This is a genomic window from Deltaproteobacteria bacterium RBG_16_64_85, assembly GCA_001798885.1.
Taxonomy (GTDB): domain Bacteria; phylum Desulfobacterota; class Deferrimicrobia; order Deferrimicrobiales; family Deferrimicrobiaceae; genus FEB-35.
This window is the reverse complement of the sequence record MGQW01000082.1, coordinates 1-53,366: the sequence shown is the minus strand read 5'-3', so window position 1 is coordinate 53,366 and position 53,366 is coordinate 1. Positions and strand designations below refer to the sequence as shown.

Below are 53,366 nucleotides of genomic sequence, written 5' to 3'. Positions count from 1 at the left end.
TGATGATCGTGTCGAGGGCCACGGCGGTCTTGCCCGTCTGGCGGTCGCCGATGATGAGCTCGCGCTGCCCGCGGCCGATCGGGATCATCGAGTCAATCGCCTTGATTCCGGTCTGGAGCGGCTCTTTCACCGGCTGGCGCCTGACGATCCCCGGGGCAATGAGCTCGATGCGGCGGGATTCCTTCGTCTCGACGGGCCCCCTGCCGTCGATCGGCTGCCCCAGGGAGTTCAACACGCGCCCGACCATCGCGTCCCCGACCGGCACCTCGACGATGCGGCCGGTGCGGCGGACGACGTCCCCCTCCTTGATCAGGTGGTCATCCCCCAGGAGCGCGATGCCGACGTTGTCCTCCTCGAGGTTCAGCACAATCCCCCGGACCTCCCCGGGGAACTCGAGAAGCTCCCCCGCCATCGCCTTCTCCAGCCCGTGGACGCGGGCGATGCCGTCCCCGACGGACAGGACGACGCCTGTCTCGGCGACGTCGATCCGCTTTTCGTACCCCTTGATCTGGCTCTTGAGAATTTCCGTGATTTCTGCAGCGCGGATGCTCATGGCGCCTGCCTCACCCCTTTTGTAAATTTTCCCGGATCTGGGACAATTGCGTGCGAACGCTCCCGTCGTACACCGTGGAGCCCACCTTCACCACCATCCCGCCCAATACGGCGGGATCCAGCTTCTCTTCCAGCTCGATTCGCTTTCCCGTCTGTCGCTCCAGGAGGGCCCTCAGAAAGTCCCTCTGCGTGTCCGAAAGGGTCTCCGGGACGGTCACCTCGACCCGCTCGATCCCCTCCAGCTCCTCGACCATGCGGCGCAGTTCGGGGAGGATCTGGGGGAGGATGTTCATCCGGCGCTTGTCGACGAGCAGGCGCAGGAAGTTCATCGTGACGGGAAGGAAGCCTGCCGGGGAAAACGTGGCCTCGAGGACGGCCTGCTTGTCGCGGCGGTTGATGTGCGTGGCTTCCAGGACCTCGCGCAGATCGGTGCCCTCCGCGAGGAGGCGGGCGAACCGCTCGACCTCGGAGAGGACCCTTCGGACCTGCCGCTCCTCCTGCCCGATGTCGAGCAGCGCGCGGGCGTACCTTCGGGCCAGGGCGCTTCCGATCATTGCAGGATCTCCCGGATCTTCTCGACGTTCTCCAGCACCAGCCGCTCCTGGTCCTCGTGGGTGATCGCCTTCTTCACGATCTCCTCGGCCGTGCTGGTGGCGAGACTTGCCGCCTCTTTCCGAAGCTCCTTGCGGGCCTTCTTCACTTCCTGGTCCGCGGCGAACTGGGCCTGGATCCGCATCCGTTCGATCTCGGCCTGCGCCGTCTCGCGGATGCGCCGCGCCTCCTCCTCGGCCTCGCCCTCCATCTTCCGGTTCATCCCGGCAACCTCGTCGGAGAGCCTGGCCATCCGTGCCTCAATGGCGGAGAGCTTCGCGGCTGCGTCTTCCCGGGCGCGGGCGGCGTCCTCGATCGACTTGCGCAGCTGCTCGCTCCTTTCCTTCAGGAAGGAGGAAATCGGTTTTTTCAGGAAGAAGACGAGCACCCCGGCCAGGATGGCGAAGTTCACGGCCTGTTTGAGTAGGTCCGCCCAGGGAATCCCTTCGCTGTGGCCGGCGGCCCCTTCGGATGCGGCGGCAACCGCGGCGAAGGCAAGGAACGCCAGGGGGAGGAACCGTTTCACGCCACCGGTCTCCCGAGCACCTTGCCGGCGATCTCGACGGAAAGTCGCAATACCTCGGCGCGCAGCGTCTTCGCGACATCGATTTTCTCGGCTTCGATGCGGGCCTTCATCTCCTCTACGTGGCGGTTGCTCTCTTCGAGCACGGCCTCGACCCGCTTTCGCTCGAGGCGGCCGGCCTCCTCCATCTTCTTCCTCTTGGCCGCGAGCGACTCGACGGCGGCCTTGCGCAGGGACTCCTCGTATCGCGCCGTCAGGCCTTCCGCCTCCGCCAGAAGTGTTTTCGACTCCTCCACCGGCTTGTCGGAGCGGTTCTTGCGCTCCTGGAACGTGGAGAGGATCGGCCGGACCATCGTCACCGATAGGATGGACACCAGGGCCACCACGAGGACCATCTGGAGGAGGGCGAGCTGGGTGATTCCCAGCGTCTCGAAAATTTTGCCAACAAGTTCCATGAATCCCTTTCCCCCGGATTTCCCAAACAGGCAAGCGGTCGGCTGGAATAACGTGAAACGAAAAAATTGATATCACGCGAAGGAACAGCGTGTCAAGCGGTTTATGTATACCGTATACAAGAAGGTCCGGGCGTATTAATGTCGCGGGCGCCGGGGTTTCCCCCGGCGCCCTCGTCACCCCTCGTCGCACTCCCGGGTTCGGGAGGCTTCTTTCATGGACGGCAAGCCGTCCGCGAGGTTACTTCTTCGGCGCCTCGGCTGGCTTCGGAGCCTCGGCCGGAGCGGCCGGTGCTGGCTTGGCAGCGTTATCAGCCGGTGCCGCCGCAGGCGGAGCCGGCGGGGGAGGAGGCGGTGCCTTTTGCTCCGCGCAGGCGGAGAGGCCGATCGTCGCCGCGAGCAACAGCCCGAGGAACAGTGCCCAGTACTTACGCATTTCTTGTCACTCCTTTCCCTTCTAGGATTTATCCGTTACCGGATACAAGGTTTGGGTTTCTTCTGCGGCGAAATATAGCACAAGAAAGCCGCGATGCAATCATTTTTTTTGCTTCCTTTCTTCCGCTACCGTCCTCCGAAGAGAAGCTCGCACAGCCGAATAAACTCCCCTTCGGAAAAGTACGCTACCTCGAAAATCCCTTTTTTCTGAGTCCCGCGGATCCGGACTTTCGTCCCTCCCCGGCGGGACAACTTCTCCTCCAGGTCCTTCAGGTGCGGATCGTGGCGGATCGGCCTCCGCGCGGGTCTCTTCCTCCCGTCCTCCTGGCACAGCCGCTCCACCTCCCGAACGGAAAGCCCCTTGCGCAGGGCGGCGGCGAGGATGCCGGAGAGCCTCTCCGGCGGGGCGGAGAGCAGCGCTCGCGCGTGGCCTGCCGACAGCCTACCGTCCATGACGGCCTGCTTGACCTGCGCCGGGAGCTTGAGGAGCCGCAGGCTGTTGGACACGGTGACCCGGTCCTTCCCCACCCGTTTGGCGATTTCCTCCTGCGAGAGGGAGAACTCGTGCGCCAGCCGGTGGTACCCCTCCGCCAGTTCGATGGCGTTCAGGTCGGCCCGCTGGACGTTCTCCACGATCGTCGCCTCGAGGGACTCGCGGTCGGACAGTTTCCTCACAACCGCGGGCACCGTCTCGATGCCGGCCGCCTGCGCTGCGCGAAGCCTGCGCTCCCCCGCGACCAGTTCGTACCCCTCAGGGGTCGACCGGACGAGCACCGGCTGCAGGACCCCCTTTTCGCGGACCGAATCGACCAGCTCGCGGAGATCTTCCTGGGAGAAGGTCCGCCGTGGCTGCCAGGGGCTGGTCCGGATCTGGCCGACGGGGATCCACAGGAACTCCGCATCGCGCTCGACGGTCCCCGGCAGAAGAGCGGAGAGCCCCCTCCCCAATACTTTCTTCTTCAGCGGATCGGGCTTTCGTTCCATCGGCTCACCATCTCTCTCGCCAGCTCGAGGTAGCTTTGCGCCCCGCGGGAACTGACGGCGTACAAAAGGGCCGGCTTCCCGAAGGACGGAGACTCGGACAGGCGCACGTTGCGCGGTATAACCGCCCGATATACTTGACCTTTTAGGTTTTCGCGGGCCTCGGCGGCGACCTGGTGGGAGAGGTTGTTCCGGGCGTCGAACATCGTGAGGACCACTCCTTCAATGGACAGGTGGGGATTCAATCCTTCCCGGATCTTCGCGATCGTCCGGTAGAGGCTGGTCAGCCCCTCGAGGGCGTAATATTCGCATTGGAGCGGGATGAGGACCGATCGCGCTGCGCACAGGGCGTTCACGGTAAGCAGCCCCAGGGACGGCGGGCAGTCGATGAGGATCACGTCGTATGCCGACTCGATCGGGCGAAGAGCCTCGGAAAGCCTCGACTCGCGCCGCGGAAGGGAGACGAGCTCGATCTCCGCACCGATCAGATCCGCCGAGGCGGGAATCACCTGGAGGAACGGGAGCTCCGTTTCCCGGACGGCCTCAGCGGCAGGGATCTCTGCAAGAAGGACACGGTAAATGTTCTTGCCGGATTCCTCTCCCCCGGGCTCGCCCCCCACGCCAGAGGTCGCGTTGGCCTGCGGGTCGAGGTCGACCAGGAGCGTTTTCTTCTCCATGACCGCAAGGGAAGCGGCAAGGTTGATCGCGGTGGTGGTTTTCCCCACCCCCCCCTTCTGGTTCGCAACGGTGATGATCCGGGCCAATCCCTGCGCACTCCGGCGGTTCAGATATTATTTATGGAAAACAACGGTATCTTGTACCACGCGGTGGGGGGGAGAGGGAACGAAAAACTTCCGCGTCAAAGGGAAAGAGACTCGTCAGCGCGAGCGCCGATCGCCTCCGCGGATGCGGATTCATGGCCGCTTGTATTACTGCAAGTGTTCCCCGCGCTACGTAGCGTCCCCCGCCAGCCGGATCTCCCGGATCTCGCGGACCCCCATTCCGTGAGGAAGCGTGAACGGCAGGCGCGCGCCGTGCCGTGCGCCGGGAGGAAGTTCCTCCACCGCCCTCCCCCGCGTTGGGCGGCGGACCATCTCCCCCGGCCCGGTCATCAGGAGCAGGCGCCCCCCCGGCAGAAGATACGGAACCAGAACCTTCGCGGCTTCCTGGGGAGATCGCGTCGCACGCGTGACGATCTGCTCGAACCGGCCGAGCGGCAGGGGCCTCCGGGGCTCGAGCCGGCCGCGGACCACCTCTGCGTTGCGCAGGCCCAGCAGCGTGCATGTGTGGGAAAGAAACGCGCACTTCTTCGCGGAGGACTCGACCAGCACCACGTGCGCATCCGGAAGGGCGGCCGCCAGAGGGATGCCGGGGTAGCCGGCCCCGGATCCGAAGTCCAGCGTCCGGCCGGGGAAGGGGGCAAACGACAAGAGAAGCAGGGAATCGAGGATGTGCTTTATGGCCACCTCCTCCGGCGCCGTGATGGCGGTCAGCCGGATGGACCGGTTCCACCGCAGCATCTCCCCGGCGTGTCGGACAAGCAGTGAAGCTGCCCCTGCGGGAAGGGAAATCCCCACTTCAGAGAGGAGGGCCGAAAGCCCCGCCGCCGTGAGAGGGTTCGTCACCAGCACCGTTCCACGTGGAACATTCGCTTTAACCCCTTGATACGAATGGATGATTGCCTGCAAGGAAGGCGCTTCGCCTCCGAGGTTCGCCTTTCTCACTCCGGCGATGAAGGACGCGACGCCCCTTTGTTCCGCTTCAGGGCCACCAAGAGCAGGGCCACTGCAGCCGGGGTCACCCCGGGGATGCGCCGCGCCTGCCCGATGGAGGCGGGCCGGACGCGGACCAGCTTGTCCCGTACTTCGGCGGAGAGGCCGTAGACCGACTCGAAGGGGAATCCAGACGGAAACCGCATCTCCTCGTACTTGCTGAGTTTTTTGGCCTCCTCCTCCTGGCGGCGGATATAGCCCTCGTACTTGACGGTGAGCTCGGCCTGAAGAGCCACCCCGGGCTCCGCTCCCGCGAGGTCGCCGTCGCAGGAAAGAAGCATCGCCACGGAAACCTCCGGCCGGCGGAGGAGCTCCGCGTAGGTAATCCCGGTCCGGACCGGCCCTCCCCCCCCCTCTTCCGCCAACCGGCAGATCGGGTGGCCCGGTGTGACCCTGGTCTCCTCGAGCCGGCGCAGGAATCCGGACAACCCGTCGCGTTTCCGGAGGAACTCCCGGTAGCGCTCTTCCGGGAGCAGCCCCACCCGGTGCCCGGTTTCGGAGAGCCGCAGGTCGGCATTGTCCTCACGAAGGAGAAGCCGGTACTCCGCACGGGAGGTGAACATCCGGTACGGTTCCGGCGCCCCCTTGGTGACCAGGTCGTCGATCAGGACCCCGATGTAGGCCTCCGCCCGTCCAAAGACCACCGGCGGCTCGCCCCGGACCTTCCGGGCGGCATTCATCCCCGCGGCAATCCCCTGCGCTGCCGCCTCCTCGTACCCGCTGGTGCCGTTGATCTGCCCGGCATGGAAGAGGTTTTCCACGATTTTCGTCTCCAGCGACGGGTACAGCTGCACGGGATCGACGAAGTCGTACTCGATGGCGTATCCCGGGCGGACGATTTCCACCTGCTCCAGCCCTGGTATCGTTCGCAGCATCTTTACCTGGATGTCGTAGGGGAGGCTCGTCGACACCCCGTTGGGGTAATACTCGGCGGTACGCAACCCTTCCGGCTCCAGAAACACCTGGTGCCGCTCCTTGTCCGAGAAGCGGACCACCTTATCCTCGATCGACGGGCAGTAGCGGGGTCCGATCCCCCGGATCACGCCGGAGTACAGCGGCGAACGGGAGAGGCCCGACCGGATCGCCTCGTGCGTGGCCGCGTTGGTGTAGGTCATGTAGCAAGAGACCTGGGGTCGGGTGATCTTCCTGTTTCCGAAGGAGAACGGCACGGGTTCGGAGTCGCCCTCCTGCCGGACCGTACGGGAAAAGTCGATCGTCTTGCCGTCCACACGCGGGGTCGTTCCGGTCTTGAGCCGGCCCACGGAGAAACCCAGTGACCGCAGCGAGTCGGAGAGCTTCATCGCCGGGAAATCTCCCGCGCGCCCCGCGGGGAAATGGACCAGCCCGATGTGGACAAGCCCTTTTAAAAACGTTCCGGGACACAGGATAACGGTCTTTCCACGGTACCGGACCCCCAGGTTCGTCTCCACCCCGACGGACTTCCCGCCCTCCGTGAGAACGGCGTCGACCATCGCCTGTTTGACATCCAGGCCGTAGACGCTCTCCAGGACCTGCTTCATGCGGAGGCGGTAGAGCTGCTTGTCCGCCTGGGCGCGGGAGGAGCGCACCGCCGGGCCCTTGCTCGTGTTGAGCTGCCGGAACTGGATCCCCGTAGCGTCGATGGTTTTCGCCATCTCGCCGCCCAGCGCGTCGATCTCGCGGACCAGGTGCCCCTTGGCCAGCCCGCCGATCGCGGGGTTGCAGGACATCAGGCCGATCGCATCCGCGTTGATGGTGAGGAGGAGCGTGCGGCACCCCATCCGCGCGGCGGCCAGGGCCGCCTCGCAGCCGGCATGCCCTCCGCCGACGACGATCACTTCGTATTCTGTCGGATATTCATACGTCATATCAGATGGTTATTCTCTCCTGTTCCACGTGGAACATCCCGTCGGGGACATTCCTTTGGGGGACATTCATTAACTCCAGTCTCCAGCCGAATGAGTGTCCCCCGCCAGTGTTGCGGATTGTCCCCGCCCGCCTACTTCCCGATGCAGAAGGAGCCGAAGATCGCGTCGAGGACTTCTTCCGGAGCAATCTCGCCGGTGAGCTCCGAGAGCGCCTCCGCCGCCTCCCGGACGTCGGCAGCCGGAAACTCCAGGGAAAGCCCCTCCCCCACAGCCAGCGAAGCCCGGGATAGCGCATCGACCGCTTTCTTGACGGCGTTTACATGGCGCAGGCGGGTCATCGGCGCCTCGGCCATCCTGGCACCCCCTTCCGGGACCAGCTCCCGGGTCATCGCCTGCAGCATCGCTTCCATTCCCTCCCCGGTCTTCGCGGAGACGGAGAGCACTCCCCGGCTCCCCCCCCCGTGGAAATCCCTGCCGGTCTCCGCGGGCGGGAGGTCGCTCTTGTTCAGCAGGAGGAGGTGCGGCCGGTCGGCCACCTCTTCGTAAGCGCGCCGGTCCTCGTCGCATGCAGCCCGGCTCGCGTCAAGAAGGAAGAGGGCGAAGTCCGCCTCCGACAGGATCTGGCGGCTTCGCCGGACTCCTTCCCGCTCCACCGGGTCCTCCGTTTCCCGCAGCCCGGCCGTGTCGACCAGGCGGACCGGGATCCCCGACAGGGTCAGCTCTCCCGAAAGATAGTCGCGCGTGGTCCCCGGGATCTCGGTGACGATGGCCCGCTCCTCCCCCAGAAGCCGGTTCAGCAGCCGGGATTTCCCCACGTTGGCCACTCCGGCGATGGCGACGATCGCCCCCTCGCGCAGGCGGTGCCCAAGGTCGTAGGACTGGAGATACCGGGAGAGAGAAACACTAATTTCTAATATCCGTTCCTCAACTTGCGCTACAGGAAAAGAGGAGATGTCCTCCTCGTCGGAGAAATCGATGGAGGCCTCCATTCGGACCAGGAGAGACAGCATCCGCTCCCGAAGATTCACCACGACGTCCCGGATCCCCCCTTTCAGCTGGCGCAGCGCGGCGCGGGCCGAGGCCGCTGTTCTCGCCTCGATGAGGTCGCAAAGTCCTTCTGCCTGAGTCAGGTCCATCTTCCCGTTCAGGAAGGCCCGGCGGGAGAATTCCCCCGGGGCCGCAGGAATCGCGCCCAGGGCACACGCCGCGGCCGCCGTTTCCTCCACGAGGATCGGGTTGCCGTGGAGATGGATTTCGACCACGTCCTCGCCGGTGAAGCTGTGCGGCGCGGGAAAACAGACCGCCAGCCCGGTGTCGACTTCCATTCCGGCGGCGTCGCGTATCGTGCAGCGGGAGAGCGTGCGCGCGGGCTGGGCAGCGGGGTCGATATCCGCCAGCCGGCGCACGATGGGAAACGCGTCCGGGCCGGAAAGGCGCAGGATGGAGACGGCTCCCGCGCCGGGCGGGGTCGCGGGGGCGACGATCGTCGTTTCGTCCCGGGATCGTCCCTCGTCCACGGGAGGCTCCTTCATTGCCTGGATGCTCGGCGCGCCGCTGTACGAAAGACGCTGCGCCTTCCGTGGCGGCTGCGTCCCCGGTCAAGCATCTTTCGTTACGCGGGGTGGGCCTTGGCCGCCTCGGCCTGCGCGTTGTGGATCAGCTGCTGGCCGATGCTCAGGACGTTGTTGGCCAGCCAGTAGATGACCAGTCCCGTCGGGAACCCCCAGAACATGAAGGTGAAGATGACGGGCATCAGCAGCATGATCTTCTGCTGGTTGGGGTCGCCCGCCGACGGGGTCATCTTCTGCTGGACGAACATGGAGATCCCCATCAGGAGCGGGAGGAGCCGGATCGGGATCGTGTATCCCGCCACCGCGATGTCCCACAGGCGCTCGGGGGCCGAGAGATCGTTGATCCACAGGAAGAACGGCGAGTGGCGCAGCTCGATCGTCACCAGGAGTCCCTTGTAGAGCGCGATGAAAACCGGGATCTGCAAGAGCATCGGGAGGCAGCCGGAGAGCGGGTTGATCTTGTAGGTCTTGTAAAGGTTCATCGTCTCCTGGTTGAGCTTCTGCGCGTCGTCCTTGTACTTCTCCCGCAGCTTGACCAGGATCGGCTGGAGGTCCTGCATCTTTTTCATCGAGGCCATCGACTTCTGGGTGAGCGGGAAGAACAGGATCTTGATCAGGATGGTGAGGATGACGATGTCGATCCCGTAGTTGCGCGTCACCCGGTTGCTGGCGTTCAGCAGCCACACCAACGGCTTGGCCAGGAAGGAGAACCACCCGTAGTCGACAAGATCTTCGAGCCCCTTTCCCGTCTCCTTCAGCAGGCTGTACCTCTTGGGCCCTGCGAACACCCGGGCCTGGATGCGGACCATCTCGCCGGGCGACAGCGTCACCGGAGCGTCCGCGACCGACATCCGGATCCCGGTCTCCCCCACCAGCGCAATCCTCTCGAGCGTCCACGGCTTGTCCGGCAGCAGGATCAGTCCGAAATATTTCGAGTCGGCGGCGGCCCATGACACGGGATACTTCTCCACCTTCCCCTTCCCGATCGTCTTGAGGTCGAGCTGCTCGATCTTCCCCTTCGTTTCCACGACTGCGCCTGTGAAGGTGTACGAATCCGCCTCGAGCTCCCCCTTGAACTCCTGGGACAGCTCGAATCCCGGGCGCAGCCGGATCGCCTCCCGCGAGCCGTTGGACACCTGCTCGCGGACCTCGAAGTCGTACCGGTCGCCTGAAAACTCGTATTCCCGGACGATTCGCACGCCGCCGGAAGACTCCCAGACAAGGCGCACGATCCTTTTCTCTCCCGCCCGGACGGCCTGGGCATCGGGGGAGCTGGTTGAAAAGACCGGAACAGGCGGGAACGAGGGCTGGCTCTCGTCGAGATACAGGTCCAGCGGCAGCGGGCGGCCCCCCCCCGAGCCGATGATCTCGAGCGGCTTCCCCTTCGGACCGGGGACATCCTTGTACTCGTTCAGGCGGAACGACTGGACCCCCCCCCCGGCAGTGGTGATTGCAGCCGTGTAAAGCGGGGTTGATAGGTCGATCCGCCGTATCGGGGCGGAGGCCCTGGTCACCAGCCTCCCGGAAATCGGGGGCGTCGGCCCCGTGGCCGGAGACACCGCGGCGACCTCCTGCTGCGTGCCCGCCCGGGCGGCGTTGTCACGCCCCGCATCTTGTGCCGCTCCCTGCGGGGCCACCGGCTCCTTCGGGGGAGGCGCGATCACGTATTGATAGGCCAGTAAAATGGCGACCGACAAGACGATCGCCAGGATCATCCTTTTTTCCATTGAGCCCCCGTTCCAAAGAAATGGATCCTCCGCGGCAGATCGACGCCCCCCGGGCGAAACGGATGGCACCGCAGGATCCGCCAAATCCCGCAAAGAATCCCCAAGACAGACCCGTTCTCGCGGATAGAGCCTATCATATAGTCGGAGCAACTCGGATAGTAGCGGCAGCAGTCCCCAAGGGATGGGGAGATCGCCCGCTGGTAGAATTTCAGGGCGCCGACGGTGAGATCTCTTGCCCGCACAGAGAAGGTTCCTCCTTCCGTCCCCACCGACGCAAGATCGCGGGAAGAAGCTCCGCGGAAACCGCGGCCAGTCCCGGCCTGGAAGGGGCTTTCTTCGCCACGATGGCCGTGCGGCTCCCGCGGGGAAACACCTCGTATTTGTGGATTCGGTAGAACTCCCGCAGGACCCTTTTCATGCGGTTTCGCACGACGGCCCGGCCGACCCGCTTACCGACCGAGATGCCGACTTTCCTTACGTCCCCGCCGAGGAAATCGCGGTAGATGGTGAAGTGCGGAGTTGCGCCGCGCTCCCCTTTGCGCACCACCTCCCGGTACTCGCGATCGGAGCGCAGCCGCTCCTCCTTCAGAAACCGGAAATCACCGCCGTCCCCTCGCGGTCCACCCATCCCTTCGGGCAAGGTCACTTCTTGCCGCTGACCGTCACGGAAAGGCGCTTGCGCCCCTTGGCGCGACGCCGGGATAGAACCGCCTTTCCTCCCGGTGTCGCCATGCGAGCGCGGAACCCGTGGGTTCGTTTCCGCCGGATGTTGTGCGGCTGGTAGGTGCGCTTCATCCCTTCCACTCCTTCCTTCGTGGGATCCCAGAACCTATGGGAACTAGATAATTTATTCCCTTCCCCTTGCGCCTGTCAATCTCCTTTTCCGCCCTTGTGGTACACTGCTGGCGTCATGGAACGGAAGCGTCAGCGTGGCTTCGACCTGCGCCGGCTTCTCGCCTTTCCGCTGCTTCAGGCAGCGGGGGAGGGGACCAGCGCGTCCCCTTCGGAAGGCGAACTCCTCTTCGAACTGACGGGCGAGAACCCCGGAAATCTTCTCTTCGGCCGATTCGACACGGAAGAGGTTCGATCCCGGCTGGCCCGGGCCGGAATCCTCGATGGGCTTTCCCGGAGGAGATACCCCGATCCGTTTCTCCTCTTGGAATGCAAGGACCCGGCGGACCAGCGCGTCTCCCTGTTCGCCGGATCGGCTTCCCGCGACCGCCTTCTCCTCGAGGCGAGACTCCAGCTGTGCCGCTTCCATCCCCGCAGGGCCATCGGGCCATTCACCGAAGAGAGCACCCTCCGCATGCTGATCATCCATTGGCTCTCCCTCTCCGATCCCGACCGGCCGTTCACGGCCGAGCGCCCCAGCCTCCCGGGCCAGCATCGCCCGGGGTTGGGCCTCCTGCCGCAAAGCATCGCGCTCCTGCAGGACCTTGGACGGGAACTGCCCCTCGATGGAGTCCTCGACGTCCCCGACCACTTCCACACGGCCCTGTTCTACTCCCGCAATTTCCGGTTCCTGGAGCCGGAGAACGAAGGGCGCTTCCAGGCGATCGCACGCGACCTCAAGGGAATTCCCCTGGCGCTGGCCTCCGAGGCGATCTCCTTTGGATGCCTGATCCATGCAGACACGGACGAGCCGCTCCCCTGGGACCCGGCGGAGCAGGTCCTGCCGATCCGCGGTCCCCTGCGCAGCTATCTTCTGTCGCCCGAATACCGTCGCCTCCGGGACCGGGCTTTTTCGGCCCTCCGGGTGGGCATCGACTGGGACCGCTACCGCGGGAAAATAGCCGAAAGAGGCGCGGCGAGAAAATATCCTTGATTCCAATTTGAGGCGTGTGATACCCTTCCTTCGCCCTGCAACCGCAGGGGGGGCAAGAGCGCAGATGTCCCTTTCAATGTGAAACCTCGCGTCGCTCTTGGGAAATTGTAGCCTTTATATAGATAAGTGGCTGTAAATAAAAGAGAAAAAAGTTATCCACACCTGTGGATAACCATGTTGGCAACTTTCCGCGGCGAAGGGCCTTAAAGCATCAAGAATGAACGCATATTTCTTCCATTTCCCCACCCCTTCCCGCGCCCTTCCGGCGGTCCCGCAATGACCTCGCAGGTGTGGGGGAGGATCCTGGATCGCCTCAAAGAGTCGGTCAGCGACCAGGTCTATGAGACCTGGCTGCGGCCCCTTCGTTTCGTCACGCAGGAAGGCTCCCTTTTGCTGGTGGCAACGCCTCACCAGTTCTTCAAACAGTGGATCGACGAAAATTATTTCCCGCAGATCGAGGAAGCCGCGCGCAAAGAGCTGGGAAGCAACACCTCCATCGAGATCGTGGTGGGAGGGGAGGAAGACGGCGAGGTGGTCCGCGATGCGCAGGACCTGGATCTTGAGTTGCCTTTAAAGGCCGTGCCGCCTCGGCAGAGGAACCGCAACGGGGTACTGAACACGCGGTACACCTTTGACCACTTCGTTGTCGGTGTGGGGAACCAGTTCGCGCAGGCGGCTTCCTTCGCCGTAGCGACCGACCCGGCCAAGAGCTACAACCCCCTCTTTATTTACGGAGGCACGGGGCTCGGGAAAACCCATCTCCTACACGCGATCGGGAATCTCGCCTTCGAGCGGAACCCTCGGATCCGGATCTGCTACATCACCGCGGAGAAGTTCACCAACGAGCTGATCTACTGCCTGCGGACCAACCGGATGCCCGTTTTCAAGGAGAAGTACCGGAACGTGGACATGCTCCTCGTGGACGACGTGCAGTTCATCGCCGGCAAGCAGCGCACGCAGGAAGAGTTCTTCCACACGTTCAACGACCTGTACTCCTCGCGCAAGCAGATCGTGGTGTCCAGCGACAAGTTCCCCAAGGAGATTCCGGACCTGGAAGAAAGGATCCAGTCCCGCTTCGAGTGGGGGCTGGTGGCCGACATCCAGGCGCCGGACATGGAAACGCGAGTGGCGATCCTCAACCGGAAGGCCGAGGCGGACCAGATTTCCCTCCCGCAGGAAGTCGCGCTTTTCCTTGCGACCGCCATCAAGACGAACATACGCGAACTGGAGGGGTCGCTGGTCCGGATCGGCGCACATGCATCGCTTACCAAGCGGGAGATCAACCTGGATCTGGCCCGCGAAGTGCTCTCCCACCTGATCGACAATGCGGAACAGGAGATCTCACCGGACAGGATCGTAAAGGCCGTCGCCGAGTATTACAACGTCAAGATTTCCGACCTGCGCTCCGACCGCAAGCACAAGGTTGTTGCCCTCCCGCGGCAGGTGGCGATGTACCTCATGCGAAGCCTGACCCGTTGCTCTCTCCCCGACATCGGACTCCGGTTCGGAGGAAGAGACCACACCACCGTGATGTACGCCGTAAAAAAGATAGGAAAGAAAGTTCTGGAAGATGTATCTTTGAGGAACACCGTCGATGCTCTCCGGAAAAACCTGGAGGGATAGCCTTGTGGAATGGGGAGGGATGAATTTTTACTCCACAGGATCGGATTCCAACAGGAGCGAGTTGCGAGCAGGTTGTTCTCCCGGCATCTGCCGACCCTTCCGGGAGTTTCGCCCGCTATCCACAATTTCACAGACTCTACTATGACTACTGGTTTTCGAAATCTTCCTAACAGAAGAGGATCGACATGAACTTTACCGTGGAACGTGACCAGTGGATCGGATTGCTGACCCGCGTGCAGGGCATCTCGGAGCGCCGGCACACCATGCCGGTGCTCTCCCACGCACTGCTCTCGGTGGGAAAGTCCGAGGTAACGCTCGTGGCGTCCGACCTGGAGATCGTCGTCCGGTGCGTGCAGCCGGTGGAGGCGAGGGAAGCCGGTTCGATCGCCCTTCCCGCGAGGAAGTTGTTCGACATAGCGAAGGTTCTTCCAAAGGGTCCCGTTTCCATCACCGGCCGGGAAGGGAATTCCGTGGACATCTCTGCGGGTCAGGGGCACTTCCGCCTTGCCGGACTCCCCAGCCAGGAGTTTCCGGAGATGCCGGAGGTCCCGAAAGCTGACCCCGTTTCCGTGGATTCGGAGGTGTTCCGGAAACTTGTCGATCGAGTGGGAGCGTTCTCATCTTCCGATGAGACCCGCTACAACCTGGCAGGCATCCTGCTCGAGAAGCTGGATGTGGAGGGAAAGATTTTTCTTCGAATGGTGGCGACGGACGGACACCGGTTGGCGATGGCCGATGGAGAAGTTCCCGAATTGGGCGGACTGCTCGTTGAGAAGCGGGTTCTCGTCCCCAAGAAGGGACTCTTCGAGATCCGAAAGCTTGCGGAAGGAGGACCGGGGTCGCTGGTGCTGTCCGCCTCCGATAAATTTCTCTTTGCCGGGAAAGGGGACACCGAGCTCTGGGTCCGGCTGCTGGACGCGGAGTTTCCCGACTATCGGCAGGTGGTTCCCAAGGACAATCAGCAGGTGGCCCGCGTGCCGAGGGAGGCGTTCGCGGAGTCCCTTCGACGCGTTGCCGTGATGGCGCCGGAGAAGGTCCACAGCGTACGGCTTTCGTTCTCGGGGAAGCAACTCGAGATCTCGACGGCGAGCCCCGAGCTCGGAGAGGCGAGGGATCTTCTCGGGGTGGAGTACGACGGGGCTCCGGTGAAGATCGGGTTCAACGGTCGGTACCTACAGGACGCAATCAGCGGTATCGAAGAGGAGACGGCGCGCATCGAGTTCAAGGACGACGTCTCCCAGGTCATCGTCCGCCCGGAGGAGGACCGCAGCTACCTCGCCATCATCATGCCGATGAGGATCTTCTAAGGGGTCTTGAACAGGAGGCGCCGGATCCTCTCCGGCGCCAATGTATTCCACCGTTCCGCTGCGATCTGTAATATAATAAACCGATTAATCTCCATGGGATTGGTGAGTCATGCCCGACGGCCCGAACGGTGGTGTCCGAAACGGTAACGGCGCTGCCGAGTATACAGGCGAAAACATCCAGATTCTCAAGGGGTTGGAGGCTGTCCGAAAGCGCCCGGCGATGTACGTAGGGAGCACGGACACCCACGGACTCCATCACCTGGTGTACGAGGTCGTCGACAACTCCATCGACGAGGCGATGGCGGGATTCTGCGACGCCATCTCCGTCACGATCCACACGGACAACTCCATCACGATCGACGACAACGGTCGCGGCATTCCGGTCGATCGGATCGAGGAAGAGGGGAAACCCGCAGCCGAAGTCGTTTTGACGGTGTTGCACGCCGGCGGGAAGTTCGACCGGGAGTCCTACAAGGTGTCGGGAGGACTGCACGGAGTCGGCGTGTCGGTGGTGAACGCCCTCTCCGAGTCTCTCTCGGCCGAGATCCGCAGGGACGGCAACGTCTACAAGATCGCTTTCGCTCGCGGGGAGACGGTCCTCCCTCTGAAGGCCGTCGGGAAGTCGCGCAAGAGCGGGACGAAGATCACCTTCAAACCCGATTCGGAAGTCTTCACGGAGACCGAGTTCTCCTTCGACGTGCTTTCCGGGAGACTCCGGGAACTCTCCTTCCTCAACGCGGGCCTGAAGATCGTCATCCTGGACGAGCGCACGGGGAAGACGCACGAGTTCCAGTACAAGGGCGGGATCGTCTCCTTCGTACAGCACCTGAACCGCAACAAGACGCCTCTCCACGGCAAGCCGATCTACATCGAGGGGGAAAAGGACGGCGTCGTGATCGAGGTGGCGCTCCAGTACAACGATTCCTACCAGGAGACGATCTTCACCTTCGCGAACAACATCAACACGCACGACGGCGGCACGCACCTGATCGGCTTCCGCTCGGCGCTCACGCGGGCGATCAACCAGTACGCCAACGCGGGGAACCTGCTGAAGGGAGTCAAGGAGAACCTGACCGGGGACGACCTGCGGGAGGGGTTGACGGCCGTCGTCTCCGTCAAGGTCCCCGAACCTCAGTTCGAGGGGCAGACCAAAAACAAGCTCGGCAACAGCGAGGTCAAGGGGCTGGTCGACTCGATGGTCTACGAGAAGCTCGTCAACTTCTTCGAGGAAAACCCCTCGGTGGCGAAAAAGATCGTCGAGAAAGCGCTCGAGGCGGCGCGGGCCCGGGAGGCGGCGCGCAAGGCGAAGGAGCTCGCCCGGCGGAAAGGGGCCCTCGATTCCGCGGGGCTGCCCGGCAAGCTCGCCGACTGCCAGGAGCGGGATCCCGCCCGGTGCGAGCTCTTCATCGTGGAGGGGGACTCCGCCGGCGGATCGGCCAAGCAGGCCCGGGACCGCCGCTACCAGGCGATCCTCCCGTTGAAGGGGAAGATCCTGAACGTGGAGAAGGCGCGGGTCGACAAGATGCTCTCCTCCCAGGAGATCCGGACGATGATCACGGCCCTGGGGACCGGAATCGGCAGCGAGGATTACGACCCGGCGCACCTTCGGTACGGCAAGATCATCATCATGACCGACGCCGACGTCGACGGTGCGCACATCCGGACGCTGCTCCTGACCTTCTTCTTCCGGAACATGCGGGATCTCTTCGAGCGGGGGAACATCTTTATCGCCCAGCCCCCCCTGTACGGCATCCGGAAGGGGAAGGAGATGACGTACCTGAAAGACGACGGCGCCTTCCGCGACTACCTGATCGAGAACGGCAGCGCGGGGCGAAAGATCGCTGCGAAGAACGGACAGGGGGGACTCTCCGGACAACGGATGGTCGCCTGGCTCAAGAAGATCTCCCGGCTGGAGACGATCGCGGTACGCTCCGAGCGCCGGGGTCTGCCCGCCTTCGTCCTGCTGTCGCTGGGGGCGCGTGCGGTAGAAGGAGCCAAGGCACTCTCGAACGGAGCGTCCGCAAAGTCGTTCTTCACGTCGCTGATCAAGGAGTGGAAGGTCACGCGCCCCGAGGTTTCTCACGTGACGGTTTCCATCGACCCCGACCCCGACACCGACGGCGACGGGGTGCGCGCCCTCCTGCGATGGAAGCGGGGCGGACTGCCGATGGAGTGCCTGGTGAACCGGCGCCTGATGGAGTCGGCGGACCTGCGGGAGGCCAACATCCTTTCCTCCCAGATCCGCGAATCCCTCCCGCCGCCCTACCGGCTGGAAGGGGAAGGGACGTTCCCGGAGGCGGACGGACCGCTCTGCCTGCTCGACCAGATCCTCGAGGCCGGGAAGAAAGGGCAGACCATCCAGCGATACAAGGGCCTGGGCGAAATGAACCCCGAGCAGCTCTGGGCCACCGCCATGAACCCGGAGACCCGGGAGCTGCTTCAGGTGGAAGTGGGGGACGAGACCGACGCCGACGAGATCTTCTCGAGGCTGATGGGCGACCAGGTCGAGCCCCGGCGGGAATTCATCGAAAAGAACGCCCTGGACGTCACCTCCCTGGATATCTGATCCGATAGGAGTGCCATAGGAGATGGAACTCTTCAGCCGGCCTGCGCAGAGGCGCACCGTCCAGGACGAGATGTGCCGGAGCTACCTCGATTACGCGATGAGCGTGATCGTGGGCCGCGCACTGCCCGACGTGCGCGACGGACTGAAGCCCGTCCAGCGGCGCATCCTCTACGCGATGTACGAGCTGGGCAACGAGTACGGCAAGCCGCACAAGAAGTCCGCCCGCATCGTCGGGGACGTCATCGGCAAGTACCATCCCCACGGAGACACCGCGGTCTATGATGCGCTCGTGCGGATGGTCCAGGACTTCTCGCTGCGGTACCCGCTGGTGGACGGGCAGGGGAACTTCGGCTCGGTGGACGGCGACTCGGCCGCCGCCATGCGGTACACCGAGATCCGGATGGCCAAGATCGCCTCCGAGCTCCTTTCCGACCTCGACAAGGAAACGGTCGAGACGACCCCCAACTACGACGGGTCGCTTACGGAGCCGCGCGTCCTGCCGGCGCGCATCCCCAACCTGCTGGTGAACGGCAGCGCGGGAATCGCGGTCGGGATGGCCACCTCCATCCCGCCCCACAACCTCGGGGAGGTGCTGGACGCCCTGGTCGCCCTCATCGCCAACCCGGAGATCACGGTCGACGAGCTGATGGAATGCATCCCCGCGCCCGACTTCCCCACGGGCGGGATCCTCTACGGGCTGGATGGGGTCCGGGAGGCGTACCGCACGGGGCGAGGCAGCGTGCAGATCCGGGCCCGCGCGTTCATCGAGAAGGCGAAGAAGGGGGACCGCGAGTCGATCGTCATCACCGAGATTCCCTACCAGGTGAACAAGGCGCGTCTCATCGAGAAGATCGCGGACCTGGCGCGGAACAAGGAGATCGAGGAGATCTCCGACATCCGGGACGAGTCCGACCGCGACGGCATGCGGGTGGTCGTCGAACTGAAGAAGGACGCCATCTCCGAAGTGGTCTTGAACAACCTCTACAAGCAGACGCAGTTGCAGACCTCCTTCGGCGTGCAGCTACTGGCGATCGTCCAGAACCAGCCCCGCACGCTCAGCCTCAAGCAGATGCTGGAGGAGTTCCTGGCGTTCCGCAGGGAGGTCGTCACCCGCCGGACCCTGTTCCTGCTCAAGAAAGCCGAGGCCCGGGTTCACATTCTGGAGGGCCTGAAGATCGCGCTGGACCACCTGGACGCGGTGATCCAGCTCATCCGGAGGTCGAAGGATCCCAAGGAAGCCAAGGAAGGCCTTGTGGCGAAGTTCGGCCTGACGGAGATCCAGGCGCAGGCGATCCTCGACATGCGGCTGCAGCGGCTGACCGGCCTCGAGCGGGAGAAGATCCTCCAGGAATTGAAGGACGTTAAGGCGGAAATCGCCGGGCTGAAAAAGATCCTGGCGGAGGAGAAGGAGCTTCTACGGGTCGTCGCGGACGAGTTCCGGGAGATCCACAAGGCCTACGCCGACCTGCGCCGCTCGCAGATCGTCCGGGAGACGAAGGACATCCGGCTCGAGGACCTCATCGTCGACGAGGAGATGGTGGTTACCGTATCCCACACGGGGTACATCAAGCGCAATCCGATCAGCCTCTATCGGACGCAGCGCCGCGGGGGCCGGGGCAAGGTGGGGATGGGGACGAAGGAAGAGGACTTCGTCGAGAGCGTCTTCATCGCCTCCATGCACACCTACATCATGTTCTTTTCCAACACCGGAAAGGTGTACTGGCTCAAGGTCCACGAGCTGCCGGAGGCCAGCCGCGCCGCCAAGGGTCGGGCCATCGTGAATCTCCTGTCCCTGTCGCCGGGGGAATCGATCTCCACGATCCTGCCGGTCAAGGAGTTCGTGGAGGGGAAACACGTGGTGACGGCGACCGCCCAGGGGGTCATCAAGAAGACGGAGCTCATGGAATACTCCCGGCCGCGGGCGGGAGGCATCATCGCCATGGGCTTGAACGAGGGCGACCAGCTGATCGCCACGGCGATCACGTCGGGGCAGGACGAGGTCTTCCTCTCCACCCGGCACGGGATGTCGATCCGGTTCCGCGAGGAAGACGTCCGCGCCATGGGCCGGGCCGCCGTGGGGGTCCGGGGGATCGACCTGGAGAAGGGGGACGCGGTCGTCGGCATGGAGATCCTCCGTCCCCAGGGGATGCTCCTCACGGCGACGGAGAACGGGTTCGGCAAGCGCACCGGCATCGAGGAATACCGGGTCCAGTCCCGGGGCGGGAAGGGGGTCATTACCCTCAAGGTCACCGAGAAGACCGGGGCGATCGTCGGGGTGGCGCAGGTGTCGGAAGGCGACGACGTAATGCTGATCACCGACTCCGGCAAGATCATCCGGATGGCCGTCGATGAGATTCGCGTCATCGGCCGGAACACCCAGGGGGTCCGCCTGATCGGGCTGCAGGAGAACGAGCGCGTCGCCTCGCTGGCCCGTTTGGCGGAAAAGGAGGAATAGGCCGGAACGCGCGATGGCAAGATCGTTCGGTGTCATCTGGCTCTGCCTGGGTCTCCTCGCCCTCCCGGCCTGCACGGACCCGGCCCGGGAGCGGTTTGAGGCGGCGGAAAAGGCGCTGCTGGAGCAGAAGATGGAGTCCGCACTGGCGGGATACCGGTCGATCCCCAAAGAGTTCCCCCAGTCGCGGTACGCACCCATCGCATTGTTGCGGCAGGGGGGGCTGTTCGGGTCCTTCTTCCGGAACTACCCGGCGGCCCTCGAGGCCTACGAGTCGCTCGTTTTCAATTACCCCAGAGCCGCGGAGGCGCCGCAGGCCCTGCTTCGCCAGGGAGAGATCCACCTCCTGCATTTCCTCGACTATGCCGCCGCGGCGGAGGACCTCGAATCGATCCGGCGGCAATTCCCCAGGTTCGCGGAGATGGACGAGGTGCTGCTCCTGCTCGCGAAGGCCTACGGCGGCATGGCCGACCCGTCCCGGCAGGTCGCCGCGCTCTCCGAGCTGACGGAGAGGTTCCCCGACTTCCCGCGGGCCGCGGAGGGCCGGTGGATGCTGGCATACGCGTACCTGGCGCAGGGGAAGTTCTTCGAGGCCGACCGGGAATTCCGCAAGCTCTTTTACCTTGTCTCCGACCGCAAGGCGATCACCCGCGCGCGCTGGGGAATGGCGCAGGCGCTCGAGGGGTCGGGGCAGCTGGGGGCCGCGGTGGAGCAGTACGAGGCGATTCGAAACGACTGGGAGGACCCGGCGTATGTCGCGGAGAAGATCGACCGTCTGAAGAAACGGATGAAGGCCCGGTAGCCGCCGTTCGAGCGGGAAAGGCGGAAGGGGAGCGGACATGGCGCAGGAAAGGGAAGCGCGGATTGCCGTGGTTGGGGGGGGGTCGTGGGGAACCGCGTTCGCCGCGATGCTTTCGGAGCGGCACGGCGACGTCTCCCTCTGGGTGCGCGAACCGGGGGTGTACGCGGAGATCCGGGAGGGGCGCGAAAATCGGACCTTTCTGCCCGGGTTCCCCGTCCCCTCGAAGGTACGGCCGACGATGGATCTGGCCGAGGCCCTTTTGGACCGGGAGATCGTGGCCGTCGCGGTCCCCTCCCATCACCTGCGAGCGGTGGTGCGGGGTGCAGCGAAACATCTTTTCCCCGGCGCCTGCGTGGTATCGCTCGCCAAGGGGGTGGAGAACGGGACCCTGCGGAGGATGACCGAAGTCCTCGCGGAAGAGCTGCCGGAGTTTTCGGGCCGGCTGGCAGCGCTCTCGGGGCCGACCTTCGCCCGGGAGGTCGCGGAGGGGAAGCCGACCGGCGCCACGGTGGCGGCGGCAAGCGTAAAGGTGACCGCCGTCCTGCAGGCCGCCTTCTCCGGGAAGCGGTTCCGGGTCTATGCGGAGACCGACGTGGTCGGCATCGAGATCGGCGGGGCGTTGAAAAACGTGATGGCCATCGCCGCCGGCATGTCCGACGGGCTGGGGTTCGGGCACAACGCCCGCTCCCTTCTTATCGCCCGCGGCCTGGCCGAGATCACCCGGCTGGGGGTGCGCCTGGGGGCCAGCCCGCAAACGTTCGCGGGGCTTTCGGGGCTTGGGGATCTCGTGTTGACCTGCACCGGGGACTTGTCGCGGAACCGGACGGTCGGGATGCGCGTCGGAAGGGGAGAGAGCGTCCGTGGGATCCTGTCGGGGATGAAGATGGTGGCGGAGGGGGTCAACACCGCGCGGGCGGCGGTCGACCTGTCCCGCCGGACGGGGGTGCCGATGCCGATCTCCGAGCAGGTGTACCGGATCCTGCACGAGGGGAAGGACGCCAAAACCGCGGTGGACGAGCTGTTCGCCCGGGCGCTGCGCGCGGAAAGGGACTAAAACGCTACGATGGAGCAGGGAGCGCTGAAAAAAGAGATCCGGGAGCTTTTGGCCCGGCGGAATGCCGTCCTTCTGGCGCACAACTACCAACGGGACGAGATCCAGGAGATCGCCGACATCACCGGGGACTCCCTGGGATTGAGCCAGGAGGCGGCCCGGTCGGGGGCGGAGGTGATCGTCTTCTGCGGCGTCCACTTCATGGCGGAGAGCGCCGCCATCTTGTCGCCCGCGAAGACCGTCCTCCTGCCGCGGATGGACGCCGGCTGCCCGATGGCCGACATGATCACGGCGGACGACCTGCGCGCATGGCGCACCGTCCACCCCGGGGCCGTCGTGGTGACCTACGTCAACTCGTCGGCGGAGGTGAAGGCGCTCTCCGATGTCTGCTGCACCTCGGGCAACGCCGTCAACGTCGTCCGGTCGGTCCCTCCGGAAAAAGAGATCTTCATGGTCCCCGACCGGAACCTGGCGCACTACGTCGCGAAGGTTTCCGGCCGGCGGCTTTCCTGGTGGGACGGCTATTGCCCCACCCACGAGCGGCTCACGGTGGCGGATACCGCAAGGGCAAAGGGAGCGCACCCGGAAGCCTTGCTCGTCGTTCACCCCGAATGCCGTCCGGAGGTCGTGGCGATGGCCGACGCCGTCCTGTCCACCTCGGGGATGTACGGCTACTGCCGCCGGTCGACGGCGAAGGAGTTCGTCGTGGGCACGGAGATGGGGATCCTCTACCGGCTCCGGAAGGAGAATCCCGGAAAGAAGTTCCATCTGGCCTCCCGCGCTCTCATCTGCCCCAACATGAAGCTCACCACGCTCGAGGACGTCCGGGACGCGCTGGCGACGCTCTCCCCCGAGGTCACGGTACCGCGGGAGATCCGGGAGAAGGCCCTCGCGGCCCTGGAGGCGATGCTCCGCGTCCCCCGCGACGCCTCCTGAACGGATCCGACGGATGCTTGCCCGCACGCCGACCCTTTCCTTCGAGTATCTCGCTCGCGCCCTCGAAACGCGGGACCGGGCGTGCCTGCAGGTCCTGCGGGCCCCCGTCGGCATCCGGACGTTTCTCGTCTCGGCGCTCTTCAAGCGTCTGGCGCGCCCGATCCTGTTCCTCACCCCCACGGTCGCGGAGGCGGAGGAGAGCTTCCGGGAAATTGCCGCGTACCTGGGGGAGAAATCGTGTGCCCTTTTCCCTTCCGTGGAGGTTGCCCCCTACGAGGAGATGCCTCCCTACGCACCCGCGGTCCACGACCGGATGCGGGCCCTTCATCGGCTGGTGGAGGGCGGCCCGTCCGTTGTGGTCTCCCCCGTGGAGGCGGCGCTCGAGAAGACGCTTCCCCGGGAGGCGTTTCTCGGGGCGATGCGCCGGGTGTCCGCGGGGATGGAGATCGACGTCGCAGAATTCTCCCGGCACCTCTCCGAAACCGGGTACGCGCGGCTTCCCTCGACGGCGGAGGCGGGAGACTTCTCCGTCCGGGGAGGGATCGTCGAGGTCTGCAGCCCCGCCCACGGCTTTCCGGCCCGCCTGACCTTCGACGGGGACCGGATCGAGTCGCTGCGCTGGTTCGACCCGAAGACCCAGCGGACCCGCTCGGAGGGGGGCGAGCTGATCGTGATCCCCTGCTCCCAGGTGATCACCCGGCCGGAGTATCTGTCGGCGGCGGCCGCCACAGCGGGCGAGTCCTTCCGGGACGCGCTCGGCCAGGGGATCCGCTATCACGGTATCGAGACGATTCTTCCCCTCCTCTACGGCCGGGCGGCCTCCCTGTTCGAATATCTGCCAGAAGGGGCGGTGATCGCCGCGGTCGATACGGCGGGATGTCTCTTCCACGCGCGAAACGTCTTCGCCGGCGCCGAGGAAAACCATCTGCTGGCCGGACAGGAAAAGGGCTTTCCGGCTCCCGCGGAGATCTTCGTCCCGCCGCAGGAGCTCCTCCTGAAGTTTCAGGAGGCTCCGGTTCTCTGCTTCGACTCCATCGAGGTCGCCCCCTTCGGGCGAAAGGACGCGGTCCGGGGGGAGATCGACGCGCAGGGGAACGAGGACATCCGGCGGAGCACGGTCACCTCCGCCTCGGAAGGGCTTCTCTTCCCCCTTGCCGGCGAGGCGAAGGAGTGGTGGAAGCGGGGGAGCCGTTTCGTGGTGACGTCCCTGTCGCCCTCCCAATCCGACCGGATGGAGGAGCTGCTGGGGCGGTACTCCCTCCCCCTGACCTCCGGGGCGACGCTTTCCGATTCGATCGAGGGGGGCAAGGGAATCGCCCTCTGCTGTTCCGAGGTGACCCGCGGATTCCGGTTCCCGGAGCTGGGCGTGGCGGTGGTCACCGAGGCGGAAGTCTTCGGGGAAAAGGCCCGGGTGCGCAAGGGCCGCCGGGAGGCCGCGCCTCCCGTCGAGGAGTTCTCGCTCACGGAGCTGCGCGTAAACGACCTGGCCGTCCATGTGGACCACGGCATTGGCGTCTATCGGGGGCTTCTGCGCCGTCAGGCCGCGGGCGTGGAGGGGGATTTCCTCGTGCTGGAGTACGCCGGCGGTGACCGCCTCTTCGTGCCCGTTGAGAAGATGTCGCGCGTCCAGCGGTACGTCGCCTCCGAGGAAGACCGGCCGCGGCTGGCGCGGTTGGGAGGGACCGCATGGCAGCGGGCCAAGCAGCGGGTGCGCGACTCCCTGCTCGCGATGGCCCAGGACCTGATCGGCGTCCAGGCGAAGCGACAGCTGGCCACCCGGCCGCCGTCCGTTCCCCCGGACGCCGTCTTCCGGGAGTTCGAGGCGGCCTTCGACCACGAGGAGACCCCGGACCAGCAGAAGGTGATCGAGGAGGTGATTCGGGACCTGACGTCGCCCCGGCCGATGGACCGCCTCGTTTGCGGGGACGTGGGGTACGGCAAGACGGAAGTGGCGATCCGCGCAGCGCTCAAAGTGGTGCTCGACGGGCGCCAGGCGGCAGTCCTCGTCCCCACCACGGTCCTGGCGGAGCAGCACTACCAGACCTTCCGAAGGCGACTCTCCGGCTACCCCGTGCGGGTGGAGAACCTTTCCCGCTTCCAATCGAAGGCAGGGCAGGCAAGGGTGGCGAAGGATCTTGCCGGAGGCTTGGTCGACATCGTCATCGGTACCCACCGGCTCCTGCAGAAGGACGTCTCCTTCAGGAACCTGGGAGTCGTGATCATCGACGAGGAGCAGCGGTTCGGCGTAGCGCACAAGGAGAGGCTCAAAAAAATGCGCGCCTCGGTCGACGTGCTGACCCTCTCGGCCACCCCGATCCCCCGGACGCTCCACATGGCGTTCTCGGGGATCCGCGACATCAGCATCATCGCCACGCCGCCGGAGGACCGTCTCTCGATCCGCACCTTCGTCCTGCCGTTTTCGGAGGAGACGATCCGCGAGGCCGTCGACCGGGAGGTCCGGCGCGGCGGGCAGGTCTTCTTCGTCCACAACCGGGTCCAGTCCCTCCCGGCGATGGAGCGGTACCTGCGGGAGATCCTCCCCGACGTCCGGATCGGCGTTGCGCACGGGCAGACGGACGAGGAGGAGCTTTCCCACGCGATGGACGACTTCGCGGCAAGGCGGACCGATCTTCTCCTGTGCACCGCCATCATCGAGGCGGGGCTGGACATCGCCAACGCGAACACGATCCTCGTCAACCAGGCGCACCGTTTCGGCCTGGCCCAGCTCTACCAGCTGCGCGGCAGGGTGGGGCGGGACCGGCACCGCGCCTACGCCTACTTCCTCCTGCCGAAGGACGTGGCGATGACGCGGCACGCGACGCAGCGGCTGGCCGTGCTCGAGGAGCTGACCGAGCTCGGCTCGGGGTTCAAGATCGCCTCCCACGACCTGGAGATCCGCGGCGCGGGGAACCTGCTGGGGAAGGACCAGTCCGGGCAGATCCACCAGGTGGGGTACGAGCTGTACACCCAGCTCCTGTCGGAGTCGATGGCCGAGCTTTCCGGGAAGGCCGTCGCCGAGGAGGAGGAGCCCGAGCTCGACTTGAGGATTCCGGCCTTCCTGCCCGACGACTACCTCCCCGAGGCGGGGGTCCGGCTGGAGTTCTACAGGAGGCTGGCGATGGCGAAAACGGTGGACGCGGCCGACGAACTCGAGCTGGAGCTGCTCGACCGCTTCGGCCGCCTTCCCGCACCGGCGAAGGCGCTGTGCGATCTTTCCCGGCTCCGGGTCCGGATGCGCGAGGCGGGTGTCCGCGAGTTGAAGCGGGGGAACGGGGCGCTCTATCTGACGCTTTCGGACCGGGCGGAGGTCGACCGTCGCCTCCTGGTGCAATGGGTGACCCGGGAGAAGGCGGCGTTCTCGTTCGTGCGGGGGGAGGTGCTGGCGATGAAGTTCCCGGGGGATGCGCCGGAAGGCGTGCTTTCCGCGGCCAAAAACCTGTTGAACCGCTTCCCCCCGGGGCGTAGCATATAATTTTTCGAAGGTTGGGCCTTGCGGGTCCAGGGAAGGAGATTTCACGGATGCGAAAGTTTGGCTGGCTGCTGCTCGTTCTCATGGTGCCGTTCCTTTCGGCCTGCGGCGGGACGGGGAAGGGGAAGCAGGAGAAGGTCCTGGCGATGGTCAACGACCAGCCCATCACCGAGGCGATGCTGGATGAGGAGGCCAAATCGCTGCCTCCTTACGTCCGGCCGATCCTGGACACCCCGTCGGGCCGGATGCAGTTTCTCGAAAGCCTGATCACCCGGGATCTCCTGATGCAGGAAGCGCTGCGCCGCGGCATGGACCGCAGGGAAGACGTTCGCGAGCGCCTGAACATGGCGCGAAGGTCGATCCTCCTCGAGGCGCTTCTCCGCGACGTGACGGAGAAGGCGCCAGGACTCTCCGACGAGTCGCTGAAGAAGTTCTACGGCACCAACCAGGGGAGCTTCCAGATGGGCGAGCGGGTCAAAGTGAGCCACGTGCTGTTCAAGAATCGGGCGAAGGCCGAGGAGATGGCCCGGAAGGCCAAAAACGGGATGCCGTTCGATGAGATAGTAAAGACCGCATCGAAGGAGGGAGGCATCGCGGCCGATCTCGGGTTCATTGAGCAAGGGAAATTCGACAAGGCTTTCGAGGAAGCGGCGTTCGCCGCCCCGACCGGGCAGGTGACGGGACCGGTCAAGACCTCCTATGGTTACCACCTGATTCTGGTGAGAGAGAAACGACCCGCAGGGGTGCAGCCGTTCGAAGAGGTGAAAGAACAGATCGCTGCAGATCTCCGGGAGCAGGCGCAGCGGGAGGCGTTCGAGACGCTCCTGGCGCAGATGAAGAAACAGGCAAAGATCCAGATGCTGGTGACGCCGGAAGCGAAGTCGCCCTCGCCCGCGGCAGAGTCTCCGCGGGGTCCCGGAAGCCCGGCGGCAAAGCCCGCCGGATCCCCCCCGGGTGGTGGGCGCTGACGGTGAGGGGGGACACTCCTTCCCTTGGCATCCTTTTCCGGATGATTTCCGCCGCCGCTCTGACGGCCCTCGTTTTTTCATGCTCGCACGAACCCGCTCCCCGGTCGGATGCCGACGTCGCCGTCGCCGACGTCGACGGCGCCCGCATCACCCTGAAAGACCTAAAGAGCGAGATTGCCGCCCGACGCGGGTTGACGCCCTCCATTTCGGCCAGGAGCGCGAGTCGCGGAGAAGTTCAGGAGGCTCTGCGGACCCTGATCGACCGTGCGGTCGTCTTGAAAGAAGGGGAGCGCCTGGGGGTGTCCGTCACCGGCTCCGAGGTGGAAAAGGAGATCGAACGGTTCCGCTCCGATTTCCCGTCCGGCGGCCTGGAAAAAGCGCTCCTCCAGGCCGGTATGGAAATGGACGGCTGGCGGGCGGAGCTGGTGCGCTCCCTCCTGCACCGGAAGGCGGCCGGAGCGATCGCCGATTCGCTCGTCACGGTGTCCGGGGAGGAAGTGGAGGCGGCCTATCGTCAGAGGGCCAGGCAGCTCTCCCGGCCGGAGCGGATCCGGGTGCGCCAGTTCCTGTTCCCTTCCAAGGAGGATGCCCGCGATGCGCGCAAGCGGATCCGGGAAGGGGAGACGCCGGAGGAAATCCTTCGCCGGAATTCCGACGCCGCCGTGCGGCCCACGGTGGCGGAACTGGGAGAGGTCACACGCGAGGACCTTCCGCCCGAAATCGCCGCAGAGCTCTTCCTACTTCCGGAAAGCGGCGTCAGCCGGGTTGTCCCGCGGGAGGGAAGTTACAGCCTCTTCCAGGTGGTCCGGAAAGAACCGGCCGGGACGCTTACGCTGGCCGCCGCGGCGCCGGAGATCCGCGAGGAACTGCTGCGCGACCGCCGGGAGGAAGCGTTCCGCTCGTGGCTGACGCAGAAGGTGGAGAAAGCGGACATCCGGGTCCAGGAGACGATTCTCGACCAGCTGGCGGGAGGCAGGAAATAATGAGGGGAAAATTTCTGTTGGTCGGCCTGATGGCACTGGGCGTCGCGGTGGTGCCGGTCCCCGTCCTCCACGCGCGAGTCATCGATGGTGTCGTGGCCGTCGTCAGCGAGGATCCGGTCACCTTCTCCGAGGTGCGCGACGCAGTGGCCGATGGGCTTGGCATCCCGGTAGGGGACGCCGACCTCTACCTCCGCGAGGAAAAGGACAGCCGACGGATCCTCTTTTGGGTCGAGATGCTGGTCGATTCGGTCTTGGTCCGTCGGGAGCTGACGAGGATCGGACAGCCGGTCTCCGATCCGGAGATCACCCGCGCCTTGGAGTCGATCCGGAAGAGCAACAACCTGACGGAGGCCGAGTTCTCGGAGGCCCTCGCGCGGGACGGGATCACCCTTCAGGGGTATCGAGCCCGGCTGCGCTGGCAGATGGAGCGGGGGGCGATCGTCCGGGCGAAAAAGCTCAAGGACGTGACCGTCACCGAAGAGGAGGTCAAGGCCTATTTCCGGGAGAACGCCGACCGCTTCCGGGAAGGGGGCGAGGTTCTTCTGGAAACCCTCCACCTCCCGGTTCCTCCCGATGAAGCGGGCACCGAGCGGGACGTCCGGCTGCGGATCGCCGCGCAGCAGGCGGGCGAGTACGTCCGTTCCGGAAGAACGTTTGCCGAGGCGGCGGATCTTCTCTCGACGTCTCTCCACGGGGCCTCCGTGATGTCCTCCGGTTTCGTCATGAAGGCCGATCTGCTGCCGGAGATCCAGAAGGAGATCCGGAAGCTGCGTACCGGGGAGACCTCCTCTCCCTTCTTCACGGAAGGCGGGGCGTACCTGATCACCGTGAAGGAACGGCGCGGCGGCGTCCTTCCGGAGTTCGCAATGCTTTCGGGCACGCTCACGGAGGAGCTGGCGGACCGCCGCAGCGAGAAGGCGTACGCCGACCTCCTCGCGGAATTGAAGAAAGCCGCCTCCATCGACATCCGGCTCTGAAGGGACGAAGAAGATGCTGCCGACCAAGTTGAAGGAACTGTGGGAGGAGATGGAGGAGGCCCGAAGCCGCACTCTCGAGATGGCGGGCGGGCTCACCGAGGCCGAGCTCGCGCTTCGCGTGGACGGGGAGTGGTCGATCGCCGAGATCCTCGAGCACCTGCTCATCGCGGAGACGGGGACGAGCAAGGTGATCCGGAAGTGCCTGAAGGAGAACGCGGGGAAACTGCCCCCCTATCCCGCCGATGACTCGGTCCTCGCGGTGCGGCCTCCCGGGATTTCCCCCGAGAAGGTTACGACGGCACCGGAGGCGGCGATCCCGAAGGGAGAAATCGGCAAGGAAGAACTGTTTGCGCGGGCGGCGGAAGTCCGGACCCGGACCCGGGTTTCGTTGGAGATGCTGGCGGGCGCGGACCCGCGCACCGTCGAGTTTCCGCATCTTCTCTTCGGCAACATCAACCTCTACGAATGGCCGTGCCTCATCGTCCTCGGGCACGAGAAGCAGCACCACAGGCAGATCGCGGAGATCCTCCGGAAGCTGCGGAGCTAGGGAACAGGGAAGGACGGATGGGCGCGCAGCCACTGCCTCGAATCGCCGTGACGATGGGCGACCCGGCGGGAATCGGGCCGGAGATCGCGGTCCTCGCGCTCTCCCGACCCGAGGTCTTCTCCTGCTGCCGGCCTGTGGTCTACGGGGACGAAGGCGTCCTGCGCCGCGCCGCCGGCCTTGTCGGCACGGATGCCGGGATCGTCCGTCACGCCGCCGGCGAGGAGGTCGGCCCCGGCCGGATCGCGGTCCTCCCCCTGTCTTCCCTTGCGACGGAAGAGGTCCCCTTCGGCAGGGGGACCCCCGCGGGGTCTTGCGCCATGGCGGAGTACATCCGGGCGGCGGCCGCAGACGTTCTCGCGGGGCGCGCAGACGCCGTCGTCACCTGCCCCATCACGAAGGAAGGGCTCAAACTCGCGGGCGTCGCGCACCCGGGGCACACCGAGTTTCTGGCGGAACTTTGCGGCGGGGCGGAGGTGGTGATGATGCTGGCCGGGGATCGTCTGCGCGTGGCCCTGGTGACCGTCCACGTGGCGCTGCGCCGGGCGCTGGAACTTCTGTCTCCCGCGATCATCGAAAAAACGATCCGGATTACGGATGCTTTTTTCCGGAACTACATGGGAACCGGCGCTCCCCGGATCGCCGTGGCGGGTCTGAACCCCCACGCGGGAGAGGGAGGGCTGTTCGGGGGCGAGGAGACAACGATGATCGCGCCGGCGGTAGATGCCTGCCGGGGATCGGGAATCGACGCCACGGGCCCCTATTCGCCGGACACGATCTTCCTTCGCGCCTTCCGCTGGGAGTTCGACGTCGTGGTGGCCATGACGCACGACCACGGCTTGATCCCGCTGAAGCTCGTCCATTTCGAGGACGGCGTCAACGTCACGATGGGCCTTCCCATCATCCGGACGTCGGTGGACCACGGCACCGCCTACGACATCGCGGGGAAGGGGACGGCGAATCCCGCGAGCCTCCTGGCCGCGATCCGGATGGCCGCCGGGATGGCTGCCATGCGGAAGTAAACGATCATGGCCCTCGACCGGATCGTCGTGCGCGGAGCGCGCGAGCATAATTTAAAGAACATCGACGTGGAGATCCCCCGCGACCGCCTGGTCGTCATCACCGGCGTGTCCGGCTCCGGCAAGTCCTCCCTGGCCTTCGACACGATCTACGCGGAAGGGCAGCGGCGCTACGTCGAGTCGCTCTCCGCCTACGCCCGACAGTTCCTCGAACAGATGGAGAAGCCCGACGTCGACGTGATCGAGGGACTCTCCCCCGCCATCTCCATCGAGCAGAGGGCGGTCAGCAAAAACCCGCGCTCCACCGTGGCCACCGTCACCGAGATCTACGATTACCTGCGCCTGCTCTACGCCTCGGTCGGGCGCGTCCACTGCCCCTCCTGCGGGAAGGAGATCCGCCAGCAGACCGTGACGCAGATCGTGGATGCCGTGATGGGGATGGGCGAGGGGGAGAAGGTCCAGGTGCTCTCGCCGGTCGTCCGCGGCCGGAAAGGGGAGTACCGCAAGGAGCTCGCGAGACTCAAGCGCGACGGATTCTCCCGCATGGTGGTGGACGGCGAGTCGCGGGATCTCGAGGACGAGATCGTCCTGGACAAGAACCGGAAGCACGACATCGACGTGGTGGTCGACCGGATCCGCATCCAGGAGGCGTCGCAGGGGCGGCTGGCCGACTCGGTCGCGCTCGCCCTCACGCTCTCCGAGGGGCTGGTCCGCATCCTGGACGGGAAGGGGCAGGGGACGATCTACAGCGAGAAGTTCGCCTGCCCCGACTGCAACGTCAGCTTCTCGGAAGTGACCCCGAGGCTGTTCTCGTTCAACAGCCCGCACGGGGCCTGCCCCGAGTGCGACGGGTTGGGGACGACGATCTACTTCGACCCGGATCTCATCGTTCCCGACAAGGGAAGGAGCATCCGCGAGGGGGCGATCGACCCCTGGAAGAAGCGCACCACGATCTTCTATTACCAGATGCTCGAGGCGCTCTCGAAGCATTTCGACTTTTCCCTGCAGACCCCCTTCGAGAAGCTTCCCGCCCGGGTGCGCGAGGTCCTCCTGCACGGCTCCGGCGAGCCCGTCCGGTTCTTCATGGAAGAAGGCGAACGGCGGACCTTCTTCACGAAGCCGTTCGAAGGGGTGATCGGCAACCTCGAGCGGCGGTTCCGGGAGACCGACTCCGAAGACATCCGCGACGAGCTCTCCCGGTACATGAACAACCGGCCGTGCCGGGCCTGCGGCGGCGCGCGCCTGAAAAAAGAGGCGCTGTGCGTCCGGGTGGGGGAGCTCTCGATCGACGCGCTGACGAGGCTCTCCGTCAAGGAGTCGCTGGAGTTCTTCCGGTCTCTCTCCCTGGGCCCGCGGGAAGGACAGATCGCCGCGAGAATCCTCAAGGAGATCCGGTCCCGCCTCTCGTTCCTGCTCAACGTGGGGCTTTCCTACCTGACCCTGGACCGCTCCTCGTCCACCCTCTCGGGCGGGGAGGGCCAGCGGATCCGGCTGGCGACGCAGATCGGGTCGTCCCTCATGGGAGTCCTCTACATCCTGGACGAGCCCTCCATCGGGCTGCACCAGCGGGACAACCGCAGGCTGCTGTCCACCCTCAAGGAGCTTCGGGACCTGGGGAATACGGTCCTCGTGGTGGAGCACGACGAGGAGACGATCCGCACCGCGGATTACGTGATCGACATGGGGCCCGGTGCCGGGGAGCACGGCGGCGCGGTGGTGGCGGCCGGCCCCCCGGAGGAGATCCTCCGGGACGAAGCGTCGCTCACCGGGCAGTACCTTTCCGGAAAGAAGAAGATCCCGGTGCCGCGCAGCCGGCGGCGGCCGAACGGGAGCTTCCTCACGCTGCACGGGTGCCAGGCGAACAACCTGAAGAACATCGACGTTTCCTTCCCCCTCGGGATGATCACCTGCGTCACCGGCGTGTCGGGCTCGGGGAAGTCGACGCTGGTCCTCGATACCCTCTACCGGGCGCTCGCCCAGAAGATCTTCGGCTCCCGCGACCGCCCCGGCGCCCACGCCTCCCTCTCCGGGCTGGCCCTCGTGGACAAGGTGATCAACATCGACCAGTCGCCGATCGGCCGGACGCCGCGTTCGAACCCGGCCACCTATTCGGGCGCCTTCACGCCGATACGGGATCTCTTCGCGATGCTCCCGGAGAGCAAGGCCAGGGGGTACAAGGCCGGGCGATACTCCTTCAACGTCAAGGGGGGCCGGTGCGAGGCGTGCGAGGGGGACGGGATCCTCAAGATCGAGATGCACTTCATGCCCGACGTCTACGTCACCTGCGAGGTCTGCCGGGGGAAGCGGTACAACCGGGAGACGCTCGAGATCGCGTACAAGGGCAAGACGATCGCCGACGTCCTCGACCTGACCGTCGACCAGGCGCTCGCATTCCTTTCGAACATCCCGCCGGTTCGCAGCAAGCTGGAAACGCTGTCGAGGGTGGGACTGGGGTACATCCGGCTGGGACAGCCCGCCACCACCCTCTCCGGAGGCGAGGCCCAGCGCGTGAAGCTGGCCCGGGAACTCTCCAAGCGTGCGACCGGGAAGACGGTCTATCTCCTGGACGAGCCGACCACCGGCCTGCACTTCGACGACATCCGGAAGCTCCTTGCGGTGCTGCAGATGTTCGCGTCCGCGGGGAACACCGTCATCATCATCGAGCACAACCTGGACGTCATCAAGACGGCGGACTACGTCATCGACCTGGGCCCCGAGGGAGGCGATGGGGGAGGCGAAGTGATCGCTTGCGGGACCCCCGAAGAGGTGGCCCGGAACCCGCGCTCCTACACGGGCCGTTTTCTCCGGAAGATGTTGAATGAGGGAAAAGGGATGCCGGTCGCGGAGGCTAGCGGGCGAGCAGCTGGCGGGTGAGGACCTGCGCCATCTCCTGGCCGAACAGGAACTGAACTTCTTTCCGGACGGCCTCCGTGATCGGGTGGGTCCGGTTCTTCTCCTTCATGCACCAGAGGGATTTCATCTCCTCGTCGACGGTGAGCGTCCCTTCGCTGAGCACAAGGGGGAACATGACGCAGAACCTCGGCTTGAACCGCCATTCGTGGATCCCCGCCTCGATGGCACCCTTCTGCAGCGCGCAGCCGTGGTCGGGATGAAGGAACGAGCAGGCGCCGCCGATCACCCGGGTCTCCACCGCCATTCCGCTCGGGAAGTCCCGGTCCTCCTCGGTGCGGCCGAACCAGAGGGCCGGGTCGGCGGCCTCGGGGCGCACGTAGGGGAAGAAGAGGTCCCGGTTCGCGAGGATGATCTTCACCTCCCCCGCGTCCGTCCAGACTCCGAACCGGCAGCAGCGGTTCCGGCATTGGTCGGGCCGGCAACACTCCGGGAACTTCGCGTGAAATACAAGCGGATCGATTCTCATCCGTTCCTCTGCGGGGATAGAGCACAAAAATTATACAGACTTTCAGGGAGCGCTCAACACTTTTTCGCGGCACACTTTTTCGCGGCCGTCCCGTTTTTCGCCCGTCACGATCCGCGCTTTCGCCGCACCGTGACGGTTTCACCACCGATCCCCCAATTATCCGTGTCGACCTCGTCGATGACCACGACGGTGGTCGCGGGGTTTTTCCCCAGGAGGTTCTGGAGCAGCCGGGTGACCCCATCGATGAGCCTTGCCTTCTGTTCCGGTGTGGTCCCTTCCCTTGTGATCTTGATGTTCACGTACGGCATGCTCGCCTCCTTTCGGTTGCGTCAAGAATTGCCGTTTGTCCTTGGATGACAACCAGGGCTGCAAGGATCGGGGAAATTCCTGAAGGGGAAAAAAAGGCGGGGCTCTTCGCCCCGACTTTTCAACGATTATTTCTTGTCTGGTTTACTGCAGCACGCCGCCGATGACCGCGGGCGCACCGGAGACCGGGGGCTCGGAGCCGATCGACCCGGAGCCCGTGGTCGGGTCGGTGAACTCGGAGAGGTCGGGTAGCGTCAGCGCAGCGTAGGGGGTGATATCGAGCGCGGAGCAGTAGCTCGCCGACACCGCCCTCATCCGCTGCTCCTTCTCCAGCGACTTCACGTAGTAAGTGGCTCCTCCGGACGTCATCGTGCTGCCGTCCGGGATCGTGAACTCGGGGACCCAGCGAATCGGGGAGCCCGGCCCTCCCTGTGCGCAGTCCGTGGCTGCCCCGGTATCCATGTTCACGCACATGCCCGGGATGCCGTGGAGGTCGCCGAACCCCGCGTACTCGAGGTAGAACTTTGCGTTGTTGTACTTTCCGCCCGGATCCTGGTGGGTATATTCCATCTGGAGGGGAGGATCGAAGCTTAGGAACGTGCTGCCCGACCGCAGGGCCACGAACCGGTTCCAGGTATTGGGCCCCGTCTCCCAGGTGTAATAGACGGGCAGGTTGCTGCGCGCCTGCCACCCGCAGGTGGTGTTGCCGGTGTTGTCCCATCCGCAAGCCAGCAGGTTCAGATTCGCCGAGGTCGGGTCGAAGAGCGGGCCGCTCATCAGCCCCCAGTTGTAGAGGGTGGAAGCGGTCGTGAGGGCCCGGGAGCTGTTGTCCAGCAGGACCATGCTCCCGCTGTCGAATGTGTATTGGACGTAGGAGGCCGAGGAAGGGGCCGCCTGCTGGAAGTTCGATACGTTGTTATCGAACGGGAAGGGGATTGCCCCGAGCAGGCTGTAGTCCGGGCAGTTCTCCATGCAGGCCAGGGTCGCCGGGATCGTGTCGCCGGGGCTTACGGTCACCTCGGTGTAGGAGATGACCGGCGTGGCGTTGTCGATGGTGCAGGAAAACGTACTGTTGGGCGGCGTGCCGACCGGTGTGCAGTTCTCCAGTTTCGCCTGCACGCTTCCGCCAAGCGCCTGCGACCAGAAGTTCAGCTCGGGGTATCTGAGCGACGTCGGGTCGATGGCGACGGGGGTCATGTCCTCCCACGTCCAGGTGCTCTTGTTCATCTTGGCCGTTTTCAGGAACTGCGATCCGTTCCAAAGGACGCGGAACTGGTTGTCCGTGCCGGAGACCGGGTCGAACTCGCCAAGGTCGAGCGGGATGTTGACGATGTTCCCGAGCGTCAGGAGCTTCCGGGTGTGTTTCTTGAGCTTTCCGCCGGAGACCAGGACCTGGTAGGCCGTCTCCGTTCCGCCGCCGGGGCCGAACGTCTGCTTGTAGACGGTATCCCCGTTTGCGAGCGTAACGTTGTCGGGGAACCACGGGCCCCAGTAGCCGATATACCCGTGGACGGTACCGAACCGGACCGGGAACCCCGATTCGAGGGCGACCCGGGTGCCGTTGCTGTCATAAACTCCATACCGCCAAGCGGAGGAGTCGAAGTTCTTCCGGTCCAGGCAGATGCTCTGGTTGCCCACCCGGAGGAAATAGTTGTTGTTGAAGGCGATGCTGAACGCCTTGGACTGCGTCCCGCCGGGGGAGACCTGTGCAGTGTAAATTTTCCCACCCCCGCTGGAGTCAGAACTCCTGTCCACGGCAACCTTTTCGGTGAAGGTCTCGTCGCCGAACCCCCCTACGTCGAAGAACTTGAGGACCACCTTTCCGCTACTGGAGTCCATATCCGCCTTAAGGACCCCCCGGAACATCGATGTGGATTGCTCGACCCCGCCGACCACCGGGAACGCCTTGAAGTTGATCGCGAAGAGCCCGTACGGGTTGGTGCCGCTGACCGCTTCCGTGATCACCGCCTTGGCGTAGATGATTTTCGCGGGTTCGTGCTCGTCGGCCGCCTCGTGGATCCATGCCTTGAGGATTTGGGGCGAAATGTTGTCGGCCCGGGAGGACTCCACCGTCCACAACTCGTACTTGGGCATGTTGGAGCCCGAGGACTGGTTGGCCGACTGCTGGCCCCCCGCCGAGGCGTCGTCCCGCCCCTTGCACTGGTTCGTGTCCACCTGGGCCTTGTAGGCTCCCTGGTTCAGCATCGCGTCGTACCGGGTCTGGGCGATCATGCAGAGGATCTCGTTCACGGTGTTGAAGGCCTCGACCGAGCGCTCCTGCACGTAAACGATGGATCTGTCGGTGTTGTAGTCGGAATCGGCAGGCAGCGACAGCGCCCGCACGGCGGCACTTACCCTTGCGGGGGCGCCCGATCCGCCCTCGGCCTGCGCGTCCACGACGCTGACCTTCTCTGCGACCGTCAGGGGACTCGCAGGGCCTGGGCTACCGGTCCCGGAACTGCCCCCGCTTCCGCATGCAGTCAAAATACCCGCAAGAAGAATCCCCAGTGCCAAAAAGCCCGGAACCTTGTTCATTTCGCTTCCCCCTTTCCGGAAGGAATGCCTGGTGGGTTTCTCTCCCCAACGTCAAGCAATTGTCTATATCGGCAGGAAATCGGGAAACTTTACAGGAGAAGAATGTCAACCATTTGACATCAAGCGGGCTCTTCCCCGAACCGGTTTTTTTCAACCACAAGAGAAAAATCCGGTTTCCGCACTAAAGATTAAAGATCTTCATGCCGATAAAAAAGGCCTCCGGGAGGAGGAAAGGCACATTCTCCGGAATCCTGGTAACCCGACGGTCAGCGTTCTGCCGTTCGGGAAAACGTCGGATGCATGGTTGGCGATCGCCGGTTTTGTTTGCAGTACAATACCTGCCATCGGGGCAAGACCCCGGGCAAGAAGGAGGAAGAATGAAAAGGTTCTCTGTAGCAGCAATTGCCATCGCCTTGATCGCGATCGGCGGGACGGCAATGGCGGTGGACACGGCGACGGTCACCGTGTCGGCAACGGTATCTCCAACTTGTCGGTTCTCCAGTCCGACGGCCGCGCTGGCATTCGGGGTGCTCCCGGTACCCGCCGCGGATACGTCGGCGAGCGCGACCCTGAACTTCTGGTGCACGACCGGGGCGGCCTACACCATCACGGATGACGACGGATCGTATGAAACCGGGGTGAATGCCAACCGGATGAGAAGCACGGGGCCCGGGCCGGCCCAATTCATGCCGTACTCGTTCTCCTACGCCCCTGCAGCCGGGACCGGGACCGGTCCGTCCACCCCGATCAACCTGAACATCACCGGCACGGTGCTCGCCGCAGCCTATGCGACCCTCCCCGGGGATGTGTACCAGGACACAGTGACATTGACGATCAACCCGTAACCGAATTGTGACGCGGTTCGCGGGAGAGAAAGGCCGGGGAAGGGGTGACGGTCACGGCACCCCTTCCCTTTTTCCGCGACGGTTCCGGAAAGGTGTCTTCTCCCGAACGATCGTTGCTCTTTCTGCCCTCCTGCTGTCGGCTTCCGCCGGATTTACCGGAACCGCAACGGTTTCGGTGGGCGCTACGATCGTTTCGGGAGGGTTCTGCTGGATCACCGCGAACAACGCGAATTTAGGCTTCGGGGTTCTAGACCCGGGCAACCCGATGGATGTTACCCGGACTGCCACCCTGGATTTCCGTTGCCTCGGGCTCTCCAGCGTGACCTACGCAGTGACTGATGATGACGGCCTATACGAGACCGGTCCCGACCGGAACCGGATGCGGCGTACTGCCGCCCCGGCGGCCTACCTGCCGTACAGCATGGACGTCAGCCCGCGCTCGGCCACCGTTTCCGGGAACCCGCTCGTCCTGCGCACGCTTACGATAACCGGGACCGTCCGGGGAGCGGACTACCTGGGCGCCAGCCCGGGAAATTACTCGGACACCGTGCTCCTCACCATCAATCCGTAGCCCCTGCTGCCTTCCGTCGCTGGGGATCCGGACGGAACAGGTAAATCCAAGCTGTCCCGGCACCCTTTTTCCCCTGGAATTCTGTTGATCCACGGCGAACCTGTAATCCATTTGTAATTTATCCCGTGCCAGAATGCCGCCGGATAGAAAGAACCGGGGAATTTCGCAGCAAATTTTTATCCCTCCCGCTCCGAAATGAGTAGAAGGGGGAACCACTCGTGAGCCAAGGAGAAGCGGCGTGCCGGAAAAGAACAATGCGATGAATCCGGTTACCGGCAGGCGCCTGCTCGGGCAGGTGCTGGTGGACGGGGATTTCATCTCCCCCCAAGACCTCGCCCGCGCGCTCGAGGAGCAGAAGCGCACCAACGAGATGCTGGGCGAGGTGCTGGTCCGTATGGGGATTCTCGACCCCGTCGACCTCCGGGCAGCCCTCTCCATCCAGGGGGAGCTCGGCTCCATCCAAAGCGCCATCCTGGCGGCCGCGGGCGTTCGGATGCTGCTGGGCGAACTGCTCCTCACGGCGAACCGGGTCACCCGCGAACAGCTCGATGCCGCCCTGGACGAGCAGCGCCGGACCGGCGACAAGATCGGGGAGATCCTGGTCCGGAGAGGATGGATCACCCGCCAGGAGCTCGACGCCGTCCTCGCGTTCCAGCAGCACCAGGGCGGGGGAAGGTCCTCCTCCGAACGGCTCCGCCTCGGGGAGATCCTGGTCGCAACGGGTCAGATCACCAGGGCCCAGCTCGATGCCGCCCTGCTCCGGAACCGGCTTTCCCCGAAAAGGATCGGGGACCTCCTCGTGGAGGCGGGAGACCTCCGGCCGGAGCAGGTCGATCGCGGGCTCAGGATCCAGAAAAAGCTCATCACCGCGTCTCTCGTAGCGGTCCTCTCCCTGGCGAGCGGGGCCTCCGCCCAGGACGCCGCCCGTGCAGCGCCTGGCTCCTCCATCGCCCATGTCGAGGTGAGTGCCCGCGTCCCGGCGAGAGCGACGCACCGGGTACTCTGGCAGCAGGCCCGGATCGCCGTTACGGACGCAGACGTCCTCCGCGGGTATGTGGATGTCCGTTCCGCCACCCGGCTCGAACTGGAAAACAATAACCTGCATGGGTATCTGCTGGTCTTCGAGGGGACCGGCGGACTGTTCCGGGAAGTCCATGTCCGGGGACTGGGCCGGGAGGTCCAACTCGGCTCGGGCGGCGGCTTCATCCCCATGCCGTGTGCACAGGTTCCGATCCAGGTGGAGCTCTCCTACCGCTTCCTGCTGGACAAGGATGCCCGGGCCGGCGTCTACGACTGGCCGCTTTTCCTCTCCTCCCGCCCGATTTGAGAGAACCGGTCATTCCCGCGAAACCAGCTTTTTCTTTTTCCGCGATCTGCTATAGTAACGCAAAACTTTTCCTCCGCGAAACGGTTCCCCGATGAAGAACAGTCGGCTCCCGGTTTATCTTTTCCTTCTACTTCTTGTACCTGTGGATGCGTTCTCCGGCGAATGGCGGGTGTCTCCCATCCGGCTGGAACTGGGCCGGGACGCGAAAAGCGGCGTGATCACCCTTTACAACGAAGCGGAAGAGCCGTTGCAGGTGCAGATGAAGGCCTTCGAATGGACCCAGGACAGCGAGGGGAAGGACCGGTACACGGAGACGGAGGACCTTCTTTTCTTTCCCCGGATCATGATCTTCGCGAAAAAGGAGAATCGGATCCTGCGGGTGGGGATTCGGGTTCCCGCGGCGGTGAAGGAGAAAGCCTACCGCCTGTTCATCGAGGAGATCCCGGGCCCCCGAAAGTCCGAGGGAGTCAACGTCGCGATCGCCATCCGGTTCGGCGTCCCCGTGTTCGTGAAACCCTTGAAGGAGGAAAGTAAGGGGGAAATTGGAAACCTGGAGATGGCAAAAAGAACGGTTCGCATCCTGGTCCGGAATGCGGGGAACGCGCACTTCGTGATCCAGTCCGTCGCCGTCACGGGGGAGAACGCGAAAGGGGAGAAGGTGTTCGCCCGGGACATCAGCGGATGGTATCTCCTGGAAGGCGTTTCGCGCCTGTACACGACGGAGCTCCCGATGGAGGTCTGCGGAGAGCTGGCCAGGATCACGGCCGAAGTGAAAGCGGAGCGGTTCTCCCTTACCGGCGTGCTTTCCCCGGACAAGACAATGTGTGAACCGTAATTCCCCCGGTCTTCTGATCGGTGAGACCGTCCCGCGTACCGGCTTTCCTCCTCCTGGCGAGTGTGCTGCTTCTCCCTCCGCTTTCCGCATGGTGCGCGGAGACCGCCATCCTCGGAATCGTCCTGAACGAAGAGAACAAAGGGGAGTTCTTCGTAAGCCTCGCCGAGGAAGGGGAGATCCTGCTCCGGTCGGAGGATCTGAGGGCCATGGGGTTCCGCGAGCTTGCCGGGGACATCACCCTGGTCGGAGGAGAGTCGTACGTATCCCTTCGTTCGATCCGCGGAGTCGTTTCCGAATACGACGAGAAGACCCTCACGCTTCGGATCACCGCGCCCCCTTCCCTCCTGCCGCGGCGTACGATCGACTTCTCTTCGCAGCGGCAGCCCACGGTCTACTATCCGCGGGACACCGGCGGTTTCCTGAACTACGGGATCCACTACACCGCGGGCCGCTCCTTCGAGTTCCAGAGCTTCGACGTAACGAACACCCTGGGGGTCCGGGCCGGCGACTTCCTCCTCCAGTCTGACTCCACCTTCTCGAAGACCCCCAAGGAAGAGAGGTTCATTCGGCTATTGTCCAGCCTGACCTGGGACCGGCGGCAGGATCTGCGGCGGCTCGTTGCGGGAGATTTCTTCGCATCCTCCGGCGACCTGGGGAACAGCCTGAACCTCGGCGGGGTGAGCGTGTCGAAGGTCTACCGGATCGACCCGTATTTCATCCGCTACCCCCTGGCGGATTTCTCGGGCCTTGTCGCTTACCCGTCCCAGGCGGAGATCTACCTCGACGGGAACCGGATCCGCACGGAGAGACTCTCTCCCGGGGAGTTCGATCTCCGGAACCTCTCCTCCTACGAGGGTGCGGGGATCGTCTCCGTGGTGATCAAGGACCCCTTCGGGAAGGAACAGCGGATCACTTATCCGTACTATTTCACGGATACGCTGCTTCGGGAGGGGATCCACGAGTACAGTTACAATGCCGGCTTCCTCCGGCGGGAGTTCGGATTCCGGAGCAACGAATACGGGGGGCCGGCGTTCTCCTTCTTCCACCGGTACGGGGCCGCCGATTCCCTTTCCCTGGGATTCCGGGGGGAAGGGGATCGGGACGGCATGAACGCGGGTCCCACGATGACGTTCCGTTTCGGCCTCCCGGGCATTGTCACCGCGTCCCTCGCGGGCAGTCTCGCGAAGGGGGGCCACGGCGGCGCGGCGGGGCTGCTCAGCCACGTCTACCAGAACCCGCGGTTCAGCACGCGGGTCTCCCTCCGGGGATTCACGAAGGAGTATGCGATCGCCGGATCGGAGACGGCGGAGCGGACCCGGTACGACGCGGGGGCGGGGATCGGCTACGGAACGCCGGAGCTCGGGTTCCTGTCATTGAATGCCGACGAGACAAGGAAATACGCCGGAGTGAACCGGAGCATCCTCTCGCTCAACTATTCCCGGAACATCGCCCGGAAGAGCTCGCTTCTCCTGACCTACCGGCACGTCCGGGAGGAGAGGGTGACCAACGAAGCATTCATCGGCTTGACCTACTACCCGTGGCTTGACACCTCGGCCTCGGCGAGCTTCCAGCGAAGCGGCGGTACGAGCACGGAAAGGATCCAGGTGCAGAAGAATCCACCCGTGGGGGAAGGGGTCGGATTCCGGGGAACCCTGGAACGGAAAGACTCGTCATCGGACTCCTCGACCCTGGTCAACCCGTTCCTCCAGTACAACGGGAAGTACGGGATCTATTCCGCGGAATACCTCGGGGAGTTCGGGGGCGCGGGGGGAGACCTGGAGACGTCCCGCCTCTCCGTTTCGGGAGGTGTGGCGTATGTCGGGGGAACCCTCGGGTTCAGCCGGCCGATCCAGGACAGCTTCGGACTGGTGACGGTGGGGGGGTTGGAAGGGGTGCGGGTATACCAGAACAACCAGGAGATCGGCCGTACCGACGCGAAGGGAAGGGTCTTCGTGCCGGACCTGGCCTCCTACTACGAGAACCAGGTCTCCATCGGCGACCGGGACATTCCGATCGAGTACTCCCTCTCCGAGGTGACGAAATATGTGTCGCCCCCGCTCCGGAGCGGGTCGGTGATCCCGTTCGATGTCCGAAAGATCCAGGCTGTCACCGGAATTCTCCGTGTACAATCGGGGGAGGCGGTATCCCCGGCTGAATATTTCGAGGTGAAGATGCAGACGGGAGAGAAGGAGATCATTTTTCCCACGGGGAAGGGAGGGGAGTTCTATCTCGAGAACGTCCCGCCCGGCACCTACCGCTCCCTCGCGGAGATCCCGGGGAAGTCGTGCTCCTTCGACTTGACGGTTCCGAAGACGGACGAGATGATCGTCGATCTTGGGGTGGTGACCTGTGAAAGCATCCGGTAGCGCGTGGGCGATCCTTCTTTGCCTGTTCCTGGTCGGACGGGCCCAGGCCGCCTGTACGGTGTCCGCAACGGGCATCAACTTCGGTGTTTACGACACCTTCGCGGTCACGCCGCTCGATTCGACCGGCAGCATTACGGTATCCTGCGACAGGAACCCTCCTACGGACGTCACCGTCGCGATCGGGCCTTCGGGAACCTCGGGCGGATTTACCCCAAGAATGATGGGGCAGGCATCCCGGCCGGGCAGGTTGAACTACAATCTCTTTACCAATGCCTCCCGGAACGTCATCTGGGGGGACGGGACAGGTGGGACGGCGACCGTCTTCCTCCGGAAGATCAACCGGAACCATCCGGAGACGGCGACGATCTACGGAAGGATTCCTCCCTTGCAGAGCGTCGCGTCCGGCTCCTACAGCGACCGACTTACGGTGACGATCACCCCATGAAAAAAGGGCTCCCGAAGGAGCCCTTTTCCGAAACGGTGCACCCGGTTCGCGGTCTGATGCTTACAGCTTCCCGACGAGGATGAACGCGATGACCAGGGTGTAGATGACCAGGGACTCGATCAGCGCGAGGCCGACGATCATCGGGATGAAGATCTTGTTCTGGGCGGAAGGATTGCGGGCAATCCCCTCCAGGCCGGCGGCAATGGCTTTGCCTTGGCCGAGCGCCCCCCCGAAGGATGCGATCGCTATGCCGAATCCTGCGGCCAGTGCGATGAAGGTCTTGACGTTGCTCCCGCCCGCTGCGGCGGCAGCCCCTTCTTCCGCGAAGGCCACGGAGGCGACTGCTACGAAGAGCAGCGCCAGCAGAAAAGAGAAGGTGAGTCTGCGGAACATCGGGGTTCCCCCTTTCGAATGATGAGATCCTGCCGGGAGGTTCTGCCTTCCCGGCGCGGGTGATGCCCTGCCGAAACCGGATCAGTGCTCCTCTTCGTGCGCCACCGCGCCCGAGATGTAGATCATGGAGAGCACGGTGAAGATGAACGCCTGCATGAACGAGACGAAAACGCCGAGCCCCATGAACACCGACGGGACCGCCCAGCCGACGAACGCCAGCGCCATGAACCCGCCGACGACGGCATGGTCCCCGGTGATGTTGCCCATGAGACGCAGAGAGAGCGACAGCGGCCGTGCGAGGTGGGAGATGATCTCGATCGGCAGCATGATCGGCGCCAGCCACCAGACCGGCCCCAGGAAGTGCTTGAAGTAGGGGAGCCCGTGCTCCTTGACCCCGAAGAAGTGCGTGGACAGGAAGATGACGACGGCGAGGCCGACGGTGATGTTCATCTTCTGGGTCGGCGGCAGCAGGCCGGGGATGAGCCCCATGAGATTCATGAAGAGGATGAAGACGAAGCAGGTCGCCAGAAGCGGCATGTATTTCTTCGCGTGATGCCCCAGGATGTCTTCGCCGATGCCGACCAGGAATCCGAGGACCAGCTCGAGGAAGTTGCGCAGGGTGAGCCGCGGCTCCGGGATGACCATCTCCTCGGGCTTCCTGCGCCCGACGACAAGGAAGCTTCCGACGGCGATGAACGCGGCCACGAAGAGCGCCGCGTAGAAGTAGAAGAACTCTTTTCCGCCGGGCAGGCGCATGAAGAACGAAAACCCGTGCTCCTCGGCGGCCCAAGCCATCGCCGGCACGAAGAGAATCGCCGCCGCCCCCGCCAGCCATCTCCGCATCGCGAAATCCCTCCTTACTTGATCTTCACGGCCGCCGCCCGCGTCAGCCCTTCGAGGAGGATCCCCAGGAAAAGGCAGGACAGCCCGAGCAGAAACCCAAGTACGTCGAACCAGCCGGAGCGTACGACAAGGTAAACGACCGCCACCAGCCCGAGGAACTTGAGAACGTACTGGACGATGAACCCTTTCCGGATCGTCCCCTCCCCGTGGAACGCCTTCTCCAGGATCTTACGGATCAGGAAGAAGTTCCCGTAGGCGATGGCGGCGCCGACCGCGGCGCCGGGGAGCATCCGGAAGCGGCCAACCAGTGCGATCCCGGCAAGGACCACGGCGGCGGAGATCTGGATATTCCTCTCCGCGGACCGAAGGGACAGGGCGCCCGGTTCTTCCCTGGCCCCGTCACTTGCCACCGGGCTTCCTCTTCTCCTCTTCGATCTTTTCCAGGTCCTTTTCCGACTGGACGGCGGACCGGTACAGGCTCCGCACTCCCGCCGCGAAACCGATCCCGAGCCAGACGATCGTCAGCCAGGGGCTGGTCCCGAGCCACTTGTCCAGGTAGTACCCGACCGCCAGGCCGATGACGACCGAAAGGGCCATCTCGAGGCCCAGGGCGCTGTACTTGCCCAGTTCCCGGAAGAACTCTTTGCGGTCCTGTTTATCGGTCACGGCGTTAAAAACCTAGTTTTCTTAACACAGATTCGAAGAGGTCGTCAACCGGAAAACCGCATCGCCCCCAGGACCTCCCGCGCCGCGGCGATCGTCCGGTCCAGCTCCCTTCGGGTGTGCGCAAGGGAGACGAAGCCGGCCTCGAACTGCGAGGGTGCGATGTAAATTCCCCGGTCGAGGAGCCCGTGGAAGTATTTGGCGTAGATGGCCGTGTCGCTCCGCTTCGCCGTCGCGTAGTCGACGACCGGCCCTTTCTGGAAGAAGGTGGTCCACATCGAGCCGACGCGGTTGGTCCAGGTCGGGACGCCGGACTTCTCGAACGCCCCGTGGAGCCCTTCCGCCAGGTAGTCGGCTTTCTCCCCGAGCTTTTTGTACGTCCCCTTCCCGGCCAGCTCGTTCAGGCAGGCGATCCCGGCCGTGACTGCGAGAGGGTTTCCCGACAGGGTGCCCGCCTGGTAGACGGGGCCGATCGGCGACAGGGCGTCCATCACCTCCCCGCGCCCGCCGAACGCCCCGACGGGAAGCCCCCCGCCGATGATCTTGCCGAGGATGGTAAGGTCGGGGTCGATCCCGAAGAGCTCCTGCGCACCGCCGAACGCCACACGGAACCCCGAGATCACCTCGTCGAAGATGAGAAGCGCCCGTTCCTGTCTCGCCGTCTTCCGCAGTTCGTCGAGGAACCCCGGGGCCGGGAGGACGACCCCCATGTTGCCGGGGATCGGCTCGACGATGACCGCGGCGATCTGCCCCTTGTTCCTCTCGAACAGGTGGCGGACGGAGGCGGCGTCGTTGAAGGTTGCGGTTAGGGTATGCCTGGCCAAATCCTTCGGGACTCCCGGCGAATCGGGCTGCCCGAAGGTGAGCGCCCCCGAACCTGCCTTGACCAGCATGGCGTCGGCGTGGCCGTGGTAGCACCCCTCGAACTTGACGATCTTGTCCCGCCCGGTGAATCCCCGCGCCAGCCGGACGGCGCTCATCGCCGCCTCGGTGCCCGAAGAGACCAGCCGCACCTTTTCCATGGAAGGGAACGCCTTCCGGATGAGGTTTGCCAGGACGACCTCCCCTTCCGTGGGAGCTCCGTAGCTTGTCCCTTTTCCGGCGGCGCGGCGGATGGCGGCGACCACCTTCGGGTGGGCGTGCCCGAGGATCATCGGGCCCCAGGAGGAGACGTAGTCGACAAAGGTGTTTCCGTCGACGTCGGTGACCGTCGCCCCTTGCGCCCTCGCGATGAACAACGGCGTCCCGCCGACCGAGCGGAAGGCACGGACGGGGGAGTTCACCCCTCCGGGGATCACCTTTTTCGCCGCGCGAAACAGCTTTTCCGATTGCTTCGTCCGGAGCCGGGCCACCCGCATGCCTCCTGGGGAAGTGAAAAGGTTGGGCGAATTGTATCTGCGTGCGGGGCGGAGTGTCAAGGAAACCATCCTCTGGAAATGCAAAGGGTTTCCCACGTAATTGCAAAACGTAATTATATTTATGGCTTGACATCCCGGGGGGGGAAGTGTAAAAGCATGTTTCGTTCGCGGCGGAGGTTTTCGATGTCGTTACCGCCGGAGGGAGAGGGTGCGGGCGTCCTATGGAAGTGCCTGAATATAATGAGAAAATATTGATTGAGAGGGAGTTCGGGCCCCTGTGGTCGGGGGTGGACTCGATCCTGATCGGTGACAAGGTCTTCACCGTGATGGGGTTGAAACGGGCCTTTGACCTGGTGGCTGATGACATCGTTGGCATCGACCTCCATGTTCTTGCGGATGGACGGTATGCCTTTCGCTTCTACGACGGGGACGACCGTTGCGTCGTGGTGTTCGTCTTCGACGAGGAGTTGAACATCACCCGGGAGCTGCGCGCCCACATCGCGGAGTGGCTCGAGGAGGAGTATTACGGCAGCGGGATGGAGGCCTTTTTCGCGGGGAATATGGTGAAGCTGCTCCGCCGGAAGATCCAGGGGGAGGAAGACCCTCCTTCCGGATAGGTTTTTTCGCCTTCCTGGGCGCAATAAAACAATTCGTTTGTCCGTGCGAGGGTCTTTCATGATGGAAACATACGTCGAGCTGGTCCGGCACCGGTTCGAGGACCGGCATGCCAACATCATGGGGAACATCGAAAAGCTGGACGAGGCCCAGCTCCGGTTCACGGTACGCATCTTCGGGGACTGCATCGATGAAGAGAAGCGCAAGGAGCTGTTCGGCAACTACACCGAGTACTGGAGCCAGTCCGAACTGACGGAATTCGTAAGGAGTTTCCTCCCGGCCTACCTGGAGTACGCCATCGCGGAACTTCTCGAGAAGAAAGAGGGCGGCGAGCGGTTCGATCCCCCCTACCTTACCCAGGAGGAGTACCAGGAGATGGCGGTCCGGGAGAAGTGGCCCAGGGTCGCCCGTCACCTGGAGCATATGACGCCCCTGCAGCTGCGCCGGGAGATCGCGAAAGCGGCGCTGCTCTTTCGCCCCTACATGCTGTCGGACCCCGGTTTCAACGAGGGGGCTCTCGAGTTCGCTCTCTATTTCGACCTTCTGGACCGGCTCGCGAAGCTTTCCACGGACGATCTTCGCGCCGCCACCGCCGAGATCGCACTCCTGATCGATCGGGCCGTTTCCGCCAAGACGCCGCAGGAATGCGAGCCGATACTGCGGGAGATCCGCGAACGGGCCTCCCGGGCGGCGGGAATCACGGCCGACCCGGAGACGCTGCTCGGCCCCGGGATGGAACGGTACCCCCGAGAGGCACCCCCGGGCTGGAAGCTGCGCGAGCTCGGAAAGACTCTTAACTCAATGTCCCTGAAAGACTTGCGGCTTTCCGCACTGGTCCACCTCGACCTCCTGACCACGGAGGAGACCCGAGAGATCGTCACCCCCTTCCTCTCGCGCTTCCCCTCCTTCTACGAGATCCCCTCCAACGGATTGCGGGAGATCCTCCTCGCGATAGCGGACAAGATCGCCGACCGGGCAATCTCGTTTTTCTTCGACCGGTATTCGGCGGGACGGATGGCGATGACCCCGCCGGTATCCTTCCTGGTGTGGAAGCTGATGCCGGAGGAGGAGAAGCGGCTCCGCCTGCGGGAGGACAACGAGAAAATGGACCAGGCGATGATGTCCCGCCACCTGGCGCGATACCTCCACTCCTCCACAACGGGAGAGCTATCCGACGCGGGGAGGCAGATCTCACTCCTCACGGACGGGCAATTCATTTCGAATCACGGTTTGATACTGAAAAAAGGGGGGGGGGACTCCACGTTGGAAGGGGTCGGGCGCCTCTACGACGAGGTGACGGTGCTCTCCCTCCGGGTGATGGCCCTGCCGGAGGGGGAGAGGGAGGAAATGTTTCGGAAAATAAGAGAAAAGATTGCGGATTTCGCGGGGATTCCGATTCCCGGGACAATAATGGAGGGAGGAGCGTAGGAGATGATCTTTGAATATATGGAAAAACTTGTCATGTTCAAAGAAACCCCCGAGGGGCTTGCCGCCGACATGGCCTGGCTGCACGATGCGGGCGAAGACGGTTGGGAGGTCGCAGCGGCCATCCCGCTGATCGCGCCGAATCGTGACGGGATCGCCTACGGGACGGTGGGAAGCCATATAATACTGAAAAGACAAAAAAAGGTTTTATAAATCGTTTTATTATTTTTTTCTCTTGACATTCGTGGCGCCGGTGGTTATAAATAGAACCTGTTTCTAGAAATTTGCACCGGTTCCTGCAAAAACCCCTGAATTTAAAAACGGTTTTTGCTTTTTCGATGCCTCGGTCGGCATCTTTATAGTTTTTTTTGTCGTCGGTGTCAGCCTTTTTTTATTTCCGGCAAGCCAGACCGGAAAGTCAGAAAGGAGGGATGAGGGAAAACGAAAACAGGAAGTCGGGTTTTGCACGACCGGTTGTGAGGGTTTTCTGCAAAATTTGATGAGGAGGGGAAGAATGGCTGAAAAGTGGCGTACAGAGAAGAAACGGCCCAAGATCAGAGTCCTTCCGTGGCCCGCCGTTCCGGTCCCGACGGTCGACGAGGTCTACGCGGGAGTGGACGAGAAGAAGAAGGAGTACAACCTGTGGGTGGAGGCCGCGGTCCGGCAGAAGTTCAACTCGGACAAGCCCGAGTCGCTGTTCGGCCTACGGGTCCTGGACTGCACGACGAATCAAATCATCGGGCACTGGTGCTCCTCGCACTTCTCGGAGCTGGGCGCCGAGGTCATCATGGTCGAGCCGCCGGGCGGCGATCCGCTCCGGAAGCTGACCCCCTTCGGCCGCGAGGAGTACATGTTCGAGGCCAAGAACGGAGAGAAGGTCGGCGCGCGTTTCCTCGCCGAAGCACGGAACAAGCTCGCCGTCACGCTCGACCTTGAGAAAGAGGAAGGTCGGGCGCTCCTGAAGAAAATCATCCCGCAGGTCGACATTCTCATCGAGAACGCTCCTCCGGGGCACTACGACAAACTGGGGATCGGCTACCGCCAGCTGTCGGAGATCAACCCGCGGCTCGTGTACCTTTGGGTCGGCGAGCGCGGCCAGTGGGGCCCCTTGAAGGACGATCCCGGTGTGATGGACCCGGTGGGACAGGCTTCGATGGGCTTCGTCCACGGGACGGGCGCGCCGGAATCGTTCGGCGGCACCCCGACGCGGTCCGGCTGGTGGCTGGCCGACCAGGTCGGCGGCACCTTCGCGGCGATGGGCGTGATGGCGGCCATCTACGCCAGGGAGTCGTTCCTGGGCAAGGGGCAGTTCGTCGAGTGCACGGCGTCCGAGGGCGTCATGCGGATCATCGACTACAACTGGGCTTGGTACGGGATGGACGGTTCCGTCCGGCCCCGCTACGGGAACTGGGACCTGGCGATCAACATCTACGCGGTCAACCCCTGCTCCGACGGGCAGATCATGGTGGGCGGCGGGCACGACCGGCTCTGGTTCCGGATCTGGAGGACCGTCGGCAAGGAAAGGCCCGAGCTCGAGCAGCACATCTGCGAGGATCCGAAGCTCCGCGTGGTCACCGATCGTCTTCCCCACTACATGCAGGTCGAGACCTACACGACCCTGGTCGAGTGGATGAAGGACCACACCCGGTTCGAGTGCGAGACCGCGCTGCAGGAGGAGGAAGTGGCCTCGGGCGGCGTCTCGTTCATCGACGAGGTGTGCGAGTTCCCGCACTACAAGTACCGCGGGCACATCGAGATCTGCGATGACGTAAATTACGGAAAAGTCCTGCTGGGCGCGTCCAGCTTCATCGGCATGAACACGCCGGGCCGGATCAAATGGATCGGCCGCACGGTCGGGCAGGACAACGAAGACGTCTACCGGCGTCTCGCAGGCCTTGACCGTGAAGGCCTTGGCAAGATGAAGAAGGGAGGGGTGATCTAATGACGGCAGCCGTTACGAAAAACCTGAAGGACATGACATTTGAGGATTTCTGTCGAACCGTTTTCGACACGACGAAGCGGTACGAGAAGCCCGAGGTTCTCAAAGGGATCCGGGCCATCTCCACCACGCAGTACATCCTCGGCCCATCCTGCGCCTGCTACCTGGCGGAGCTCGGCGCCGACACGATCAAGGTCGAGCTGCCCCGCCGGGGCGAGCCGATGCGGCACACCACGCCGTTCAACGAGCCGTTCCTCTACCCGCTCTCCCGGTGGATGCCGGACAAGGGGACGGGACTGGGCTTCTTCGGCGCGAACCCGAACGAGTACTTCGTATCGCTCGACTTCCACAAGCCGGAAGCGATCCACATCATGAAGCAGTTGGCCGCCAAGAGCGACGTCTTCTGCGAGAACTACCGGGCGGGCACGTTCGACCGGTGGGGGATCGGCGCAAGGCAACACCTGCAGACCAACCCCCGCGTCGTCTACCAGTGGATGGGCGGGTTCGGAGGCTGGGGGCCGGGGAGGAACCGCGCCTCCTACGACATCCTCGGACAGGCCCAGGGCGGATGCTTCTCCGTCACCGGCTGGTCGAAGGAGTACGGCGGACTCCCGTCCAAGCAGACGATCTGGATCATGGACTACTGGGGGGGCGCCATCTCCGCGTTCAACATCATCGCCTGCCTCTACTGGCGCGACAACGTCTCGGGCAAGGGGAACTTCCTCGAATACTCCCAGGTCCACGGCGCCCAGAGGCACCTGACCGACTTCATCGCCCTCTACGGCCGGTACGGCGTCGTGGGGCAGCGGTGGGGGAACTTCGAACCGTTGCTGTGCGTCCATGGGATCCTCAAGTGCGGGAAGTCGTCCTACCCCGGCTCGAAGAACCCGCAGGAGATCGAAAAGGGCTTCTGCTTTGTCTCGGCCTACAAGGACGACGACTTCGCGAAGCTGTGCAAGCTCATCAACAGGGACGACCTCGCCAAGAAATACCCGACCCACGCGGACCGGGTGGGGGCCGACGCGCAGATGGCGATCTACCCCGAGCTCGAGAAGTGGGCGGCCGACAAGACGAAGGAAGAGGCCGACAAGGCGTTCAAGGCGGCGGGGCTCGTTTCCCAGCCGGTGTGGAACTCCAAGGAGGTCTCCAGCCAGGAGCACTTCCACCTCCGTGGGACGCTTGCGTGGATCGACGACCCGACGTTCGGGGACGTCCAGACGCAGGTGCACCCGGCCCTCATGTCGGAAACCCCGCCCCGCGTCCGGTGGGCGTTCAAACCGGTCGGCGCGGACAACGAGCACGTCCTGGCAAGGCTGTGCGGCCTCGGTGCGACCGAAATCGCCCGGCTGGAGGCGGAGTCGATCATTTAAACGAAACGAAAAGGGGGAAACGATGTCTTTCAAAGATGCTTCATTGATACTGGATTGCCCGAAGTGCGGGACGATCAATTATCTCGATCCATTCTCGTTCTGGAACTTCAAGGGGAAGGTCAAGTGCGCGGGCTGCGACGCGGTCTTCGCATATGAGCTGAATGCAGGGGTCCGGCAGGGTTCCCCGGTCGAAGCCAAGGGGCCGCACGACCGGCTTCCGGGGTTCGCCCAGACCAAGGACTGGAAGCCCATCACAACCCCAGGGAAGGTGGCGCCTGCGCCCCAGGCGCGTGAGGACTTCCAGGGGAAGCCGATCCCGATCACCAAGAGCGTCCGCGGAAAGCTGGTCTCCGGTTCGCCGCTGAAGCCCGAGGAACTGGTCGGGAGCGTGCCGAAGTTCTTCTACACCGGCGTCTGATCATCGGCTGGCGGTAGAGGAGGTAGGAACGATAACATGAAGACAGGAGGAGCTACCGTGGCGAAAACCGTACCGAATTGCCCGACGTGCAAGAACTTCTATAAGGCGACCGACCCGCAGATCGTAAAGGTGTACATGGGGCAGTGCTCCAAGCTGGAGTGGCCCTATGCGATCAACATCCCGAAGGAGCAAGGGATCGAGGGCGAGTGCGGATTTTACGAAGGGCCCGGGCCGGCCTTCTCCCAGGTGCAGTAAGGAGACCCGGCACAGGCTGTCGCTGATCCGCCAGCAGCAGGCAACGGCAAAGATCCACGGCCGCCGCGGGGAAGCCTCACGCGGCCGTGGATTTTGCCTTTTTATGATGGTATGGTGCTAAACATCATTTACTCCAAGGAGGGTTTTCGGCGATGAAGGTGGAATTTTATTACGACAGCACAGTGGCCCCCGGACAGGCGTTTCCCTGCGACAACGCCAAGGCGGTCGGGCTCGTCGGCCAGCTGGCAGCCAAGGGGGTGAACGCGAAGGCTTTCGATCTCAAGGGCCAGCAGGTCGCGTTCATGACGTACAACTCATCGGTGACGGGACCGAAGGCGCAGGTCCGCGGAGTGTTCGGCGCGAAGGGTGCGTTGCAGGAAGATTTCGGGAAGAACGTGCCGGCTCTCCTGGTCTTCGAGAAGGACGCAGACCGTTACCCGACGGAGGCTTTCCCCCGCTCCGACAGGGACCTGCAGAAACTGCTGGGGTGCGAAGATGCGCTCCA

The 53,366-nt window shown here is 64.1% G+C and carries 48 protein-coding genes and 2 pseudogenes; 29 read left to right on the top strand and 21 right to left on the bottom strand.

Translation table 11 applies throughout. The annotated features are described in order from the left end of the window. The 13 genes and pseudogenes from A2Z13_00610 to A2Z13_00550 form a co-directional block, all read right to left on the bottom strand. Nucleotides 1–553 (bottom strand): annotated as a pseudogene (locus A2Z13_00610) (F0F1 ATP synthase subunit alpha). Between the two features lie 10 nt (nt 554–563). Next, nucleotides 564–1,106, bottom strand: a complete 543-nt coding sequence (locus tag A2Z13_00605; protein OGP76667.1) for an ATP synthase F1 subunit delta — start codon at nt 1,104–1,106, stop codon at nt 564–566. Continuing rightward, nucleotides 1,103–1,669, bottom strand: coding sequence for a hypothetical protein (locus tag A2Z13_00600; protein OGP76666.1), 567 nt, complete (start codon nt 1,667–1,669; stop codon nt 1,103–1,105). Before A2Z13_00600 ends, A2Z13_00605 begins: the two co-directional genes overlap by 4 nt. Next, nucleotides 1,666–2,121, bottom strand: a complete 456-nt coding sequence (locus A2Z13_00595; protein OGP76665.1) for a hypothetical protein — start codon at nt 2,119–2,121, stop codon at nt 1,666–1,668. Before A2Z13_00595 ends, A2Z13_00600 begins: the two co-directional genes overlap by 4 nt. A gap of 238 nt (nt 2,122–2,359) precedes the next feature. Then, nucleotides 2,360–2,554 (bottom strand): hypothetical protein, encoded by a 195-nt coding sequence (locus A2Z13_00590; GenBank protein ID OGP76664.1) that lies wholly within the window; start codon nt 2,552–2,554, stop codon nt 2,360–2,362. 125 nt (nt 2,555–2,679) lie between these two features. Beyond that, the gene (locus tag A2Z13_00585; GenBank protein ID OGP76663.1) at nt 2,680–3,537 is read right to left on the bottom strand and encodes a hypothetical protein; all 858 of its coding nucleotides are present in this window, start codon (nt 3,535–3,537) and stop codon (nt 2,680–2,682) included. Continuing rightward, a complete protein-coding gene (locus A2Z13_00580; GenBank protein ID OGP76662.1) occupies nt 3,513–4,298 on the bottom strand; it encodes a chromosome partitioning protein ParA in 786 nt (261 codons plus the stop codon). The genes A2Z13_00585 and A2Z13_00580 overlap by 25 nt, the downstream gene beginning before the upstream one ends. Nucleotides 4,299–4,484: 186 nt before the next feature. Beyond that, complete coding sequence (locus tag A2Z13_00575; protein OGP76661.1) at nt 4,485–5,165, bottom strand: 16S rRNA (guanine(527)-N(7))-methyltransferase RsmG; 681 nt, start codon at nt 5,163–5,165, stop codon at nt 4,485–4,487. A gap of 89 nt (nt 5,166–5,254) precedes the next feature. Then, the gene (locus A2Z13_00570; GenBank protein ID OGP76660.1) at nt 5,255–7,153 is read right to left on the bottom strand and encodes a tRNA uridine-5-carboxymethylaminomethyl(34) synthesis enzyme MnmG; all 1,899 of its coding nucleotides are present in this window, start codon (nt 7,151–7,153) and stop codon (nt 5,255–5,257) included. Nucleotides 7,154–7,284: 131 nt separating this feature from the next. Continuing rightward, complete coding sequence (locus tag A2Z13_00565) at nt 7,285–8,685, bottom strand: tRNA uridine-5-carboxymethylaminomethyl(34) synthesis GTPase MnmE (protein OGP76659.1); 1,401 nt, start codon at nt 8,683–8,685, stop codon at nt 7,285–7,287. Between the two features lie 80 nt (nt 8,686–8,765). Further along, entirely contained in the window at nt 8,766–10,451 is a 1,686-nt protein-coding gene (locus A2Z13_00560; protein ID OGP76658.1) for a hypothetical protein, read from the bottom strand. Between the two features lie 208 nt (nt 10,452–10,659). Next, complete coding sequence (locus tag A2Z13_00555; GenBank protein OGP76671.1) at nt 10,660–11,079, bottom strand: ribonuclease P protein component; 420 nt, start codon at nt 11,077–11,079, stop codon at nt 10,660–10,662. Between the two features lie 14 nt (nt 11,080–11,093). Beyond that, entirely contained in the window at nt 11,094–11,246 is a 153-nt protein-coding gene (locus A2Z13_00550) for a 50S ribosomal protein L34 (GenBank protein ID OGP76670.1), read from the bottom strand. A gap of 115 nt (nt 11,247–11,361) precedes the next feature. Between A2Z13_00550 and A2Z13_00545 the strand changes: the two genes are divergently transcribed. From A2Z13_00545 to A2Z13_00475, 15 genes are all read left to right on the top strand, one after another. Then, on the top strand, nt 11,362–12,276 hold the full coding sequence (locus tag A2Z13_00545) for a hypothetical protein (protein ID OGP76657.1): 915 nt from the start codon (nt 11,362–11,364) through the stop codon (nt 12,274–12,276). Nucleotides 12,277–12,552: 276 nt separating this feature from the next. Next, entirely contained in the window at nt 12,553–13,899 is a 1,347-nt protein-coding gene (locus A2Z13_00540; GenBank protein ID OGP76656.1) for a chromosomal replication initiation protein DnaA, read from the top strand. A 185-nt stretch (nt 13,900–14,084) separates the two neighbouring features. Continuing rightward, entirely contained in the window at nt 14,085–15,206 is a 1,122-nt protein-coding gene (locus A2Z13_00535; GenBank protein ID OGP76655.1) for a DNA polymerase III subunit beta, read from the top strand. Between the two features lie 109 nt (nt 15,207–15,315). Beyond that, nucleotides 15,316–17,772: a DNA gyrase subunit B gene (locus A2Z13_00530; protein ID OGP76654.1), complete on the top strand. Its 2,457-nt coding sequence runs from the start codon at nt 15,316–15,318 to the stop codon at nt 17,770–17,772. Between the two features lie 22 nt (nt 17,773–17,794). Beyond that, nucleotides 17,795–20,227, top strand: coding sequence for a DNA gyrase subunit A (locus tag A2Z13_00525; GenBank protein OGP76653.1), 2,433 nt, complete (start codon nt 17,795–17,797; stop codon nt 20,225–20,227). Nucleotides 20,228–20,240: 13 nt separating this feature from the next. Further along, nucleotides 20,241–21,026 (top strand): hypothetical protein, encoded by a 786-nt coding sequence (locus A2Z13_00520; protein ID OGP76652.1) that lies wholly within the window; start codon nt 20,241–20,243, stop codon nt 21,024–21,026. A 37-nt stretch (nt 21,027–21,063) separates the two neighbouring features. Continuing rightward, entirely contained in the window at nt 21,064–22,080 is a 1,017-nt protein-coding gene (locus tag A2Z13_00515) for a glycerol-3-phosphate dehydrogenase (protein OGP76651.1), read from the top strand. A 9-nt stretch (nt 22,081–22,089) separates the two neighbouring features. Then, the gene (locus A2Z13_00510) at nt 22,090–23,013 is read left to right on the top strand and encodes a quinolinate synthase (GenBank protein OGP76650.1); all 924 of its coding nucleotides are present in this window, start codon (nt 22,090–22,092) and stop codon (nt 23,011–23,013) included. Between the two features lie 13 nt (nt 23,014–23,026). Next, the gene (locus A2Z13_00505; protein ID OGP76649.1) at nt 23,027–26,485 is read left to right on the top strand and encodes a transcription-repair coupling factor; all 3,459 of its coding nucleotides are present in this window, start codon (nt 23,027–23,029) and stop codon (nt 26,483–26,485) included. A gap of 47 nt (nt 26,486–26,532) precedes the next feature. Further along, nucleotides 26,533–27,450, top strand: a complete 918-nt coding sequence (locus tag A2Z13_00500) for a hypothetical protein (protein OGP76648.1) — start codon at nt 26,533–26,535, stop codon at nt 27,448–27,450. A gap of 2 nt (nt 27,451–27,452) precedes the next feature. Beyond that, entirely contained in the window at nt 27,453–28,433 is a 981-nt protein-coding gene (locus A2Z13_00495; protein OGP76647.1) for a hypothetical protein, read from the top strand. Continuing rightward, nucleotides 28,433–29,410, top strand: a complete 978-nt coding sequence (locus A2Z13_00490) for a hypothetical protein (protein OGP76646.1) — start codon at nt 28,433–28,435, stop codon at nt 29,408–29,410. The genes A2Z13_00495 and A2Z13_00490 overlap by 1 nt, the downstream gene beginning before the upstream one ends. 13 nt (nt 29,411–29,423) lie before the next feature. Further along, entirely contained in the window at nt 29,424–29,957 is a 534-nt protein-coding gene (locus A2Z13_00485; GenBank protein ID OGP76645.1) for a hypothetical protein, read from the top strand. Nucleotides 29,958–29,974: 17 nt separating this feature from the next. Beyond that, the gene (locus tag A2Z13_00480) at nt 29,975–30,976 is read left to right on the top strand and encodes a 4-hydroxythreonine-4-phosphate dehydrogenase PdxA (protein ID OGP76644.1); all 1,002 of its coding nucleotides are present in this window, start codon (nt 29,975–29,977) and stop codon (nt 30,974–30,976) included. A gap of 6 nt (nt 30,977–30,982) precedes the next feature. Further along, on the top strand, nt 30,983–33,847 hold the full coding sequence (locus tag A2Z13_00475) for an excinuclease ABC subunit A (GenBank protein ID OGP76643.1): 2,865 nt from the start codon (nt 30,983–30,985) through the stop codon (nt 33,845–33,847). On the opposite strand, the gene A2Z13_00470 is transcribed toward A2Z13_00475, so the two are convergent. The 3 genes from A2Z13_00470 to A2Z13_00460 form a co-directional block, all read right to left on the bottom strand. Then, nucleotides 33,822–34,352, bottom strand: a complete 531-nt coding sequence (locus A2Z13_00470) for a hypothetical protein (GenBank protein ID OGP76642.1) — start codon at nt 34,350–34,352, stop codon at nt 33,822–33,824. The two genes, A2Z13_00475 and A2Z13_00470, sit on opposite strands and share 26 nt — an antisense overlap. Nucleotides 34,353–34,456: 104 nt before the next feature. Further along, nucleotides 34,457–34,660, bottom strand: coding sequence for a tautomerase (locus A2Z13_00465; GenBank protein ID OGP76641.1), 204 nt, complete (start codon nt 34,658–34,660; stop codon nt 34,457–34,459). Nucleotides 34,661–34,802: 142 nt separating this feature from the next. Next, nucleotides 34,803–37,055, bottom strand: a complete 2,253-nt coding sequence (locus tag A2Z13_00460; GenBank protein OGP76640.1) for a hypothetical protein — start codon at nt 37,053–37,055, stop codon at nt 34,803–34,805. Nucleotides 37,056–37,570: 515 nt separating this feature from the next. Here A2Z13_00460 and A2Z13_00455 point away from each other — a divergent pair. The 6 genes from A2Z13_00455 to A2Z13_00430 all read left to right on the top strand — a co-directional run bounded on the left by A2Z13_00455 (nt 37,571) and on the right by A2Z13_00430 (nt 43,582). Then, on the top strand, nt 37,571–38,038 hold the full coding sequence (locus tag A2Z13_00455; GenBank protein OGP76639.1) for a hypothetical protein: 468 nt from the start codon (nt 37,571–37,573) through the stop codon (nt 38,036–38,038). Nucleotides 38,039–38,045: 7 nt separating this feature from the next. Beyond that, on the top strand, nt 38,046–38,609 hold the full coding sequence (locus tag A2Z13_00450; protein OGP76638.1) for a hypothetical protein: 564 nt from the start codon (nt 38,046–38,048) through the stop codon (nt 38,607–38,609). A 238-nt stretch (nt 38,610–38,847) separates the two neighbouring features. Then, nucleotides 38,848–39,936, top strand: coding sequence for a hypothetical protein (locus tag A2Z13_00445; protein OGP76637.1), 1,089 nt, complete (start codon nt 38,848–38,850; stop codon nt 39,934–39,936). A 91-nt stretch (nt 39,937–40,027) separates the two neighbouring features. Beyond that, nucleotides 40,028–40,771, top strand: coding sequence for a hypothetical protein (locus A2Z13_00440; GenBank protein ID OGP76636.1), 744 nt, complete (start codon nt 40,028–40,030; stop codon nt 40,769–40,771). A gap of 62 nt (nt 40,772–40,833) precedes the next feature. Continuing rightward, nucleotides 40,834–43,137, top strand: coding sequence for a hypothetical protein (locus tag A2Z13_00435; GenBank protein ID OGP76635.1), 2,304 nt, complete (start codon nt 40,834–40,836; stop codon nt 43,135–43,137). Nucleotides 43,138–43,147: 10 nt separating this feature from the next. Further along, nucleotides 43,148–43,582 carry a hypothetical protein gene (locus A2Z13_00430; GenBank protein OGP76669.1) on the top strand — a complete coding sequence of 145 codons (435 nt, stop codon included), beginning with the start codon at nt 43,148–43,150 and terminating at the stop codon, nt 43,580–43,582. 60 nt (nt 43,583–43,642) lie between these two features. On the opposite strand, the gene A2Z13_00425 is transcribed toward A2Z13_00430, so the two are convergent. The 5 genes from A2Z13_00425 to A2Z13_00405 form a co-directional block, all read right to left on the bottom strand. Beyond that, nucleotides 43,643–43,975, bottom strand: coding sequence for a hypothetical protein (locus A2Z13_00425; GenBank protein ID OGP76634.1), 333 nt, complete (start codon nt 43,973–43,975; stop codon nt 43,643–43,645). An 81-nt stretch (nt 43,976–44,056) separates the two neighbouring features. Then, a complete protein-coding gene (locus A2Z13_00420) occupies nt 44,057–44,770 on the bottom strand; it encodes an ATP synthase F0 subunit A (protein ID OGP76668.1) in 714 nt (237 codons plus the stop codon). 62 nt (nt 44,771–44,832) lie between these two features. Next, nucleotides 44,833–45,228: a hypothetical protein gene (locus A2Z13_00415; GenBank protein OGP76633.1), complete on the bottom strand. Its 396-nt coding sequence runs from the start codon at nt 45,226–45,228 to the stop codon at nt 44,833–44,835. Beyond that, the gene (locus A2Z13_00410; GenBank protein ID OGP76632.1) at nt 45,218–45,484 is read right to left on the bottom strand and encodes a hypothetical protein; all 267 of its coding nucleotides are present in this window, start codon (nt 45,482–45,484) and stop codon (nt 45,218–45,220) included. Before A2Z13_00410 ends, A2Z13_00415 begins: the two co-directional genes overlap by 11 nt. 44 nt (nt 45,485–45,528) lie before the next feature. Next, a complete protein-coding gene (locus tag A2Z13_00405) occupies nt 45,529–46,839 on the bottom strand; it encodes a glutamate-1-semialdehyde-2,1-aminomutase (protein ID OGP76631.1) in 1,311 nt (436 codons plus the stop codon). A gap of 251 nt (nt 46,840–47,090) precedes the next feature. Here A2Z13_00405 and A2Z13_00400 point away from each other — a divergent pair, with 251 nt between their 5' ends. The 8 genes and pseudogenes from A2Z13_00400 (at nt 47,091) to A2Z13_00365 (ending at nt 53,366) form a co-directional block, all read left to right on the top strand. Continuing rightward, a complete protein-coding gene (locus tag A2Z13_00400) occupies nt 47,091–47,456 on the top strand; it encodes a hypothetical protein (GenBank protein OGP76630.1) in 366 nt (121 codons plus the stop codon). Between the two features lie 58 nt (nt 47,457–47,514). Beyond that, the gene (locus tag A2Z13_00395; GenBank protein OGP76629.1) at nt 47,515–48,882 is read left to right on the top strand and encodes a hypothetical protein; all 1,368 of its coding nucleotides are present in this window, start codon (nt 47,515–47,517) and stop codon (nt 48,880–48,882) included. Nucleotides 48,883–48,885: 3 nt separating this feature from the next. Beyond that, on the top strand, nt 48,886–49,092 hold the full coding sequence (locus A2Z13_00390; GenBank protein ID OGP76628.1) for a hypothetical protein: 207 nt from the start codon (nt 48,886–48,888) through the stop codon (nt 49,090–49,092). A gap of 301 nt (nt 49,093–49,393) precedes the next feature. Next, complete coding sequence (locus A2Z13_00385) at nt 49,394–50,821, top strand: hypothetical protein (GenBank protein ID OGP76627.1); 1,428 nt, start codon at nt 49,394–49,396, stop codon at nt 50,819–50,821. Then, complete coding sequence (locus A2Z13_00380) at nt 50,821–52,188, top strand: hypothetical protein (GenBank protein ID OGP76626.1); 1,368 nt, start codon at nt 50,821–50,823, stop codon at nt 52,186–52,188. The genes A2Z13_00385 and A2Z13_00380 overlap by 1 nt, the downstream gene beginning before the upstream one ends. 22 nt (nt 52,189–52,210) lie before the next feature. Beyond that, nucleotides 52,211–52,606 (top strand): hypothetical protein, encoded by a 396-nt coding sequence (locus A2Z13_00375; protein ID OGP76625.1) that lies wholly within the window; start codon nt 52,211–52,213, stop codon nt 52,604–52,606. Between the two features lie 57 nt (nt 52,607–52,663). Continuing rightward, entirely contained in the window at nt 52,664–52,861 is a 198-nt protein-coding gene (locus tag A2Z13_00370) for a hypothetical protein (GenBank protein OGP76624.1), read from the top strand. 152 nt (nt 52,862–53,013) lie between these two features. Next, nucleotides 53,014–53,366 (top strand): annotated as a pseudogene (locus A2Z13_00365) (hypothetical protein).

What these genes read in the sequence shown, in the direction of transcription:
- A2Z13_00605 (OGP76667.1), bottom strand. Translation starts at nt 1,106, where the DNA reads ATGATCGGAAGCGCCCTGGCCCGAAGGTACGCCCGCGCGCTGCTCGAC.
- A2Z13_00595 (OGP76665.1), bottom strand. Translation starts at nt 2,121, where the DNA reads ATGGAACTTGTTGGCAAAATTTTCGAGACGCTGGGAATCACCCAGCTC.
- A2Z13_00590 (OGP76664.1), bottom strand. Translation starts at nt 2,554, where the DNA reads ATGCGTAAGTACTGGGCACTGTTCCTCGGGCTGTTGCTCGCGGCGACG.
- A2Z13_00585 (OGP76663.1), bottom strand. Translation starts at nt 3,537, where the DNA reads ATGGAACGAAAGCCCGATCCGCTGAAGAAGAAAGTATTGGGGAGGGGG.
- A2Z13_00570 (OGP76660.1), bottom strand. Translation starts at nt 7,153, where the DNA reads ATGACGTATGAATATCCGACAGAATACGAAGTGATCGTCGTCGGCGGA.
- A2Z13_00565 (OGP76659.1), bottom strand. Translation starts at nt 8,685, where the DNA reads ATGAAGGAGCCTCCCGTGGACGAGGGACGATCCCGGGACGAAACGACG.
- A2Z13_00560 (OGP76658.1), bottom strand. Translation starts at nt 10,451, where the DNA reads ATGGAAAAAAGGATGATCCTGGCGATCGTCTTGTCGGTCGCCATTTTA.
- A2Z13_00555 (OGP76671.1), bottom strand. Translation starts at nt 11,079, where the DNA reads ATGGGTGGACCGCGAGGGGACGGCGGTGATTTCCGGTTTCTGAAGGAG.
- A2Z13_00550 (OGP76670.1), bottom strand. Translation starts at nt 11,246, where the DNA reads ATGAAGCGCACCTACCAGCCGCACAACATCCGGCGGAAACGAACCCAC.
- A2Z13_00545 (OGP76657.1), top strand. Translation starts at nt 11,362, where the DNA reads ATGGAACGGAAGCGTCAGCGTGGCTTCGACCTGCGCCGGCTTCTCGCC.
- A2Z13_00540 (OGP76656.1), top strand. Translation starts at nt 12,553, where the DNA reads ATGACCTCGCAGGTGTGGGGGAGGATCCTGGATCGCCTCAAAGAGTCG.
- A2Z13_00535 (OGP76655.1), top strand. Translation starts at nt 14,085, where the DNA reads ATGAACTTTACCGTGGAACGTGACCAGTGGATCGGATTGCTGACCCGC.
- A2Z13_00530 (OGP76654.1), top strand. Translation starts at nt 15,316, where the DNA reads ATGCCCGACGGCCCGAACGGTGGTGTCCGAAACGGTAACGGCGCTGCC.
- A2Z13_00525 (OGP76653.1), top strand. Translation starts at nt 17,795, where the DNA reads ATGGAACTCTTCAGCCGGCCTGCGCAGAGGCGCACCGTCCAGGACGAG.
- A2Z13_00520 (OGP76652.1), top strand. Translation starts at nt 20,241, where the DNA reads ATGGCAAGATCGTTCGGTGTCATCTGGCTCTGCCTGGGTCTCCTCGCC.
- A2Z13_00515 (OGP76651.1), top strand. Translation starts at nt 21,064, where the DNA reads ATGGCGCAGGAAAGGGAAGCGCGGATTGCCGTGGTTGGGGGGGGGTCG.
- A2Z13_00510 (OGP76650.1), top strand. Translation starts at nt 22,090, where the DNA reads ATGGAGCAGGGAGCGCTGAAAAAAGAGATCCGGGAGCTTTTGGCCCGG.
- A2Z13_00505 (OGP76649.1), top strand. Translation starts at nt 23,027, where the DNA reads ATGCTTGCCCGCACGCCGACCCTTTCCTTCGAGTATCTCGCTCGCGCC.
- A2Z13_00500 (OGP76648.1), top strand. Translation starts at nt 26,533, where the DNA reads ATGCGAAAGTTTGGCTGGCTGCTGCTCGTTCTCATGGTGCCGTTCCTT.
- A2Z13_00490 (OGP76646.1), top strand. Translation starts at nt 28,433, where the DNA reads ATGAGGGGAAAATTTCTGTTGGTCGGCCTGATGGCACTGGGCGTCGCG.
- A2Z13_00485 (OGP76645.1), top strand. Translation starts at nt 29,424, where the DNA reads ATGCTGCCGACCAAGTTGAAGGAACTGTGGGAGGAGATGGAGGAGGCC.
- A2Z13_00480 (OGP76644.1), top strand. Translation starts at nt 29,975, where the DNA reads ATGGGCGCGCAGCCACTGCCTCGAATCGCCGTGACGATGGGCGACCCG.
- A2Z13_00475 (OGP76643.1), top strand. Translation starts at nt 30,983, where the DNA reads ATGGCCCTCGACCGGATCGTCGTGCGCGGAGCGCGCGAGCATAATTTA.
- A2Z13_00470 (OGP76642.1), bottom strand. Translation starts at nt 34,352, where the DNA reads ATGAGAATCGATCCGCTTGTATTTCACGCGAAGTTCCCGGAGTGTTGC.
- A2Z13_00465 (OGP76641.1), bottom strand. Translation starts at nt 34,660, where the DNA reads ATGCCGTACGTGAACATCAAGATCACAAGGGAAGGGACCACACCGGAA.
- A2Z13_00455 (OGP76639.1), top strand. Translation starts at nt 37,571, where the DNA reads ATGAAAAGGTTCTCTGTAGCAGCAATTGCCATCGCCTTGATCGCGATC.
- A2Z13_00440 (OGP76636.1), top strand. Translation starts at nt 40,028, where the DNA reads ATGAAGAACAGTCGGCTCCCGGTTTATCTTTTCCTTCTACTTCTTGTA.
- A2Z13_00425 (OGP76634.1), bottom strand. Translation starts at nt 43,975, where the DNA reads ATGTTCCGCAGACTCACCTTCTCTTTTCTGCTGGCGCTGCTCTTCGTA.
- A2Z13_00420 (OGP76668.1), bottom strand. Translation starts at nt 44,770, where the DNA reads ATGGCTTGGGCCGCCGAGGAGCACGGGTTTTCGTTCTTCATGCGCCTG.
- A2Z13_00405 (OGP76631.1), bottom strand. Translation starts at nt 46,839, where the DNA reads ATGCGGGTGGCCCGGCTCCGGACGAAGCAATCGGAAAAGCTGTTTCGC.
- A2Z13_00395 (OGP76629.1), top strand. Translation starts at nt 47,515, where the DNA reads ATGATGGAAACATACGTCGAGCTGGTCCGGCACCGGTTCGAGGACCGG.
- A2Z13_00390 (OGP76628.1), top strand. Translation starts at nt 48,886, where the DNA reads ATGATCTTTGAATATATGGAAAAACTTGTCATGTTCAAAGAAACCCCC.
- A2Z13_00385 (OGP76627.1), top strand. Translation starts at nt 49,394, where the DNA reads ATGGCTGAAAAGTGGCGTACAGAGAAGAAACGGCCCAAGATCAGAGTC.
- A2Z13_00380 (OGP76626.1), top strand. Translation starts at nt 50,821, where the DNA reads ATGACGGCAGCCGTTACGAAAAACCTGAAGGACATGACATTTGAGGAT.
- A2Z13_00375 (OGP76625.1), top strand. Translation starts at nt 52,211, where the DNA reads ATGTCTTTCAAAGATGCTTCATTGATACTGGATTGCCCGAAGTGCGGG.